This is a genomic window from Komagataeibacter melomenusus (assembly GCF_013155395.1).
GTDB lineage: Bacteria > Pseudomonadota > Alphaproteobacteria > Acetobacterales > Acetobacteraceae > Komagataeibacter > Komagataeibacter melomenusus.
Window position 1 is genome coordinate 57,672 of sequence record NZ_JABJWC010000009.1, and the last position, 46,277, is coordinate 103,948.

Consider the following 46,277-nt stretch of genomic DNA (forward strand, 5'->3'; position numbering starts at 1 on the left):
TTTTCACCAGGTTGAGCAGCACCTGCACCAACTGGTCGCGGTTGCCCCATACTGGCGGCAGCGAGGGGTCATAGACTTCCTCAAAGCGGATATCGGCGGCAAAGCCCTGCTGGGCCAGCCTGCGCACATGCTCGAGCACGCGGTGGATGTTGACCGGCCTGCGCTCGAGCGGTCGGTCGCTGAACATGTCCATCCGGTCCACGAGGTCGCGGATGCGGTTGACCTCGTCCTGGATCAGCACGGCCAGTTCGCGGTCTGATTCCCCCACCGAGGTTTCAAGCAGTTGCGCCGCGCCCCTGATGCCCGAGAGCGGGTTCTTGACCTCATGCGCCAGAATGGCGGCCATGCCCGCAACGCTGCGCGCCGCCGAGCGGAAGGTAAGCTGGCGGTCAAGCACGCGCACGGCGGAGAAATCATGGAACGTCAGCGCAACCGAGCCCGGCTCCTCCAGCACGGGAGCGCCCTGCACGGTCACGCCCTCATGGCGCAGGCGCGGGCTTTCGAGCGTGACCTCGTGCTCGACCACGGTATGATCCTGTGCGCGCACCTGCTCCATGAGCAGGAAGAGCGGGCTGTCACCAGGCAGGATGTCGGTCAGGCGCATCTGCACCAGATGCGCGCGCGACATGCCAAAAAACGGCTCGGCGGCGCTGTTGACGTAGCCAATGGCGTTATCGGCGCGCACCACCATCACCGGCAGGGCCAGCGAATCGAGTATGACCCGCCCGTTGCCCGTTACGTTATCGGGCGCGCAGGGCACATGGCCGGACGGGGCGGGCGGGGGATGGTTCATGCCGCGCGGGCTGCGGCGCGTTCCGCCTCCACGGTGGAGGGGCGTGGCCCGCGCACATGGCCTGCCGCGATCTGCCCGTCATAGAATTCATGGATCATGCCGATCACGCCATCGACCGTGTCCATCTTGTTGACAGCGGCGCGGAACCCCGCCGAACCGGGCAGCCCCGCCGAGTACCAGGACACATGCTTGCGGGCCAGCCGCAGGCCCGGATGGGCGCCAAAATGGTCGATCATCATGCCGTAATGCTTCAGCACGATGGCTTTTTCCGCCACCAGGTCCGGCTCGGGAATATCCTCGCCATGCATGAGCGCGCGCGCCACCTGGGCCAGGAACCACGGGCGGCCATAGCAGCCACGCCCGATCATGACCCCCTGCGCGCCCGAGCGCGCGAGGGCCACGCGGGCATCCTCCACGCTCAGGATATCGCCATTGACGATAACCGGCAGGTCCACCGCATCGACCACGTTGCGCACGAAATGCCAGTCCGCCGTGCCGTTATAGAACTGCTGGCGGGTGCGGCCGTGCACGGTTACCATGCGAATGCCCGATTCCTGTGCAATCCGGGCCAGCGTGGGGGCATTAAGGCTGTTATGGTCCCAGCCCATGCGCATCTTGAGCGTTACGGGCACATCGACCGCACGCACCACGCCCTCCAGCAGGCGGCCGGCATGGGCCTCGTCACGCATCAGGGCGGAACCTGCAAGCTGGCCCACCGCCACTTTCTTGACCGGGCAGCCGAAATTGATGTCGATGATGTCCGCCCCGCGATCAACCGCGATCCGTGCCGCCTGGCCCATCGCCTCGGGGTCGCACCCGGCTAGCTGCACGGAATTGGGGCCATCATCTGCCACTTCGGCCATGCGCAGCGTGGTCTCGTTCTCGCGGATCATGGCCCATGACGCGATCATCTCGGATACCACCAGCCCTGCCCCGAGGCTGCGCGCCAGCCTGCGGAACGGCAGGTCGGTCACGCCCGCCATGGGGGCGAGAATGACCGGCGCCCTGAGGATGACCCCGCCACCCAGATCAATGGGCGAGAGCAGTTGAGACGACATGAAACCCTACTTCCCCGCCGGCTTTCCAGCCGCATGCGGCAACGTGGAAACAGGCCAGCTACATTATCCATCAAGAATGCTTATGATTTAGGCAGAATACCTGCTCCCGCCGCCCCGTGCAATCAGCTTCGGGGCATGCCACGAACATTTTTGCCTGATCGAACCGGGCTGAAAAAGCCGCCTGTCACCACCCGCACATTGCCCCTGCCCGCGCACAATGCTTGACGCGCGGCCCACATGGCCGCATTGCTCCGCATCATGCGTGTTGCAGCCATTCTTCTCGCCGCGGGCCAGGGCAGCCGGTACAGCGCCCAGACCGCGACCCCCGTCGCCAAGCAGTATGTCACGCTCGGCGGCTGGCCCGTCATCCGCCACGCGGCGGATGCCCTTGCCCCTCATGTCGGCCTCATCCAGCCGGTGGGCGATCCCGCCCTGCTGGCCCGTGCGCTTGAAGGCTTTGCGCCCGAAGGCTGCGTCATCCTGCCCGTGGTGCCCGGTGGCGAGACGCGCCAGGCCAGCGTGCGCGCAGGGCTTGAGGCGCTTGACCGCCTGCCCGGGGCCGAGCGCCCCGACCTGGTGCTGATCCATGACGGCGCGCGCCCCTACGTGCCCGCCAGCGTGACCGAGGGCGTGATTGCCGCACTCGCCGGGCATGCGGGCGTGATCCCTGCCGTGCCGGTGGCCGATACCATCAAGCGCGCAAAGGATGGCATCATTACCGATACCGTGCCGCGCACCGACCTGTTCCGCGCCCAGACGCCGCAGGGCTTCCGCTTTGGCCTGCTGCGCGACCTGCACCGCGCCGCCCAGGCCGCCGATGCCACCGATGACGCCGCCCTGCTTGAAGGCGCGGGCCACCCCGTGGCCATCGTGCCGGGTGCGGAAGACAACATCAAACTGACCTACAAGGAGGATCTGGTGCGACTGGAACGCCTGATCGGCCCGACCCTGCTGCCGCGCACCGGCACGGGCTACGACGTGCATGCCTTTGCCGAGAACCGTCCGCTCATCATGTGCGGCATCACCGTGCCGCACACGCGCGGCCTGGCTGGCCACTCCGATGCGGATGTGGGCATCCATGCGCTATGCGATGCCATTTACGGCGCCCTGGCCGAAGGCGATATCGGCCGCCACTTCCCGCCCAGCCAGAATGAGTGGAAGGATGCGGACAGCGCGCGCTTTTTAGTGCATGCAGGCGAGCGCATCCGCGCGCGCGGCGGCATGCTGGTCAATGCCGATGTGACGCTGATCTGCGAGCGCCCCAAGATCGGCCCGCATTCCGAGGCGATGCGCGCCCGCCTTGCCGAACTGCTCAAGGTTGATGTCGATCGCATCTCGGTCAAGGCCACCACCTCCGAGCGCCTCGGCTTTACCGGCCGCGAGGAAGGCATCGCCTGCCTGGCCAGCGCCACGGTGCTGGTGCCCTGAGGCGGGGATGAAACAGAAATAAAAGTTCAGGCGCTGCCTTTATTCAGGAAGGCAGCGCCCAAAAACTTTTATCACTCAGCCCGGCACAACTGAAGGAAGCGGGCTGCATCTTCCACTTCCGCCGCCTGCGCGCACAGGGCTTCGAGCAGTTTCGCGTCCTTGCCCCAGAGGTCCATCTGGCTGCGCTCGTCCACGCTGGCAATCTCGGCAGCCTTTGCCGCAGGCAACGCGCCGGTTACCACCATAAGCCCCAGCACGATGCTTTTCATCGCAGGCACCATCACGCCAAGCGCCGCCAGGGCCGCGTTATCCATTGGCATGAGCAGTGCCCGCCATGCGTCATGCACGGCAGGCGACTGCACGAGCGGCATGATGCCCGTTGTCACCGCCATGTCGATGCCGTGGCGCGCGCGCAGCCACGCAAGCTGCGGGTCCCATTCCGCCTGCTGCTGCCTGCACAGGGGGGCCGGATAATCCGCGCGGTAGCACAGCAGTTCCCCATCCACGTAATGCAGCAGGGCCGCGACCTGGGCTTGCGGGTCAGGGGCCACGCGCTCGATCATGGTGCCCGCGATGCGCGTCATGGGCAGGTCATCGGGCGTGAAATGACCGCCCTTTTCCCCGCCTGCCTGCGCCCATTCATCGGCAATGGCCTGTGCCAGCGCACGCGAGGGCACGCATAGCGGCGTGCCGCCGGGCAGGCGGATGCCCCGCCCGTCGAGTTCCACGCCAAAGCCGCCACCGGCAACCGCGCTGATCGCGCTCGCGGCCCAGAACCGCCGGCGCTGGCCTGCGGTCTGGGGCGTGGGGGGGCGTACGCCGTCCTTCATCATTTCAGGATGCCCAGCCCCTTGAGCAGCCCGCCCACCTTCTTCACGTCGGGCGACGCCTTGGAATTGCCAATCAGGCCAGCCGCGCCATTCGCACCACCTTCCGCCTTGGGCGCTGCCGTGGTGGGCTCGGGGCCGGTCGCGCCTTCACGCGCGGCCTTGAGGGTGGCCGGGCACGGATCGGCCACGGCATTGCTGTTCGAGCCGCCCAGAAGCAGGCCGATGGCATAGCGCCCGTCAGAGCCTGCATCCATCTTGGGGCGCGGCGCGCTGAGCGTGCCCCCCACGCGCAGCGGCACGGAAGCCCCGGTGCCACTGATCATGAGTTGCGGCACCAGGTGCAGGTCAAGCGCCTGCGAGACCATGCCCACCGTGCCCTTGCCGGTCACGGTCAGCGCATTGGTCTGCACGCCGATGGTATCGACATTGGCCGTGCCATCGGCCATGGCCATGTGCAGGCCGAAGCAGCGCAGCGCGATCGGGCCGGAACCCAGGGCACCACGCGCGGCATCACCCAGCAGTTCACCCAGCGCGCTGCCGCTGACCGTGCCATTGACCATCGACACGCCCAGATGCCCGTTCATGCCGTTACGCAGTTCGGTGCGGGTGTTGCCCTGCGTCCTGACCGAACCCACGACCTGCAGCGCGCCCTGCACCATGTTCGAAAGCCCGGCCTTGCTCTCCAGCCAGGCGGCGGGCAGCACCAGCGTGCCGATCGTGCCTGAAACGGTGGGGGGCCTGCCCGCCGTCGCATCGACCTCGAACTGCCCCGACAGGCGGCGGCCCGTGCCTTCGGCCTGCAGGGGGTCAACCTTCAGCACGCCGCTGCGCAGGTTGATGTGGGTCAGGGCGTTGCGGTACGTATCGCCCTCGAATTCCATCTGCGCAACGCTTACGCGCAGGTCCATGTCGAGCTTGCGCAGTTCATCAAACGGCAGGGCCTCATCATTGGTTCTGGCCTGCGCGGGCGCCGCCGTGACCCCTTTCGCATCCGCGCTCGCGGGCGGGCCCATCAGGGCATCGGCATTGAGCCAGCTTGCATCGATCGCGCCACTGACCAGCGGCACCCCGCCCGCGCCGCCATGCACGGACAGGTCAAGCCCGCCCTTGAGCGCAAGCTGCGTGCTCTTGACCACCAGGTCGGAAAGCTGGAAATGCGCGCCGTTATCCTCGCTGACCAGATGGGTCGAGGCATCGAGATGATCGAGCACCGCGCCATTGGGCAGCGGCAACTGCCCGGCCGAGGCCGTGACATTGACCACCGCGCGCGAGCCACCAAGCGTGCCCGCCACCCGCAGCGAGCCCGGTTCACCCGACAGGTCGAGTGACAGCGGCAGCGCCTCGGCCAGGTGCGACATCACCGCCGCATCAAGCTGCTGGAGCGAGCCGAGGGTTCCGGTCAGCTTCAGCCCCTTGCCCTGGAACTGGCCCTGGCTGTTGATGGTGACCGCATCCTTCGGCCCCGGCGCATCGATCGACAGGCCCTGCAGGGTCAGGCCCGACAGGTACTGCCCCGCATCGACCGCGCCCGTATCGAGATGCAGGGAGTTGAGCAGCGGTGTGCTGCCTTCCTTGTCGGCCGCGCTCCCGTCAACCACGTTGGCCTTGAGTGTCAGGCGGCGCACGTCGGGCAGGCTCAGCCCCGGTACGAAGGCGTCAATCGCCTTGAGGCTGGCGATGTTGCCATCAACCGTGACGTTATAGCCCTTCATGTGGTCGGGGTCGGCCACGGTGCCGTCAAGCGCCACCTGACCCACCGGCTCGCCGCCAGCCTTGAAGGCGGCCTTGAGCGCCACCGGCCAGCCCGAGCGCGCGGTGGAGGTGAGGTTGATCGCCCCCGTATGCCCCGCCAGCGTAAAGCTGCCGGTCTCGTTATGGCCCGCAACATCGATCTCGGGCTTGCTGCCATCCACGTCGGTCAGGTTGATGTGGTCGAGCACCACCTTGCCCTTGCTGCCCGAGAGGCGGTCATCCCAGTCCACATCGGCATTGCTGATGCGGATGCTGCCGATCTGCACCTTCCAGTCCGATGCTGCCTGCTGGGTTGCGGCATCAGGCTTTGCGGTGGCCTGCGCGCCGGTGGGTGCAAGGCGCCAGTTGGCCATGCCCTGTGCGGTACGCTCGAGGTGGATGACCGGATGGTCGAGCTTCAGGCCATCAAGCTGGATCTCGTGATGCAGCAGCGCCATCAGGCCAACGCTGGCCTGCAGCCTGTCTGCCGTGACCATGTCGGTATAGGCCCCGCCCGCCATGTCCGACAGGCCCACATCCTTCACCGACAGCGACAGGGTGGGAAAGACGCTGAACTCCAGCGCGCCCATGCGCACCTGCCGGCCGGTCTGCTTTTCAAGCGCGGCGATGGCCTTGGCGCGCACGGCATCGGGGTCGAGCATGGATTTGAGCACCAGCCCCCCGCCGCCCGCTATCACCACAAGGGCGACCGCGCCCCCGATCAGGATCCGTTTTGCATTTCCGTTCTGTGCCATCTTACTTCCTGTCCTGTGGTGCCGGGCGGCGTTATTTGCGCCGGGCCGGGGCGGCGGCCGGGGCAACGAACCCGATCTGCCTGAATGTCTCGCGCATGTGGGGCGAAAGCTCCGCTTCGACCACAAGCGTGCCGCCCGCGGGGTGCGGCAGTTCCAGCCTGCGGGCATGCAGGTGCAACCTATCGGTAAAGCCGGTGACATGCGCCTTGTCACCACCGTATTTCGGGTCGCCCAGTATGGGGTTGCCCAGCGCCTCGCAATGCACGCGCAACTGGTGGGTGCGGCCTGTCAGCGGCGAGAGTGCGAGCCACGACATCTTGCGCGCCGCCGCGTCCACCACCTCGTATTCCGACAGGGCATGCACCGCATCCGGATCACCCCGCTCGGCCACCACGCTGATGGCCCCGGCCCCAGCGCCCAGCTTGGTCAGGGGCTGGTCGATGATGCCGGTGGCCGGCGAAGGCCGCCCCACCACCACGGCCCAGTAAACCTTGTGCACGTCACGCCCGCGAAAGGCGGCGGCAAGCTTTGCGGCAACGCCGGGCGTGCGGGCAACCAGCAGCAGGCCCGACGTATCGCGGTCGATGCGGTGGACAAGGCGGGGGCGCGGGTCATCGGGGCTGTCACGCAGGCCATCGAGCAGCGCGTCGATATGGTGGGTGATGCCGGGGCCACCCTGCACGGCAATGCCCGCGGGCTTGTTGAGCACGATCACATGGTCATCGCGGTAGATGACCATCTTGTTGATCTCGCGCACCTGCCGCTCATCAAGCGGCCTGACCGCAAGCGGCGGGGGGCGGCTGGCGTTGGGGATGGGCGGCACGCGCACGGCCTGCCCCGGCGCCAGACGGGTGGCGGCAGTAACGCGCCCGCCATCCACGCGCACCTGCCCCGTGCGGCACAGCTTTTGTAGCGCGCCCTGCGTCAGGTGCGGGTAATGCCTGCGGAACCAGCGGTCGAGGCGGATATCGGCTTCGTCATCGCTGACGGTAAGGGTAACGACACTCATGACCCACGGCTTTCGCGCACTCTGTTCCAACTGTCCAGCCGTCGCGCGACTTCGCGTTCATATCCCCGGTCGGTCGGCTGGTACAGTTTCGGCCTGCGCATGCCATCGGGGAAGTAGTTCTGCCCCGATATGCCGCCCTCCGTATCATGGTCGTATTCATAGCCCTTGCCGTAGCCGATATCCTTCATCAGCGCGGTGGGCGCGTTGAGGATATGCGCTGGCGGCATGAGGCTGCCGGTGGCGCGCGCGGCCCGGCGGGCCATGTTGTAGCCCTTGTACACCGCATTCGACTTGGGCGCCGTGGCCAGATGCACCACGAGTTGCGCCAGCGCCAGCTCACCCTCCGGCGAGCCGAGGCGCTCAAAGGTTTCCCACGCCGCCACGGCCAGCGGCAGGGCCTGGGGATCGGCCATGCCGACATCCTCGGCGGCGAAGCGGGTGAGCCTGCGGGCGATGTAGCGCGGGTCCTCGCCACCTTCGAGCATGCGGGCAAACCAGTAGAGTGCTGCATCGGGGTCGGAGCCGCGCAGGGATTTGTGCAGCGCCGAGATGAGGTTGTAATGCTCCTCGCGGTCCTTGTCGTACAATGCCGCGCGGCGGGCGAGCAGGCGCGACAGGGCGGCGGAATCAAGCGCCTCGCGCTGCGGCGGCAGGGCCAGAAGCTGCTCGACCATGTTGAGCAGGTAGCGCCCGTCGCCATCGGCCATGGCACGCAGGGTTGCGCGGGCCTCGGGCGTAAGCGGCAGGGGCTTGCCGGTCGTGGCCTCGGCGCGCTCGAGCAGTTGCTCCATCGCCGCATCATCAAGCCGGTGCAGCACCAGCACCTGACAGCGTGAGAGCAATGCGCTGTTGAGCGCAAAGGACGGATTCTCGGTCGTGGCGCCGACCAGCACCACCGTGCCATCTTCGACCACCGGCAGGAAGCCATCCTGCTGGGCGCGGTTGAAGCGGTGGATTTCATCAACGAACAAAAGCGTGCCGCCACCCGAAGCCGCCGTGCGCCGGGCCTCCTCAAACGCGCGCTTGAGGTCGGCCACACCCGAGAACACGGCCGAAAGCTGCACGAAGCGCAGCCCGGCAGCGGCAGCGAGCAGGCGGGCGATGGTGGTCTTGCCCACGCCCGGCCCGCCCCACAAAATCAGGCTGGCAAGCGAGCCGCGTGCGAGCATCTGCCGCAGGCTGCCATCGGGGCCGAGCAGGTGGTCCTGGCCCACCACCTCATCGAGCGTGATGGGGCGCAGGCGGTCGGCCAGGGGCTGGTTGCGGGCAGGCTGGGCGCAAGGAGCCTGCGGAAACGCGACAGGGCCACGCGCGGAGGGCGGGGCCGCGTTGCCAAACAGGTCCGCCGGGCCATCATCCATGCTGTCTCGCCTGCCTGCCATATGCTCCTGCCTGTACGTGGTGCAACCGTGCCCCATTATGGGCTGTATCTGCATAGATTGGGAAGCATCATGGCCAATACCAGTGCCGGTTGTATGATACTGGCGGATATTATCTTGAAAAACGGGGGTTTCTGAAGCTTTTTGAAAAAAGCTTCACCAAAAACTTCCTTCTGGTTTTGAAATTTTATGGTTTGAGTAATGGGCAACATGCATGGTGCACCATATCCGCAGAATAAAAGTTTTTGGGTGCCGCCTTTTTTCAAAAAGGCGGTGTAATCTGGACCAGTCTTCAGAACTGGAAGTAGATGAACGCCTCCGGCGGCCTGCCGCCGACCAGAAACACCAGCAGCACGAAAGCGATCCCGGCTGCCACCGCAAGCCAGGGCGCGGGCCGCACGCGCTCCAGCACCACCTGCTGCGAGGCGGGGCCAATCACCGCAATAACCAGCGCAAGGCCCAGCACCACGGGGTGCGCCACCGCCACGCTGCTCCCGCCATGCGCACCTGCCATCCCCGCCAGCATGCGCCCTGCCGTGGGCAGGTCGGCGGCGCGGAACACCACCCATGTCAGCAGCACGAAGCCCATGGTCAGCGCGTAGCCCATGCCCCGTGGCAGGACGCGCCCGGTGCGGTCCCATGCATGCGCTGTGGCGAGCGCTGCGCCATGCAGCAGGCCCCAGAGCAAGAAATTCCACCCCGCGCCATGCCACAGCCCGGCCAGCCCCATGGTGGCCATCACGTTCACTGCCTGCCGCGCGGGCGCGCAGCGGTTGCCGCCCAGCGGGATATAGACGTAATCACGCAAGAAGCGTGACAGCGTCATGTGCCACCGCCGCCAGAAGTCACGCACCGATACGGCGCGGTAGGGCGCATTGAAATTGAACGGCAGGCGGATGCCCATCATCAGCGCCATGCCGATCGCCATGTCCGAATAGCCGGAGAAATCGAAATAGATCTGGAGCATGAAGCTGACTGCCGCCAGCCACGCCGCCCCCAGCGCCGGGGCATGGCCCATGTGGGCGGCCTCGAACACCGGCGTGCACACGCTGCCCAGCGTATCGGCCAGCCCCACCTTCTTGCCCAGCCCCACCAGCAGCAGCAGGAAGCCGCGGCCAAGGTTCTCCCACAGGGCCGGGCCGCGCGGGCTGGCATCGAATTGCGGGATCAGTTCGTTATGCCGCACGATGGGGCCGGCCACGAGTTGCGGGAAGAAGGTCACGAACTCCACAAAATCCGCCAGCCGGTACACCCGCGCCTGTCCGCGCCCGAGGTCAACAAGGTAGGAGATTTTCTGGAACACGAAAAACGACAGCCCCAGCGGCAGGATGATCGGCCACGGCACGGGCGCCCGCCCCATGGCCGCCAGCACGCCGCCTGCCACCCAGCCCGCGTATTTGAAGCCGAACAGCACCGCAAGGTTGCCCGCAATACCCAGCCACAGCCAGCCCCGCCACCGCGTGCGCCCCCACAGCACGGCAACACCCTGGCTGAAGCCGGTCATGCCCAGCAGGAAGGGCACGAACCGCCAGTCCCACAACCCGTAAAAGATCAGCGATGCGGCAATGAGCACGGCCTGGCGGGCGGCCCTGCTGGCGGCGACGGCATAATACAGCCCCAGCACCACCGGCAGGAAAAGGAGCAGGAAGGGCTGGCCCGCAAACAGCATTCAGCCGCGACGTGCAGCCACGGCCTGCCCGGCCGCATGCCCGCTGGCCCATGCCCACTGGAAGTTGTAGCCCCCCAGCCAGCCGGTCACGTCCACCGCCTCGCCCACCATGAACAGCCCCGGCACGTCACGCGCCTCCATATCACGCGAGGAGAGGCAGGCCGTATCCACGCCGCCGCGCGTGACCTCGGCCTTCACGTAGCCTTCCGTGCCATGCGGGTTGAGCCGCCAGGCCCCAAGCATGCCAGCCGTATCGGCCAGCACCGAATCGGGCAGGCCCGCAAGCTGGCCCTCAGGCAGGCAGGACTGCGCGAAAAGCTGCGCCAGGCGCTGCGGCAGCAGCATGGACAGCATGGCAACCCCGCCCGCGCGCGGGCGGTCGCGCTTGATCTCGAGCAGGCGGGCCGCCGCATTGATGCCGGGCAGCAGGTCGATCTCGAGCGCCTCGCCCGGCTGCCAGTACGATGACGCCTGCAAGATGGCAGGCCCCGACAACCCGCGATGGGTGAACACCATGCCATCGCGGAAGGTGACATGCCGCGCCTGCCGCCCCGCGCCCTCATGGCAGGTAATGCCCACCGTAACCGACAGCCCGGCCAGCGGCTCCATCCACTCCCGGTCGCGCGCGCCAAAGGTCAGCGGCACGAGCGCGGGCGCCGGGGCCACCACGCGCAGCCCGAAACGGCGCGCGAGATCATGCGCCAGCCCCGTGGCGCCCAGCTTGGGAATCGACAGCCCGCCGGTGGCCACGATCAGGCTCGGGGCATGGAACACGCCGTGGTCGGTCTCGACGCGGTACTGCCCCGCCCCGTCCCGCGCCACGTCGATGATGCGGTGCGACAGGCGCATGTCCACCTGGCCTGCCGCACATTCGCGCATGAGCATGTCCACGATGTCGCGCGCCGAACGGTCACAGAAGAGCTGCCCCGCCGCCTTCTCGTGCCACGGAATGCGGTGGCGCTGGACAAGGGCCAGGAAATCGGCGGGCGTGTACCGCGCCAGCGCCGATTTGGCAAAATGCGGATTGGCGGACAGGAACTGCCCCGCCCCCGCATCCATGTTGGTGAAGTTGCACCGCCCCCCGCCCGAGATGAGGATCTTGCGCCCCGCGTGCTGCGCATGGTCAAGCACCACCACGCGTGCGCCACCCTGCCCTGCCGTGGCAGCCGCCATGAGGCCCGCGGCCCCCGCGCCCAGCACGATGGCATCATGGCCCGCGCCCTGCATTGTCATGCGCTAGAAATCCAGGTCCGCGTAATGGGCGGGCGGCGTAAAGCCCGAGATCCGGTCCTGCAGCACGGAGCGGAAGCACGGCCTGCTCTTGACGCGGGCGTACCAGTCCTTGGCGGCAGGCGCGCGCGACCAGTCCACGTCATCAAGGAAGTCGAGGCACGACAGATGGGCCGCCGCCGCGAAATCGGCCAGCGAGAGCTGGTTGCCCGCCAGCCATCGCCGCGTTTCCGCCAGCCAGTCGATATAGGCGAGATGGGTGCGGATATTGGCATACCCCGCCCGCAGTGCCGCCCCATCGGGGTTGCCGGTGCCGGAGATGCGCTTGTACACCTTCTCGGTCAGAAGGTTGCGCGAGACCTCGCGGCCGAATTTCTCGTCAAACCACACCACCAGCCTGCGCACCTCCACCCGCTCGGCCAGCGTGCGGCCCAGCAGCGGGGTGTCGGGATAGGCTTCCTCAAGGTATTCGCAGATCACCCACGAATCCGGAATGCACAGCCCGGTATCTTCCTGCAGCATGGGCACGGTGCCGGCGGGGTTGCGGTCGAGGTAGTCGGGGCGCTGTTCCCACACACGCTCGATCTTGAGTTCAAACGGCAGCCGTTTTTCACCCATCACGAGGCGAACCTTGCGGGCATAGGGCGAAAGGGGAAGGTGGTACAGGATGCGCATGTTCCCGCTTTATTGCATTGCCACGCCCTTCGCCAAGCCCCGAGTACGCCCCATGCCACACATCCCTGCAAAACCGGTACTGCATATCCATGAAAAGACAGGATTCCCTCGACAGTCAGGCTACGGCGCGGTAGCTGAAAACAGACAGGCCCATTGACCCAGAGCAGGACAGGAACACGTTGCCAGACGAACTGCGTCCCACACCCAAGATCCGCGCCCGTGGCCGGTCCTTCCTGGCCCTGGTCCTTTCCCCCGAACCCCTGCTGGCCGACTGGCTGGCTGGCCTTGATGCGCAGATCGCGCGATCGAGCGCCTTCTTCGCGGGCAAGCCGGTCATCCTCGACCTCTCCCTGCTCGAAGCCGGGACCGAAGGGCTGGCCGAACTGTACCCCGCGCTGCGCGCGCGCGGCATCCGCATCATCGGCATCGAAGGCGGCGACACGAACTGGCCCGCCTGCGCAGGGTGGGACTGGCCCGCGGGCTTCCAGGGCGGGCGCGCCTCGGGGGCGGTGGAGATCCCTGAGGATACCGCGCCTGCCCCCCCCGAGCCCCCGCGTGGCGGCTCGCTGATCATCGAGCAGCCGATCCGCTCGGGCCAGGTGATCATGAACCCTGATGGCGACATCATCATCCTCGGCTCGGTCGGCTCGGGGGCGGAGGTGACGGCAGGGGGATCGATCCATGTCTATGGCCCGCTGCGCGGCCGCGCCATAGCAGGCATGAACGGCCAGCCCGATGCCCGCATCTTTGCCCATTCCATGCAGGCCGAACTGCTCGCGATCGACGGTTATTACATCACCGCCGAGGAAATCGACCCGCGTTATGTTGAAAAACCGGCGCAGATCATTCTCAATAATGACACACTTGTGGTCCAGCCGCTTGTGCCGCCCACCCTCAGGGGCCGCAAACCCTGAACACGCGCCTCGCCCCCGTTGCGCATCACGCGTGCCCATCCATATTACAACCGTATCCATCAGGTCATGAACAAGAAAACACCCCCCCAAAAGCGCACAAGGAACTACCCCCATGGCAAAAGTGCTGGTTGTCACATCCGGCAAGGGCGGCGTCGGCAAGACCACGTCCACCGCGGCACTCGGCGCGGCGCTGGCACAGACAGGCCAGAATGTGGTGGTGGTCGATTTCGATGTCGGGCTGCGTAACCTCGACCTGGTCATGGGGGCCGAGCGGCGCGTGGTGTTCGACCTGATCAACGTCATCCAGGGTGATGCCAAGCTCTCGCAGGCGCTGATCCGCGACAAGCGGATCGAGACGCTGTCCATCCTCCCCGCCTCGCAGACACGCGACAAGGACGCGCTGACCGCAGAGGGCGTGGCCAGCGTGATGGCGCAGCTGCGCGAAAAGTTCGACTGGGTGATATGCGACAGCCCCGCAGGCATCGAGCGCGGCGCGCAGCTGGCCATGTACCATGCCGACCACGCCATCGTGGTGACCAACCCCGAGGTCTCGTCGGTGCGTGACAGCGACCGCATCATCGGCATGCTCGACAGCACCACCGAGAAGGCCAAGGGCGGCGGCAAGATCGAGAAGCACCTGCTGCTCACCCGCTATGACCCCGCCCGCGCCGCCCGGGGCGAGATGCTGCGCATCGAGGACGTGCTCGAGATCCTGTCCATCCCGCTGCTTGGCATCATCCCCGAAAGCGAGGAAGTGCTGCGCGCCTCCAACCTCGGCGCGCCGGTGACCCTGAGCAGCCCCGACAGCCCCCCCGCCCGCGCCTATGCCGAAGCCGCGCGCCGGCTGGAAGGCGAGAAGCTGGAAGTGACCGTGCCGGTTGAACGCAAGGGCCTGCTGGCACGCCTGTTCAAGGGGAAAAGCTGATGAGCCTGTTCGGTTCCTTCTTTGGCCGCAGTTCCAAGACCTCGGCCCCGGTGGCGCGTGACCGCCTGCAGATCCTGCTGGCGCATGAGCGCACCGGCAATGGCAATGAATCCGACCTGCTGAACAAGCTGCAGGCCGAAATTCTTGAAGTCATCAAGCGGCATATCGCCGTTGATCAGGACAAGGTTCAGGTCAAGCTGGACCGGGGCAATTCCGTCTCGATGCTCGAGATCGACATCGAGGTGCCGCAGATGCGCCACTCGGGCCAGCCATAAGGCTGGCCCCTGGCCACCGCGCCGGTTACGACAGGCGGGGCTCGATCCAGCGCCGCGCATGCTCGAAATCGCGCGTGACCGCCGCCTGCGCCGCGGTCACGTCGCGCTGGCGCAGGGCGGTGATCAGGTCTTCATGCGGGTGGGTGCGGCCTTCGTGCTCGGCCTGGATCATCGGGCGCGACAAAGCATAGATCGGCCCGATCCGCATCCACAGGTTGCGCAGGATGTTGGCCGTAAGCGGCAGTTCGGCCAGGGCTGCGACCGTGGTATGAAAATCGGCGTTGAAAGCCGCCATGCCCCCGTCATCACGCGCGCGTGAGGCATCCATGAACTGGTGCTGCAAGATGACCAGCGCCTCGATGCCGTGGGTGGAGGCACGCTGGGCGGCGGCGGCGGCAAGGCGCATTTCAAGATCCATCCGCAGGTCATGGATCTCGGCAAAGCTGCGCTGGGTCATGGCGGGCACGATGGCGGTGTTGCGATCATTGAGTTCCAGCGCATGCTCGGACACAAGCCGCAGCAGCGCCTCGCGCACGGGCGTGGGGCTCAGCCCGAGTTCAGCGGCAAGCGGACGCAGGACCAGCCGTTCGCCAGAGCGATACCGGCTACGGATCAACCCACGACGCACATGATCATAGGCTTCCTCGCTCAAGGCGCGGCGGGGAAGCTTTTCGGGCTGGCCTGCGGTGAATGCTACCATGCGCTTGAGTCATCCTTAATGCAAATAGGTCTTATTAATTCAGATCAATAATGATCTGAACGTGAATGGCAACGCCTGTACATGCGAAAAACCTGCCTGAGCCCCCATTTTCTCGGGTTTATGGGCGTTTTGTCATGAAAGGCGGCCCATTTGGGGGGAACCACGCGCTCTTTCGGCCCGTTACTGCGGCAATCACCTATCAACACGCATGCGGCCCGCCGCGTGCCAACGACTACAGGGAAACCCGTCATGGCCGACAGTGCTGGCAATACCTTCCTCACCGATGTGAAGACCCTGCGTGAACGCGCGAAGAAAGCAATCGAGAAAGGCGCGCTCACCCCTGCCTATCAGGGCAATGTGCAGACGGCCATCGACCTGTTGCAGACCGTGGTGGCGACCGAGCTTGTGTGCGTGCTGCGCTATACGATGCATTCCATCTCCGTCGAGGGCTTGACCAGCGAGAGCGTGGCCGCCGAGTTCGCCACCCACGCCAAGGAAGAACGCGCCCATATGATGTGGGCTGCCGCGCGCATCGACCAGCTTGGCGGCGTGCCCGACCTCTCGCCCGAGGGGTTGGCCACCCGCTCCGCCAGCGAATACGGCAGTGGCGGCAACCTCGTTGAGATGGTGCGCCAGAACCTGGTGGCCGAGAGGCTGGTGATCGAACATTACCGTGAACTGATCCGCTATTTTGCCGATCACGACCCCACAACGCGCATCATGCTCGAAAAGATCCTGGCGGAAGAGGAAGAACACGCAACCGACATGCACGACCTGCTCGTGGCCCATGAGGGGCGTCCGTTCCTGCAATCCTGACCACACGCCTGCCATTGCCATACGCCGCGCGCATCCACCCTGCCCCCTGCAACGGGGCACGGGTGGCCTTGCCGCGCGCCCTTGCCTGTTAACAAAAGGAGAATACCGGACCATGATCCATATCTCGGCCCGACCAAGAACCTACGACCTGTTCATCAACGGGAACTGGCGCAAGCCCGGCAGTTCCGGGCACGACACCATCCACAACCCCGCCACGGGCGATGTGCTGGCCAAAGTGGCCGTTGCCACCGAAGCGGATGTGCAGCATGCGCTCGAGGCCGCGCAGGCGGCTTTTCCCGCATGGAGCCGGCGCGTTGCGACCGGGCGGGCCGACACCCTCTACCGCCTGATTGAACTGATACGGCGCGACAGCGAAAAACTGGCCCGCATCATCACCTCGGAGAACGGCAAGCCGCTGAAGGAAGCCCGCATCGAGGTGGGGTTTGCCATCGAACTGATCCGCTTCGCCGCCGAGAACGTGCGCCGGCTTGAAGGCAACATCATTCCCGGCAGCCGGCCCGGCGAGAAAATCCTGATCGAGAAGATCCCGCACGGCGTGGTGGCGGGCATCTCGGCATGGAATTTTCCGCTGGCACTCACCGCGCGCAAGCTTGGCCCGGCATTGGCCGCAGGCAACACGTTCGTCATCAAGCCGCATGAACTCACCCCGCTTTCCACCTTCGCGCTGGCTGAACTCTCGGTTGAGGCGGGCTTCCCCAAGGGCGTGTTCAATGTCGTGACCGGGGGCGGCGCCACGGTAGGCAATGCGCTGGTGACCAACCCCATCACCAAGCTCATCACCATGACCGGCAGCACGCCCGCGGGCCGCAAGATCATGGCCGCCGCCTCCGAAGGGCTGAAGGAAGTGCGCCTTGAACTCGGCGGCAAGGCCCCGTTCATCGTGATGGAGGATGCCGATATTGAAAAGGCGGTAGACGCCGCCGTGGCCGCGCGCTTCATGAATTGCGGGCAGGTCTGCACGGCCAATGAGCGCACCTATGTGCACACCGCCGTGTATGACGAATTCCTCACCCGCCTGCGCACGAAGGTAGCCGCGCTGAAAACCGGCGACCCGCTTGATGAAGCCACCGACATGGGCCCCAAGATCAGCGCCGCCGAACTCGAGAAGGTCGATGCCATCGTGCAGAAAGCCATCGGGCAGGGGGCGAAGGTCGAACTCGGCGGCAGGCGCCTGACCGGGGGCGCGTATGATGCGGGCCACTTCTACGCCCCTACCCTGCTGACCGGGGTCACGGCGGAGATGGACATTGCGCAGGACGAAGTCTTCGGCCCCGTGCTGTCGCTGATCCGGGTGAAAGACTTTGATGATGCCATCGCCCAGGCCAACAACTCGCGCTATGGCCTGTCGGCCTACATGTTCACGCAGAACCTCAGCAACATCATGCGCATGACCAACGAACTGAACTTTGGCGAGATCTACGTCAACCGCGAAGGTGGCGAGGCCGCGCAGGGCTTCCATCACGGTTATGGCGATAGCGGCATCGGTGGCGAGGACGGCCAGTACGGGCTTGAAGCCTATGTCGATACCAAGACCATCTACCTCAACGCATAAGCCGCACAGGCAGGTCCCGCGCGCCAGGGCGGCCCGGAACACTCCGGGCCGCCTTTCTCATGCGCCCTGACCGAACCATAATGACCGGTCAAGACAACCCATCCTTAAATCTGGCGCATCCACACCGTATCGATCGCATGGCTGGGGCTTTTGTGCATGACCACGCGGGCGCGCTCGCGCGTGGGCAGGATGTTCTGCTGCAGGTTGGGCAGGTTGATGCGCCGCCAGATGTCGCGCGCAAGCTGCTCGGCCTCACGTTCGGGCAGGTCGGCGTAATGGTGAAAATAGGAGCCGGGCTTGCGGAAGGCGGTTTTCTGCAACAGCAGGAAGCGTTTGACGTACCAGTCCTCGATCACCTTGGTATCGGCATCGAGATAGATCGAGAAATCAAAGAAGTCGGATGCCATGAACGGCTGCTCGGACACGGTCTGGAGCACGTTCAGCCCCTCGAAGATCAGGATATCGGGCTGGTCGATCACCTGATGGCGGCCGGGCACGATATCATAGGCTTCATGCGAATAGACCGGCACCTTGAGGTTGCGCCCGCCCGCCTTGAGCGCCGAAAGGAAGCCGATCATCTGCCGCAGGTCATAACTCTCGGGGAAGCCCTTGCGGTGCATGAGGTTGCGCTTTTCCAGCGCGCGCGTGGGCAGCAGGAAGCCATCGGTCGTGACCAGCGCCACGTTCGGGTGGTCGGGCCAGCGCGACAGCACGGCCTGCAGCAGGCGGGCAAACGTGCTCTTGCCCACCCCCACGCTGCCCGCGATGCCGATCACGAACGGCATGGTCACGCCCGGCCTGCCCATGAACGCGCTCTTGACCATGCTGTTGAGGCTGCGGGTGGCCATGACATGCAGGTTGAGCAGGCGCGACAGGGGCAGGTAGATCTCGGTTATGTCTTCCAGCGAGACCGGCTCGTTATGCCCGCGCAGGGTGGCGATATCCGCCTCGCCCAGCGATTGCGGCACATTGGCGCGAAGGGCCGCCCATTCGGGGCGGGGAAAGATCAGGTAAGGCTGCACCGGGCCGGGAGCCGGATGCGTGGAGATGACGGGACGCGCGTCCAGCATGCAGTCCTCCATGCCCTTGTCCTTTCTGCTGTGGCAGCCCGCCCATGGGTGCAGGCCATCTGCCGCGTATCACCATCGCCTGCGCCAATCCAGAGATGGGCCGCCCAATTTAGCGTGTACGCCCGCCACAACCCGCCGCATTCCGCCCATCCTGACACAGACGTGACAATTGTGACACACTGACCGCCCCGGCAGGAATGGTATGGAACACACGCAGCTTCCTGCCCCCTGTTGCGGCTCCATGCCGGATCGCGCCATGACTACGGACACCAAGATGAACGACACGACCATCCACCCGTTCTCCGCCGGGCCGCACCCGGGCACGCCTGCGGACTGGAGCGATGAACGCGCGCGCACCGCCCTGCGCCGCATCCTTGATGCCGCCATCCACAGTGCCATGCCCGACCGGGTGCTGGCCCGCTACCTGCCCGGCAGGCCGAAGGGCCGGTGCGTGGTGGTGGGCGCGGGCAAGGCGGCGGCCTCGATGGCGGCAGCGCTTGAGCGCGCCTGGCCGGATGTGGAGATGAACGGCTGCGTGGTCACGCGTGACGGGCATGCCACCCCCACGCAGCGCATCCGCGTGCTGGAGGCCGCCCACCCCGTGCCCGATGCCCGCAGCGTGGCGGCAGGCCGCGCCATGATGGCGGCAGTGTCCGGGCTGGGGCCTGATGATCTGATCATCGCCCTGATTTCCGGTGGCGGGTCGGCGCTGCTGGAACTGCCCAGACCCGGCGTGACGCTCGATGACCTGCGCGGCATCAACCGCGCCCTGCTGCATAGCGGGGCCAGCATACGCGACATGAACGTGGTGCGCCGCCACCTCTCGGCCATCAAGGGCGGCGGGCTGGCCATGGCGGCCCGGCCCGCCCCGGTCGTGACGCTGGCCATAAGCGACGTGCCGGGTGATGACCTGCTGACCATTGCCAGCGGCCCCACGGTGGAAGACCCCACCACCCCCGCCGATGCCCGCGCCATCCTTGCCCATTACGGCATTGCCCTGCCCGAGGCCGCCCGGATGGTGCTGGAACAGGATGCGGCCCCCACGGTACTGTCGCCCGCCAACCGGGCCACGCTGATCGCAACACCGCTGATGGCGCTCGAAGCCGCGAGCTGCACGGCCCGCGCCTGCGGCCTCACCCCGCTGATTTTGGGCGATGCGCTGGAGGGCGAAAGCCGCGAGGCTGGCACGCTCATGGCCGGAATCGCCCTGTCGGCCCGCCTGCACGACCTGCCCGTGGCGGGGCCTGCCGTGCTGCTTTCAGGCGGCGAGACGACGGTCAGCATCAACCCCGCAGGCCCTGCGCCGGGGCGGGGCGGGCGTAATACCGAGTTCCTGCTTTCCATGGCCTGCACCCTGCAGGGGGCGGCCGGCATCTGGGCCATTGCGGCAGATAGCGATGGCATTGATGGCACCGAGGATGCGGCAGGCGCCATCATCACCCCCGATACGCTGGCCCGCGCCAGGGCCGCGGGCTGCGACCCGCGCGCCACCCTGCGCGCGCATGACAGCTACACGCTGTTCAGGCAGACGGGCGACCTGGTCATGACCGGCCCGACCCTGACCAACGTAAACGACATCCGCGCGGTGCTTGTGCTGTAAGCGCGCTGCCCCTACTTGCCCTGCCTGCCGTAGCTGACCTGCGTGTCGGGCACGACGAAATGCTTGCCATCATCACTGTCAGAGGGGCTGTCATCACCCGCCTGGTTGGGGTCGTAGCCTGAGGAAATCATCTGCATCGCCGCCGCATCAGGGGGGGGATGATAGTCTTCGGTGCCCGCTTCATCACCGGGGCTGGGTGGCCTGGGCAGGTGGCGCGAGAGCGGGCGCAGGGCGTCGCCTGCATGCGTGCCGTGGCGCCCCTCCCACGCGCTGCGCCCGAGCGGGCGGGGGGCTTCATCCACATCGGCCGGATCATTATTGTCGTCATGCCCGCCGCTACAGGCGGCAAGGCAGGCCAGCAATCCGATCATTGCAAGACGTGGTCTCATTCCGGCTGCCCCTGCCCCCCGTTTTTCAGGCCCTGACCCCGGCATGGTACGGGCCATGCCAGAGCGCAGGGACGATAGCCTGTTACAATGGAACAGGCCAAGGGCAATCAGTCCGCCCCTTCCTCATCGGGGCCAACAAGCATGGCTTCGGCCACCACGCCGGCCTGCTCGCGCACGCGGCGCTCGATATCGGCAGCCATTTCGGGGTGGTCGCGCAGGAACTGCTTGGCGTTCTCGCGCCCCTGCCCGATGCGCTGGCTGTCGCATGAGAACCAGGCCCCGGATTTTTCAACAATACCCGCCTTGACGCCAAGGTCGATCAGTTCACCCACCTTGCTGATGCCTTCGCCATACATGATGTCGAACTCGACCTGGCGGAAAGGCGGCGCCATCTTGTTCTTGACCACCTTGACGCGGGTCTGGTTGCCGGTGACCTCGTCCTTGTCCTTGATCGAGCCGATGCGGCGGATGTCCATGCGCACGGAGGCGTAGAACTTCAGCGCGTTGCCGCCCGTCGTCGTCTCGGGGCTGCCGAACATCACGCCAATCTTGAGCCGGATCTGGTTGAGGAAGATCAGCATGGTGTTCGAGCGCGAGACCGAGCCGGTCAGCTTGCGCAAGGCCTGGCTCATGAGGCGGGCATGCAGGCCGACATGGCTGTCGCCCATGTCGCCCTCAAGCTCGGCGCGCGGCACGAGGGCCGCCACGCTATCGACCACCAGCACGTCAATCGCGCCCGAGCGCACCAGCGTGTCGGCAATCTCGAGCGCCTGCTCGCCTGCATCGGGCTGGCTGATCAGCAGGTTGTCCACGTCCACGCCCAGCTTGCGGGCATAGCCGGGGTCAAGCGCGTGCTCGGCATCGATGAAGGCGCAGGTGCCCCCCTTGCGCTGGGCCTCGGCAATGGCATGCAGCGCCATGGTGGTCTTGCCCGAGCTTTCGGGGCCATAAATCTCGACAATGCGGCCACGCGGCAGGCCGCCAATGCCCAGCGCGATATCGAGGCCGAGCGAGCCGGTCGAGATCACGTCCACCTGCTCGGACGGGCGCTCGCCCATGCGCATGATCGAACCCTTGCCGAACGCGCGCTCGATCTGGCTCAATGCCCCTTCCAGGGCCTTGCTTTTATCTATACCCGGAGCCTGTGCCATTGCCTGCCTACCTGCTTCTTGTGGAATGAAACCTTATAACGGGCACCCTGCCCGACCGCGCCAGCCCGCAACAGGGGCGCGACCTGTCCTGCAATATGGAACAAAACAGGATCATTTACAATGGCCCTGTTCCTTTTCCGCCCGAGCTTGAAGGCCGCCGGTCGATGACCGCGCTCTAGCGCGGCCCCATGGCCAGCCCCGCGCCGCGCGGATCGGTCACGGCGGTGCAGGTCGCGCCATCACCGGGCAGCCCGCGCGGGCAGGATATGGCGTTGACACGGCCCTGCGCGGTTACAGGATGGGCATCGGGCGTCTGGCCCGCAAGGAGCTGCCGCATGGCGATGCCGGTTGCCGCTGCCGCGTCGTTCTGCCCCGACCCCGCCACCACCGCGCGGAAGGCACGGCCCTGGCTGGCAATGGCGGCAGCATAAAGCGGCTGCGGCAGGCGCGCGGGCGAGGCGCCAAGCACGATGCCGGTATTGCCCGCCATGCGCCCGGTGCCGAACAGGTTGTCCATGCTCAGGCTGCACGCCACCGCCATGCCGCCGTGGTCAACCACGGCAAACGAGGTGGAAGCCGGCAGCGACGGCAGCCCGCCACCGCCAGCCCCGCCTGCATTGACAAAAGCCTGCGCGCGGGCGGTCAGGTCATCGCCCGTGCCGCTGGCGTGGCTGCCATTCTGCGCCCGCCAGCCCGCAACGCTGGCCTGCGCACGTGTTGCCGCGTCAGATGAGGACGCGGCGCGGAACGCCACGGCAGCACCCAGCCCGCCATCGGCAGGCGGCGGCAGGAAGCTGACCTGCGTCTCGCCACTGCTGAGCGAGAGCGGCAGCCGCTCGGACGGGATGGCCCCGCGCATGTCGGCCATGGCCAGGCCGCCACCGGCCTTCTGGCTGCCCGCAACAAAAGACTGGCCCAGCGCGCCGTTATACAGATCGCCCACGCCCATGCTGCGGATCTGGTCCAGCGCGCCGGAAAGATGGGTCTGCACCAGCGCATCGCCTTCGGCCAGCGCCTTGCCATCCGAGCGGGCGAAGACCGCGCGCACGCCCGCATCAGCCAGCAAAGGCACCTGGACTGCGGCCAGATCGGTGGCAAGCTGGCGGCTGACATTGATGCCATTGGCCGCCAGCGCGATCGCGCCCGGCACCATCTCGGAAAACGCGGCCGAGCCATATTGCAGGTGCATGAGGTAAAGCCCGCGCGCCAGCATGGGCACCGCTGCCGGGCGGTCGGCATGCGGCATGCCCACCCCGTCAACTGTTCCCGCCACGGGCAGGAACATGAAGGCGCGGCCCCCGTTCTGGTCACCCGGGCGGTAGGCCAGGCAGGCGCCCCCCGCGCCAAGCGAGGCCCGCGAAGGCAGGGTCACGGCCAGAGCCAGCCCCATGGCCGTGGCCGCATCCGCCGCATTGCCGCCGCGTTGGAGGATGTCGCGCCCGACCAGCGTGGCCTGCGGCTCATCGGAGGAGACGGTGCCGATCAACTGCCCCGGCGAGGGGCCGAACATGCTCGAGACGATCTTGACGGGCGAATAGTTCTTGAACGCGCAGCCCGTAACTGAAATGGCAAGAACAGCCGAAAGCGCCGTACGCATGTACCGACGGGCGACAGGGGTGATCGACGAATGCTCAGGCACGCAACGCTTCTCCAATGGGCAGGTCGGCTTCATTCCGTTCAACGGCGCGTAACGACCGCGCGATCGTAGCAGACCCTTCACGACTTAGCGGCCTTCCGGGCCATCGGCAACAGGCATGGCGCCCGCACGGCCCCATGGCCCATTTCTTTCCGCTGCCCGATCCTTTACACACCACCCTATCGCGACATGACAACGGAGCAAACCCGTGACCTTTCTTTCGCCACGCCGCAACCGGCCACGCCTGCTGCCCACCCTGCTCGCCACGGGGGCGATGATGGCTGCCACGGCGGGTGCGGGCCGGGCTGCGGAGGCACAGGCCAGTTTCACCCCCGCCCAGCGGCAGGAAATTGTCGAGATCATGCGCAACGCGCTGAAAACCGACCCCACCATCCTGTCCGATGCCATTGCCGCCCTGCGCACCAGCGCCAGTGCCGCCCAGCAGAACGCGGCCCGCTCCGCGCTGGAAAGCCACCGTGGCGACCTGACCACGCCCACCGCAAGCGATGGCGTGCTGGGCAATGCCAAAGGGCAGACCACCGTTGTCGAATTCTATGATCCCCGCTGCCCCTACTGCCGCAAGGTGCTGCCCGACCTCGACCGCCTGACGCGCGAGAACAAGGACCTGCGCATTATTGAAAAGGTCATTCCCGTGCTCGGCCAGCCCAGCCTGATCGCCTCGCAGGCGCTGGTCGCAGCCTTCGTGCAGGGCGGGCAGGAAGGTTATTTCCGCATGCAGGGCGTGGTGATGAACGATTCCGTGCAGCCCACGGTCGAGCGCATGCGCACGCTGGCCACCCAGGCAGGACTGAACGCCACCCAGCTTGTCAGTGACATGAATGGCGCGAAGGTCACATCCATCCTGCAGGCCAACATGGAACTCGCGCGCGCGATCGGGCTCGATGGCACGCCCACCTTCGTGTTCAACGCCCGCCAGATCATTCCCGGCGCCGTCAGCTACGATGACCTGAAGAAGGCCATCGCGCAGAATCATTAAGGAAACAAAGGTTTCCGGGCGCCGCCTTTTTTCAAAAAGACAGCGCCCTCCCGAAGCTTTTTGAAAAAAGCTTCACCAAAAACTGCTATTCTTTACAGGGCGCAGTTTCAGGCCATGGCCACGGCGGAGGCCTCGGCCAGGTCATTGACCCGCAGCAGCTTGCCCAGAGCGGCCACCATCTCGTCCATCATCGCATCGGTATGGCGCGGCCCCGGCGTCAGGCGCAGCCGTTCCGTGCCACGCGGCACGGTGGGGTAGTTGATGGGGGTGGTGTACATGCCGTAGTCATTGAGCAGCCGGTCGCTCAGTTCGCGGCAGCGCCGCGCATCGCCCACGGGGATGGGCACGATGTGGCTCGGCGTCATGTTGAACGGAATGCCCGCCGCCCGGAGCTTGGCGCGGAAGGTGTCGACACGCTCGAAAATGCGCTCGCGCCGCCAGTTATCCTTGCGCACCTGCTTCACGCTGGCCAGCGCCGCCGCCACGACCGCAGGCGGCAGCGCGGTGGTGAAGATGAAGCCCGAGGCCGTCAGCCGCAGATATTCCACGATATTGCTCGAGGCGGTGATGTAGCCGCCATGCACGCCAAAGCCCTTGGCCAGCGTGCCCTCGATGATGTCCACCTGGTCGGCCACGCCATCGCGCTGCGACACGCCGCCACCCTGCGCGCCGTACAGGCCCACGGCATGCACTTCATCAAGGTAGGTCATGGCGCCGTATTTGCGGGCCAGGGCGCAGGTGCCCGCGATGTCGGCAATATCGCCATCCATCGAATACACGCTCTCGAACGCGATCAGCTTGGACGCATCCTTGGGGGCCGCGGCCAGCCTGGCTTCAAGATCGGCCAGGTCGTTATGCTCGAAAATGACCGTGCTCGACCCGCGCGCGCCCTTGATGCCCGCAATCATGGAGGCATGGTTCAGCCGGTCGGAAAAGCAGATCCAGCCGGGCATGCTTGTAAGGATGGTCTGGAGCGAGGCCTGGTTCGACACGTAGCCCGAGCCGAACAGCAGCCCCGCTTCCTTGCCATGCAGGTCGGCCAGTTCCGCCTCCAGCGCGGTATGCACCGGGCTCGTGCCCGCGATGTTGCGCGTGCCGCCCGCGCCTGCCCCGTGCTCATGGATGGCGCGGATCGCGGCCTCGGTTACAACCGGCTCGACCCCCATGCCAAGGTAATCATTGGAGGACCAGACCACGACCTCCCGGTCTTCTGGGCAGGCGGGCGTGGACGGCGTGGCCTCGGTCTCGGGCTGTTCGTAGAGCGGGTAGCGATCGGCCAGCCGTGCCAGGGGCGTAAACTGCCGGTATCGCCCCTGGGCGCGAATGTCCTCGAGCGCCGTCTGGCAGAACCGGAAAAACGGATGCCCATCCACATGATTACTGGACACTGCTGGTTTTCTCCATGGCATACCCCGATCGTGTTTACGGGGCCTTCATTCATTACGCCCACCGTGCGGGGTGGCCCGAGCCGGGGGGTGAAACCACCCCTCATCGGCGCCAGGGCTGGCGGTTAACCACCGGCGACAGCGCCTTTATGGCATGACGGGGGCGGAAATTGCAAAACCGCATTGAACTACTCGACGTAAATGCAGACCTGCGTTGCGCTGCCGGGGGGGACACCGCGGGCATCCATCTCGGTCTGGGCGGTGCCTGCGCCCGCATCGATCACCGCCTGCAGCACCGGCTGGCCGTACGTATCCACCGCCGCCTTCATGTCCGGCACGCCGCTGGCGGCCCCGGCCGGCACGTTGACCACGATGGTGAACAGCGCGTTGGGCTTGCGCGAGAGCGCATCGGCCACGGCGGCCCTGACCGCGGGCTGCCACTGCGCAGGCGGCGTGCCCGCCACGATGGTGACAAGCGGCGGCGCCGCGATGGTCGGCACCGCGGGCACCGGAGCGGCGGGCAGGCTGGGCGGATCGCCCGCGTGGCGGTTGAAGGTTTTCTGGCTGAGCAGCCGGCATCCGCCCATGGCTGGCAGGCACAGGGCCGCCACCACAAGGGCACGGCGGGCGAAGCGGGGGGACGGACGGGGCATGACCCGCTACAGATACAGTATCCACCCCGCCGGGCATAGGGGCGCGTGCAGCAATGTTGCCGCGGGGCACCGGGCGCAGTAACAGTACTCCACCGGCTCCGACCGATCATTCCTGCTCCATGGACGACGCCGCATGCCCGAAGACCAAGCCAGCGTGATCTCCCCGCCCCCGTCTCCCGCCGCCCCTTCCATGCCCGAGCGGCTGGCGACGGCGATCCGCCATGCCATCGGCGTGCATGAAACCGACCGGCGGCATGCCCCGCATGCCCGGGTCATGGCCGGGTTTTGCGCGGTGCTGTGGAGTCGCTTCCTGCGCTTCGACCCGGCCAGCCCCGACTGGCCGGACCGTGACCGCCTGGTCATCTCCTCGCCGCGCTACCGGGTGCTGCCGCGCATCATGGCCGAACTGTCGGGCCAGGTCGTACGCCCCGACACGCCTGCCGCGACCGACCGGCAGGCCTGCGGCCCCAACGGGCAGGGGCTGGGGGCGGCGATCGGCATGGCGCTGGCCGAGCAGAAGCTGGCCGCCCGCTTTGGCCGCTCGGTGGTCAACCACCGCGTGTGGGCGCTGGGGTGCTGGAGCGAGCTTTCCACCGGCGTTGCGCTGGAAAGTGCGGCCCTGGCGGGCCAACTCGGCCTTGACCGCGTCACCCTGGTGGTGGGCCTGTGGAACAGCGAGCGCGATGAGGTGGACACCATCCTGCCGCGCTACAGCGCATCGGGCTGGTCGGTGCGCAAGGTCGATGCAGGCAATACCGAACAGATCGCCACGGCCATCGCCTCCGCCCAGCGCACGCACAAGCCGTGCCTGATCGCGTGCATCGCCGCGCCCGAGACCGACCCGCCGCAGCCCTTTGTCGATGATCCGGGCCTGTGGGCGGGCGCGGCGCGGCGGGGGGCGAGCGCGCGGCGCTCGTGGCTGCGCCGCCTGTTCAAGGACCGGCAGAAAGCCGAGTTCGAGCGCATGGCGCGCAACCAGCGCCCCGCCTTCTGGCAGCCTGACTGGCAGCGTTCATGGCGCGAGCACGGCGCGCTGCTGGCCCGCGCCTCGGCTGCCTTCTCGGCGCGGCGCGGGCTCGAAACCCTGCATGAACTGCTGCCCGAACTGACCTGCCTGCGCTCGCGCCAGGGCATGATGCCCGATTTTTCCGCCCTGCGGCGCAGCAGCGGCGAGCCCGACCTTTCATGCGGCACGCAGGTGCATGGCATGGCCGCCCTGCTCAACGGCATTGCGCTGCATGACGGGCTGCTGGCCTTTGGCGCCACCACCATCATCGCGGTGGACCGCATGCGCCCCGCCCTGCGCTACGCCGCCATGACCGGCCAGCAGGTGATCTACCTGCTCAGCGATGACGAGCTGCCACGCGGCGAGAACGCGGGCGGCTGGCAGCCCGTCGAGCAGTTGGCCAGCCTGCGCGCCATGCCCAACATGGCGCTGTTCCGCCCCGCCGACCACCGCGAGACCATGGAATGCATGGAACTGGCCCTGCGGCGCACGACCGGGCCAAGCCTGCTGGTGCTGGAAGCCGCTCCTTCGACCGCCGCCGCCGTGCCCGAGCGCGAACAGCATGGCCTGACCAACCTGTGCGCGCGCGGCGGCTATGTGCTGGCCGAAGCCGAAGGCCCACGGCAGGTCACGCTGGTGGCCACGGGGCACGAGGCCATCGTGGCGCTGGCGGCGCGCGCGCTGCTGCACGCGGCAGGCATCGGGGCGGCGGTTGTATCACTTCCGTGCTGGGAACTGTTCGCCGCCCAAAAAATGACGTATCGTGCTGCCGTGCTGGGAACAGCGCCCCGGATCGGAATCGAGGCCGCATCGGGTTTTGGATGGGATCGCTGGCTTGGGCCGGGCGGGCTGTTCGTGGGCATTGACGGGTTCGGGGCCTCCCCCACGCCTGACCGGCCCGACGGCCCGGCCGACATCACGCCGGAGCGGATCTGCCGCGACGCCATGCGGCTGCTCCGCCCCCATGCCGGAACCACGATGGAAACCGCGGGAGGAAACGGCGCGCCTCCACCATCCGGGCTGGCATCGCTCGATGCCAGTGTGTGAACATGTCTGACCCTTACGGAGATAATAAGAACATGGCTGTTAAAGTCGCAATAAACGGTTTTGGTCGCATCGGTCGCCTCGTGCTGCGCGGCATCATTGAAAGCGGGCGCACCGACGTGGTGCCCGTCGCCATCAATGACCTGGGCAGCGTGGCCGACAACGCACACCTGCTGTCCTATGACAGCGTGCACGGGCGCTTCCCCGCCGAGGTGAAGGTGGAGGGCAACCAGATCATCATCACGGCCAATGGCCGCACCTACGCCCCCATCACCGTCTCGGCCGAGGCCGACCCCACGAAGGTGCCCTTCAAGGGCGTGGACGTGGCCCTTGAATGCACCGGCCGCTTTACCGACAAGGAAAAGGCCGCCCAGCTGATTACCGCAGGTGCGCGCAAGGTGATCGTGTCCGCCCCGGCATCGGGCGTGGACGCCACCATCGTCTATGGCGTGAACCAGGACGTGCTGACGCCGGACATGACCGTCATCTCCAATGCCTCATGCACCACCAACTGCCTTGCCCCGGTGGCCAAGGTGCTTGATGACACGTTCGGCATCGAATGTGGCTACATGGTCACCATCCACTCCTATACCGGCGACCAGCGCACGGTGGACACGCTGCACAAGGATCTGCGCCGCGCGCGTGGCGCCGCCCTGAACATGATCCCGACCTCCACCGGGGCCGCGCGCGCCGTGGGGCTGGTGCTGCCGCACCTCAAGGGCAAGCTCGATGGCACCGCCATCCGCGTGCCGACCCCCAACGTGTCACTCGTCTCGCTTGATTTCGTGCCCAAGAAGGCCCCGGCCTCGGTGGAGGAAGTCAACGAGGCCATGCGCAAGGCCGCCGAGTCGGGCCCGCTCAAGGGCATTCTCGCCTACAGCACGGCGCCGCTGGTCAGCACCGATTTCAACCACTCGCCCGCCTCCTCCAGCTTCGATGCCACCCAGACGGCGGTGATCGATGGCGGCAGGCTGGTGCGCATCTGCAGCTGGTACGACAATGAGTGGGGCTTCTCCAACCGCATGGCCGACACCGCCGCCGTGTTCGGGGCCCTGTAATGGGAGCGGCAAGCTTCAAGACGCTCGATGACCTTGATGCCACGGGCAAGAAGGTCCTCCTGCGCGCTGATCTGAACGTGCCGGTGCGCAACGCCCAGATCACCGATGCAACCCGCATCCTGCGCCTGCTGCCCACCATCCAGGAACTGGCCCAGAAGGGGGCGAAGGTGATTGTGGTCAGTCACTTCGACCGCCCCAAGGGCAAGCCGGTGCCTGAAATGTCGCTCGGCCCCATTGCCGACGCGCTTGGCGATGCGCTCGGCCGCCCGGTCACCTTTGTCGATGACTGCACCGGCCCCAAGGTGCAGCAGGCCGTGGACGCCATGCAGGATGGCGACGTGGTGGTACTCGAAAACACCCGCTTCTACCCCGGCGAGGAGCAGAACGACCCGGCCCTGGCCAAGGAATTCGCGGCACTGGCGGATTATTACGTCAATGATGCGTTCTCCGCCGCCCACCGCGCCCATGCCTCGACCGAGGGCGTGGCCCGCCTGCTGCCCTCCTTTGCAGGCCGCCTGATGGAGACGGAACTCAACGCGCTCAACATCGCGCTTGAGAACCCTGCCCGCCCGGTGGGTGCGATCGTGGGCGGGGCCAAGATCTCGACCAAGCTCGACCTGATCGGCAACCTGCTTGAAAAGGTGGACATGCTGATCATTGGCGGCGCCATGGCCAACACCTTCCTCGCCGCACAGGGCGTGGATGTGGGCCGCTCGCTGCAGGAGGCCGAGATGCACGACACCGCGCGTGCCATCATGGCCAAGGCGAAGGAAAAGAACTGCGCCATCATCCTGCCGGTTGATGTCGTGACGGCAACCGACTTCAGGGCGGACGTGCCCACGCGCACGGTGCCGGTCGGCGCCATCCCGGCGGATGCCATGGCGCTCGACGTGGGACCGGAGACGGTCAGGCTGATCAACGAGAAGCTTGCCACGCTCAAAACGCTGGTCTGGAACGGCCCGCTGGGCGCGTTCGAGATCACGCCCTTCGATACGGCCACCAATGAAGTGGCGCGCGAGGTCGCGCGCCTGACCGATGCGGGCGCACTCAAGAGCATTGCAGGCGGTGGCGATACGGTCTCCGCCCTGCGCCATGCAGGCGTGGAGAAGCATATCTCCTACATCTCGAGTGCTGGCGGCGCCTTCCTTGAATGGCTGGAGGGCAAGACCCTGCCCGGCATCATGGCGCTTGAAAGCGTGTTTGAACGGGCCATGCCCATCTGACCGGCCACGCCGTTACGTGCAGGAAGGGACCATCGCCAGATGGTCCCTTTTTTCATGCGCGCCCTGCCTTTTTCAAACGGCCGTTCAGTGCCGCGACAGGCCCAGCCTCAGCCCGAAGCCGATAAAGATGCTGCCGGTCAGCCGATCCATCAGGCGTGCCGTCGCCCCCTGGCGCAGCAGGCGTGCAAGGGAATGCCCCATGCAGGCCACCACCACCAGCCAGAGCAGGCTCACCCCCGCCTGCACGCCCGAGAGCACGAACAGATAGGGCCCGACCCGCACATGCGCCGGCACGAATTGCGGCAGGAAGGAAATATAGAAGACGCCAATCTTGGGATTGAGCAGATTCTGGCACAGCCCACGCAGGAAATGGCCCCGTGGCGGCCCGCGCCGGACGGTCTCAGCGGCCAGCATGTCACTACGGGGCCACAGCAACATTCTCACGCCAGCCCATAACAGATAGGCCGCGCCACAGACACGGATCATATCAAACGCCAGACGCGAGGCCGCAAGCAGCGCCCCCAGCCCGGTTGCTGCGGCCACACCCCACGCCAGGCAGCCACAGGCGATGCCCAGGGCGGTTTCCACCCCCTTTGCCCGCCCATCCCGCGAGGCGGTGCGCAGCACGAGCGCCGTATCCAGACCGGGGGTTAACGCCAGAATGAGGGCCGCAAGCGCAAAGGAAAGAAAGGATTGCGAAACCGTCACGCTGGTCTTCCTCACGCCATCGGGGCTGGAATTCCGGCTACCGCCTAGCGGTTGTCGGGGTTGGTATCCACGCGCACGGCCTTGCCGGTGCGGTCGTAATACAGCACGGCGGTGCCGCGCTTCTCGGCATAGCCATCAGGCTCGCCGGTGGGGGTCCAGAACAACAGGCGCTTCAGGTCAGGCTGTTCCTTGATCCGGTCCCCCTTGGGGATGAAGCGGTACTGGCTGTAATCCATGTGCAGGGTAGGCAGCGGCGGCTTTTTGGAAAGCTGGTGCATGGTGGCATGGCGCTGCGAGGCCTCGCCGGGGTCTTCATTGCCTGCATCGGCATGGCCGCCCTCCGCCATGGCCACACCTGGCGCGACAGCAGCGCCCAGCCACGCCGCAAGGACCAAGTGCCGTAACCTGATAGACATGAGCGCAGGCCTTTCCGTTCTTCCCGATTGCGGGGCCACCATCCCCTTTTTCCCGGCCAGACGCAATATCCGCCGTGGCACGCCTGCCTTACTGGAAAGGCAGGTAGCGGAAATCGAAGAAGATCTCGCTCAGGCTGGTCGTGGGCGCGCCCCCCATGCCGCCCCATGTATGCACCCGCGAATAGGCCAGCTGCGTGCCGGCCTGCACCGTGCCGTACTGGCCGTGGATGAAGCGGTACCATGCCCCGATGGTGAACTCCTCCACCGAGCGGATGTTGGCGGTGCAGCCGCCGAGTGCCGCGGAGTTGAGATCCGAGCCTTCGGTCATGCAGCCCGTATTATCGGCATTGGGATTGCCGTAACCATAGCTGCCGCCATCTTCATCAAAATAACTGCGGCCCGAGCGCTGCATGCCAAAATAGCCATACACGTCGATCACCTTGTTGGGGTGCGCGATCACGCCTGCCGTGGTCTGCGCGCTTGAAAGCAGGGCGGGCGCGCCATTGGCGCGCAGCGTGGCATCAGGCAGCAGCACCGAGCCGTAGCGGCCAATGCCCTTGCCCGCCAGCCCTGCCAGCCGCACTTCCAGCCGGTGCGGAATGACCGGCAGGATCATTGAGCCCCCTACCCCCCAGGCAATGGCGGTATGGTTCTCGCCCACGCCATTGATGACCGAACGGTCATGCGGGAAGTGGACCACGCCCTCGACCTCGTAATGGCCCCATGCGGGGTCCCATGCCAGCTTGCCGATGATGTCGGGCGCGATCTCGTTGGAATAGTTGGTGGTCGCACTGCTCAGCCCCACGCCGTTCGAGCCGAGCTTGGCGTAGCCGCCATTGGCCAGGCTGTATTCCCCGTTGTCGCCCGCGGCGGAGAAGCCGGTGGTGTCATAGATGGTGGCGGGGTTCTCGATCGACAGGCCGGTCCACAGGCGGTGCTTGAGGAAGTCCTTGACGATGCGCACCTGCCACTGCCGCGACCAGGTCTGGCCCGCGAGGATGGAGGATTCGATCGTTTCGGGCAGGCTTTCCTGGCGGGGCACGATGCCCACGCGGTCGGGCGTGAGCATGGTCCAGGCCTGGCCGATGAGGAAATGCGTGTTCGCACGCGAATCATCCAGCGTCAGGTAAGCCTGCCGCAGCCGGGGCACGTAGGAATTGCTCTCGTACGGGTTGGTGGTCTCGGCGCTTGCGCCAAAATCGGTTTCCACAAAGCCCGCCACGGTCAGGTGCGGGTTGAGCTGCCCGCGCGCCATGAGCGAAAAGCGCGAATACCGCGCATCGCCATTGAAGTTGGTGGTGTGGAAGTTCGAGCTGTCGCGGAAGGGGATGGCGTTCCAGTAGTTGAAGATGCCCGATGACACCTGCCGGTTCTCGACCAGCGCCGCCGCATCGAAAAACCCGCCAAGGATGATGGCCACCGGGCCAAGATGGAATACCTTGCTGCCCAGCGCACCCGCCGACTGCGCGCCCACCGTCTCACGGTTATGGGGGCCGACATTATTGTTGGCCATGTGCGAGATCAGGTCTTCCTCGCGGTGCGCCACCACGGATTCAACCGTGGGCTGGTCGCCAAGCTCGGAGGTGGGATCGGAATAGCCGCCAATATGGGGGCGGCCCACGCGCTCGCCGCCCGCCACCGCCGCCCGCTGCGGTGCATGGCCTTCCACCGGCACCCAGCCGCCGCGCACATGCCCGCCCGAGCCGGTGACCTCAAGCGGGTGGCCCGCGCCACCGCTGCCCGCAGCCGACGTGCCGCCAAGGCGGGCGCGGTGCTGGGCTATCTGCTGGTGCATGGCGGCAAGCTCATTTTGCAGGGCCTGCTGCTGCTCCTGCAGGTGGGCCATCTGGCGCTCCATGACATCCAGCGATTCGGGGTCCTCATCGCCCCATGCGGCAGCCACGGGCACCAGAACGGAACACAGCATGAGCAGGCTGGCCAGACGGGCAGCGGGCTTGCCGGAGAGGAACGGAATCTGCATGTATCGCCAGGAGGCCCCAGAACAGGTTTAAGACAGGATGTGACAAAACATGTCTGGCAGGCCGGGTAAATGATAATTTGTTTTAATAAGCCATGATCCGCCGCGCCGTGCTGTTTGTGCCACGCGCATCATGGCGGAATATGGCCGCCCCGGCAGCCAATGTTACAAAATGTCAGGGCGGCGGGCGGTGAGCGCCGTGACCGCGTCCTTCCAGAACATATCCTCCGGCGCGGGGGTCACGCTGCCGGTATCCACCGGGCCAAACCCCGCGCGTTGCAACAGCACGCCAAGCATGCGCCCCCGGTCATCGGGTTCGAGCGCCTGCCACAGCGCCGTGGCCTTCTGCGGTATGAAGCGCGCACCATAGGTAATGATGACCAGCCCGCCGGGTTGCAGCACGCGGGCGACTTCACGCAGCACCTGTACCGGCTGGCGCAGGTAGGGCACCACATCGCACAAAAGGGCGGCATCCATGCTTTCATCGGCAAGCGGCAGGTCCGGGGTTTCGTTGATGTCCTCCACCACGCGGTCGGTCAGGCGGGTGTTGGCATCAAGCGCCTGCGCGTTCACGCCAATGCCGATCACGCTGTCAAATTCCATGTCGGGCGGCAGGTGGCTGTCGGGGCCTGCCATCAGGTCGAGAATGTTGCCATCCTCGGGCAGGAGCGTGCGATACAGCGCAGTGATGGCTGTCTGCGCGCCCTGGTCAAACTGGGGGCCGGTGGGCCTGCGCGAATAGAACAGCGTATCGGACTCAGAAGAGGCGACGGTGAAGGAATGCGGGTGGAACCCGTGCAGGTCGTTCATGAATGTGCCAGACAGTGCAGGTGTAACAATGCGATACGGGGTGGGCGTATCACGCCCCGTGCCGTGGAGAACAGGAGAAAAGCCGAATGGCCCGTATGATCCATTCCATGATCCGCGTGCTTGATGAAGCCGCGAGCCTTGCCTTCTATGAAACCGCCTTCGGCCTGACCGTGGCCGACCGGCTTGTTTTTGATACCTTCAGCCTTATCTACCTGTCGAATGATGAACAGACATTCGAACTGGAACTGACCGTAAACCACGGCCGCACCAAGCCCTATGACCTTGGCGACGGCTATGGGCACCTTGCCGTATCGGTCGCCGACGTCGATGCCGAGCATGCCCGGCTGACGCAGGCCGGCCTTGCCCCGCTGGCGGTAAAGGACATGGCGTGTGGCGAGCGGTTCGTGGGAAGGTTCTTCTTCATCACCGACCCCGATGGCTACAGGATCGAGGTGCTCCAGCGCGGAAAGCCGGGGCGTTTTATCTGATCGGGCTTGCAAGCGGGCGCGGGCGGTGCCATCCCGCTCGCATAAAGGGGTGGCGAACCGCTATACAGGACGGATGATGACCGGTTTTTTGAAAATGCACGGGCTGGGCAATGATTTTGTGGTGGTCGATGAGCGCACGCAGCGCCATGACCTCACGCCTGCCCGCATTGCCGCCCTGTCCGACCGGCACACTGGCATTGGCTGCGACCAGTTCGTGATCCTGCGCCCGGCCTGTGCCGCAGGTGCTGATGTGTTCGTGCGCTTTTTCAACGCCGACGGCTCGGAATCCGGTGCCTGTGGCAATGCCTCGCGCTGTGTTGCCGACCTTGTGGCGCGTGAAAGCGGCCATACGCAGGTCGGGCTCCAGACGCGCGCGGGCGTGCTGCCTGCCACGATCATCCGCCCCGGCGTAGTCACGGTCGATATGGGCGTGCCGGCGCAGGGCTGGGAAGATGTGCCGTTGGCCGAAGCCATGGACACGCTGCACCTGCCCATTGCGGGCAATCCTGCGGCAGTCTCGATGGGCAACCCGCATGCGACCTTCTTCCTGCCCGCCCCCGATGCGCTGGACCCGTGCATGGCGGGGCCGGAACTCGAGCACCACCCGCTCTTTCCCCAGCGCGCCAATATCGGCTTTGCCCATGTCACCGCACCGGCCGCCATGCGCCTGCGCGTGTGGGAGCGTGGCAGCGGGCTGACGCGGGCCTGTGGCTCGGGTGCATGTGCCGCCGTGGTCAACGCCATCCGCCGCGGGCTGGTGGAACGCAGTTGCACGGTGGCGATGGATGGCGGCGAACTGAACATTACGTGGCGCGAGGCGGACGGCCACGTGCTCATGACCGGTCCCGCCGTGACCAGCTTTACGGGCCAGTTCAACCCTGAAGATTATCCACGATGACCAAGCCCGAAATCCTCACCTTCGGCTGTCGCCTCAACACCTATGAAAGCGAGGTGATGCGCAGCCACGCCGCCGGGCTGGACAATGTGGTGATCGTGAACACCTGCGCCGTCACGGGCGAAGCCGAGCGCCAGGCGCGGCAGGCCGTACGCCGTGCCCACCGTGAGCGGCCCGATGCGCGCATCGTGGTAACCGGTTGCGCCGCCCAGATCGACCCCGCGCGCTGGGCCGCCCTGCCCGGCGTGACCCGCGTGCTGGGCAACCGCGAGAAGCTGGAAGCCGCAAGCTGGAGCGAGATGGCGCTGGGCGAAGGCCATGCCGTGTCCGACATCATGGCCGCGCGTGAGACCGCACCGCATCTGGTGACCGAATTTGCCGGGCGCACCCGCGCGTTTGTCGAGGTGCAGCAGGGCTGCGACCATCGCTGCACCTTCTGCATCATTCCCTTTGGCCGCGGCCCGTCGCGCTCGGTGCCGGTCGGCGCGGTGGTGGAGCAGGTGCGCGCCCTTGTGCAGTCCGGCTACCGCGAGGTGGTACTGACGGGCGTGGATATTACCTCATGGGGGCATGACCTGCCGGGCAAGCCGCTTTTGGGCCAGTTGTGCCGCAGGCTGCTGGCGCTGGTGCCCGAACTCGAGCGGCTGCGCCTGTCCTCGGTTGATCCGGTGGAGATTGACGAGGATATCTGGAAGCTGCTCGAATCCGAGCCGCGCTTCATGCCCTACCTGCACCTGTCTTTGCAGGCGGGCAGCGACATCATCCTCAAGCGCATGAAGCGCCGCCACCTTACGGCCGATGCCGCCGCCGTCGTGGCGCGGGCGCGGGCGCTCAGACCCGATATCGGCATCGGGGCGGACATCATCGCAGGCTTCCCGACCGAGGATGAGGCGCTGTTTGAACAGACACTCGAATTCGTGCACGCACACGCCCTGCCCTACCTGCATGTGTTTCCCTATAGTGAGCGGCCCGGCACGCCAGCGGCCCGCATGCCCGCCATTGCGGTGCCCGCGCGCAAGGAGCGCGCGGCCCGCCTGCGCGCAGCAGGGGCACAGGCGGCACGCGACTTTCATGAACGCCTGCGCGGGCGCACCCTGCGCGTGCTGATGGAAACGGACATGGCGGGACACTCCGAGGAATTCGCGCCGGTCAGGCTGGCTGATGGCGCGGTATCCGCAGCGGGGCGGATCGAGACGGTGCGCCCGGTGGCGGTTGACGATAACGGACTGGTGGCGGAAATTCTCTGATATGGCTCTTGGCTTCTTTTCACGTCTCAAGGCGGGGCTTTCGCGCTCCACGCAGAAACTCAGCGGCGGGCTGAGCGCCGTCTTTACCCGGCGCAAGCTTGATGACCAGGCGCTCGAAGACCTGGAAGACCTGCTGATCTCCGCCGATCTTGGCCCCAGCGTTGCGGGCAAGGTGATCGAGTCCTTCCGCCGCTCCAAATTCGGCAAGGAAGTAACGGACGAGGAAGTGCGCCAGGCTCTGGCCGAGGAAATTGCCACAATCCTGCAACCCGTCGCCATTCCCTTCGAGCCTGACCCCAGGCACAAGCCGCATGTGGTGCTGGTGGTGGGCGTGAACGGCACCGGCAAGACCACCACCATCGGCAAGATGGCCCGCTATTATGGCGAGCAGGGCAAGAAGGTGATGATGGTGGCGGGCGATACCTTCCGCGCTGCCGCAGTCGAGCAGCTTCAGGTCTGGGGCGAGCGCACCGGCGTGCCGGTGATTGCGGGCAAGCCCAATGCCGATGCGGCGGGGCTGGCGTTCGAGGCGCTCAAGCGCGCCACGGCGGAGGGTGCCGACCTGCTTTTAGTCGATACCGCGGGCCGCCTGCACAACAAGAGCGCGCTGATGGAGGAATTGGCCAAGATCATCCGCGTCATGCGCAAGTTTGATGAAACCGCGCCCCATTCCGTGCTGCTGGTGCTTGATGCCACCACCGGGCAGAACGCGCTGGAGCAGGTGCGGGTGTTCAAGGAACTGGTCAACGTGACCGGGCTTGTGGTGACCAAACTCGATGGCTCGGCGCGCGGCGGCATTGTGGTGGCCCTGGCCGATGCGTTCGGCCTGCCGGTGCACCTGGTGGGCGTGGGCGAACAGGCGGAGGATCTGCGCCCCTTCTCCGCCGAGGCCTTTGCAAAAGGGCTGGTGGGGGATTCCATCAAGGTGGTTGAACGTGACGATGCGACCGCCACCGCAGCGGGCGAGACGCCCGAAGCCGAGTAATCTTGCGGGGGTGACAGAAAAAGGGTTTTGGGTGCCGCCATTTTGCAAGATGGCGGCGTTCCTTGAAGCTTTTTGAAAAAAGCTTCACCAAAACTTCTTTACGCTTCAGGCATGTCCAGAATGCTTCCTTCCTTTTTCCTGTGCAAGAATACAGATGTATTTCCAGGCGGGCACCTTATTTTCATAAAATACTTCTGCCATTTTATGCCCTGCTTTGCAGCACAGGCTTAGACTGATTATGACTTCAGGCGCGTTTGATGGATGTAAATTTACCAGAAATATAGTTTCATGAACTTTTTTTAATATTTTTATTTTAAATAGCAGATATTTTACATCAATTCACACTGACTTTATTAAATATGTGCAAAATATTACAAATTAATTAGATTTTATAATTTGAAGTCAATTGTGAAAATAATGCAATTATCGGGAAATTCTGGAACGGATGCCTCGTGAAGCAAATACTGACATCGATTGCTTTGATTTTCATGGCCATGATCTGCATCGATGACGCATTTGCCCAGAGTGAAACCTCCAAGTCCCTGCCCGTCGAACTTGAACCCTACGCCGCCCATGCCTTTCCGCTTGAAGGGTGGGGCAACGCCGTGGTTGACCCGCAGGTGCCTTCCCTGCATGGCGCGCCGCACATGCTTGGCCAGTGGTTTGGCGCGCGCAAATGGCTGAACAGGCATGGCCTGTACCTCAACTTCGCCATCAATGAGGAATTCATGGGCAATGTGCGCGGCGGGCGCACGCGCTCGGACGTGCTGGCAGGCCAGGTGGCCGGCGAACTCGATATTGACTGGCAGCGGCTTGCGCATGTGAGCGGGTTATGGACCCACATGCTTGTCATCAACGGCCATGGGCGCAATTTCGGCTACAACCTGGGTGATTCCGTCACCAACCCCGAGCAGATCTATGGCGGGCGCGGCAATGTGGTGGCGCATCTGGTGGCGATGTATGCCGAGAAGACGTTCCTGAACAAACGGATCGTTGTTTCCGGCGGTGATATTCCGACCGGCAGCTTCTTTGCCTATGATTACGTGGCCTGTTCTTTCATGAACGTGTCGGTGTGCAGCAATTTCGCGCCGGGCAAATACGTGCCGGGCGGGCGTGACTGGCCTTCGGGCAATCTGGGCGGGGTGCTGCGCGTCTTTCCGGCCAAGAAGGTCTATCTCATGGGGGGCATCTTCATGGTGTCACCCCATTCCTATAACGGCGGCATTTCGGGCTGGGCGCTGGCCCAGAGCGGGATGAGCAAGGTCACATCGCAGGTTGAGCTGGGCTGGATGCCGTGGTTTGGCAAGAATTCGCTGCGCGGCAACTACAAGCTTGGCGCATGGTATGACAATTCGCGCTATCCCAACCTCTATTCCGATATTCATGGCAACTCCTTCCAGCTGACGGGCCAGCCACGCCGGTATGAGGCGGGCATGAGCACGGCATGGTTCATGTTCGACCAGATGCTGGTGCGCAACGGCCCCGGTGTGGCGGAGGGGCTGGTGGCGGTGGGCGGTGCCGGCTATTCGCAGGGCAACCTCGTGGCCATGCGCGACCATGAATGGATCGGCCTTGTCGAATCAGGCTCGCCCTGGCACCGCAGGCAGGACCAGATCGGGGCCATGTTCCAGCACATGGACATGAGCAGCACGCTGTCGCTGCAGCAGGAATCCTCACGCGCGCTGGGCCTGCCCTACCTGAGCAACCAGTGGGGCCCGGTATGGGGCGTGCAGCATTGGGAAAATGTGTACGAAGCGTTTTACAGCACGCACGTGTTGCGCAATTCCACCACGATGCAGTTCGACTTCCAGTACCTGCAGCACCCCGGTGCCACGACCACCTTCCATGATGCTGCGGTGCTGGGCATTCAGTTGACGGCCAACCTGTAGCGGCACGGGCGCACGACGCACCCGCGCCCCTGCTGCCGGGCAATCCCTATTCGGCTTCCGCCTCGGGCGCGGGGGGAACCGGCGCGGCAAAAGATACCGGGCGCTGCGCGGCATCATTGACGTGCAGCGTGAAGATATCGGGGCGCGCGTAATGTCCCGCTACGTCGAGATCGTATTTCCCCCGGATGACATCATCAAGATCGATATCGGCGGTAATGATGGCTTCCCGGTCATAAACCGGGCCTGCAATGATCTCGCCCAGCGGATTGACGATAACACTGCCGCCACGGATGAGCACGGTCTCGGGATTGTTGCCCTGATGGCAGTCATAGGCTTCCGGTGCATCGGCGCGGGTCATGTACTGGCAGGCGCTGAGCACGAACGTCCGTCCCTCATAGGCGATGTGCCGCATCGAGGCCTGCCAGATGTCGCGTTCATCCACCGTTGGCGCGCACCACAGGTTGATCCCGCGTGCATACATGCTCTGGCGCAGGTCGGGCATGTAATTTTCCCAGCAGATGGCGGCACCGATACGGCCAATCCCTGTCTCGAACACCGGAATGGTGGACCCATCGCCCTGCCCCCATACCAGCCGCTCGGTACCTGTGGGCATGAGCTTGCGGTGCCGGCCCAGCAGCGCGCCATCAGGCCCGAAGAAAAGCGCCGTGCAGTAAAGCGTGGCGCCATCGCGTTCAATGACGCCGACCACGATATGTGCCTTCATCTTCTCCGCGAAGGAACCGATCCGCATCGTTTCCGGTCCTGGTACATTGATTGCCGATTTCCAGTAGCGCAGGTAATCGTCACGCCCTTCGGGAAAGCGGCTTCCCAGCACGGCGCCAAATGTCAGCCCCTTGGGATAGCCGCCAATATAGGCTTCGGGGAAAACGGCAAGTTCGACACCCTGTGCCGCGGCGGCATCGCAATGCGCCTCCATACGGTCAAGGGTCCGGGGGGTGTCGAACAGGCTGGTTCCCGCCTGTACGACGGCTATGCGACGCTGATTCATGTCCTGGTCTTTCGCGGTTACGCCGAATTGTTTCGATAGCGAAAGTGGACTGTCCGCTCCTTTGTGGCAAATCGATTGTTTTGATGACCCGTCTCATTCCGTCCTGTCAGCCCCGACCATGCGGGTAGAACACCACCTTGATGCAGTCATCCTTCTTGTCGCGGAATTTCTCATACAGGGCAGGCCCCTCCTCAAGATCAGCAGAGCGGTGGCTGATGACGAAGGAGGGGTCGATCTCGCCGTTCCGGATGCGTTCAAGCAGCGGCTGGAGGTATTTCTGGGCGTTGGTCTGCCCCGTGCGCAGGGTCAGGCCCTTGTTCATCAGCAGCCCGATCATGACCGGCCCCAGCGCACCCGCGTACACGCCGGGCATCGACACGATGCCGCCGGGCCTGCAGCCCAGAATGGCCTGGTTGAGCGCGAAAGGCCGCTCGAGCGTGGTGGCTGACAGCAGGGCCGAGCCGACCTTCTGCATCATGGTATCCGCGCCATGGGCTTCCATGCCCACGGCCTCGATCACGGCATCCGGCCCCAGCCCATGGGTCATTTCAACAAGGGTGTGCTGGATGTTTTCCGTGCCGAAATCAATCGTCTCGGTCCCCGCCGCCCGCGCCATGGCCAGCCGCTCGGGCACCTGATCGATGGCGATGACCCGTTTGGCCCCAAGCAGGAAGCATGAGCGGATTGCCATCTGCCCCACCGGGCCGCAGCCCCATATGGCAATGGTCTTTTCAGCCTCGGGCGTAATGTCGCAGTATTCGGCGGCCTGATAGCCGGTGGGAAAGATATCGGACAGGAAAAGCACCTGATCATCACTCAGCCCTTCGGGCACGATGATCGGCCCGACATCCGCATGTGGCACCCGCAGATATTCCGCCTGCCCACCGGGAAAACCACCCGTCATGTGCGAATAGCCAAACAGCCCCGCCAGCGGGTAGCCGAAGGTCTCGGCCTGCTGGCGGCCATTGGGGTTGGTGCGCTCGCAGCAACTCCAGTTGCCCCATCTGCATTGCCGGCACGCCCCGCAGGAGATGGTAAAGGGCACCACCACCCGGTCGCCCACCGTAAGGCGGGTGTTGTCACGCCCCACCTCCACCACCTCGCCCATGGTTTCATGGCCAAGGATGTCGCCACACTGCATGGTTGGCATCATGCCATCCATCAGATGCAGGTCGGAGCCACAGATGGCGCAGGCGGTGACCCTGATGATCGCGTCATGCCCATCCATAATGACGGGATCAGCCACGCTTTCGCAGGTGATCCTGCCTTTTTTCTGCCAGGTCAGTGCTTTCATGGGAAAACGTCCTGCTTGAGGGGGATGTCAGGCAGACGCATGGGGGGCGGTATGGTTTTCTGGCCTGCGTTGGAAAAATGCCATGAAAGACAGAAGTTCTTGGGTGCTGCCTTTTTCCAAAAAGGCAGCGTTCTTTGAAGCTTTTTGAAAAAAGCTTCACCAAAAACTTCCTTATGTTTTCTGAGGAGCGCGTGGCCCGGAAGGCGGAAACATTCATGGCCTGATTTACGTTGAATTGATGGCGCCCAGCACAGCTTGCCGTTTTACAACCACATGATAGCGTGCGGCTGGACCTGAAATTTCCGGAAAAGCAGGATAATGGAGAACAGGCAGGCGCTTTCGGTAAAAGAAAAGATGGCCTATGGCTGCGGTGATGCTGCCTCCAACATGATGTGGGGCATGACGTCATCCTACCTGATGTATTATTATACGGACATATATGGGCTGCCGCTGGTTGCCGTATCATGGATATTGCTGGTGGCCCGTGTTGTGGATGCCTTCTGCGATCCGGCCATCGGCTATGTTGTTGACCGTATCGGCGGGCTGATCATACCGCGCCTGATCCGCCTGCTTGCCATTCCTTTCGGCCTGACAGGCTTCCTGTGCTTTCTGGCCCTGCCACTTTCGCCCACGGGGAAAGTGGCGTGGGCTGGCGCGACCTATATCGTGTTTGGCGCCATCTATTCCTGCATTAACACGCCCTATGGTGCGCTGGCGGTCCTGATGAGCCGCTCCGCCACAGGGAGGGTTGGCCTCAATGCCTTCCGCATGATGGGGTGCCAGGCCGGATCACTGCTTGTGGCACTGCTGACCATTCCCGCCATCACATGGCTCGGTGGGGGCGAGAGTGCGGCGCAACACCGGTATGGCATGGCGGTTTATGTGCTGGCGCTGTCCGTTCTGGGCAGCTTGTTATGGCTGTGCGTGGCGCGTGGCTGCACCGTGCGGCATGCACCGGCACCCGTCCGCCAGAACCCTATGGTCACGCTGCGCCATCTTTGCGCAAACCGGCACTGGGTGCTGAGCAACCTGCTCGCGTTTTTCTATTTTGTGGGGCAGGCCGCCCTGTTCGGCTTTATTCTGTATTACGCCCGCGTCATTCTGGGTGGTACGGAGCAGCTGGGCGCCAATATCATTACCTTCATTACTGTCCTGCTGTTTGCGGGCGTGCCCGCGTGCCTTCCGCTTGCAAGACGTATGGGGGCTGCGCACAGCGGGATCATATGCCTGATCGCGCAGGGAGCCGCCTATCTGATGATGGCTGTGGCGGGTGCGTCCATGACGGGTTTTTTCCTGTCCATAGCACTTCTGGCACTGGCGCAGGGCGTGATGTCTCCCCTGTATTACACCTTGCTGGCGGAAGCCGTGGATGATGGTGATCCGCGCACCTCGACCGGGGCGGCTGGCCTGGCATATTCGATCAACACATGGGTCACGAAACTGGCAATGGGACTGACCGGGTTTGTTCTGGCGCAGTGCCTGTCACAGGGCCATTACATCGAAGGTGGGGCAGCGCAGCCACCGGAACTGTGCGCATGGATTACGGCAGGATTTGTGTGGCTGCCACTAGGGGCGGTCTGCATGCAGGCGCTGTGCCTTCTGGCATGGCGCAGCAGGGCATGACCATCATGTAGGCCCTGTAACTGAAGGAGGCCTGATCAGGTACTCGCACAAACAGACAGGTGGCACGCATCTGGGCAGCATACCCGTTTGCGCCCTCTTGCCGCAGTGGCTATGGTCTCTATATGGACTGCCATTCCGAAGCCTTTCTGCCAGCAGACATTATGGAACGCGGCACGCTTAGCGGAAATGAACGGGTCTGGCCTCTTTCCGATATCCCCTTCATCATCAAGGCGGCGCGGCGCGCGGGCGTGGCAAATATTGGCGGACAATTACAGTTCCGCTTCCCCGATGCAATCTGTGAACTCTATTACATCGAAACAAATCCCTTCAGGTTCATGCCCTCCGGTTTGTCGTGGCAGGATCAGGTTGAGCATTCAGCCCCTATTTCACCTGAGCAATTTCAATCCCTTCCAGAAGACTTCGACTTCCTTGCCGAAGGTCAGGCCGGCTTCGGTCCCCAACTCGATGCGGAAAGGGAAGCCGGGCGTGATTCACGCGATGCGATGTGCTTCGAAGCTTTTTGAAAAAAGCTTCACCAAAAACTTTTATTCCTGGGCGCCGGTTTCACGTGGAGCGTAAAGCCGTTCCAGCATGGGCGGTTCAAGCATGTCGGCGGCTGGCCCGTCGGCCATGATCCGCCCCTGTCGCAGCGCAATGGCGCGGTCAAACACGCGGGCGGCGGCAAGCGGGTCGTGCGTGGTGGCCACAATGGCATGGCCCTGCGTGGCAAGTGTGCGCAGCAGGGCGTAAAGCCGCTGCTTCTGCCCGTAATCCAGCCCGGTTTCCGGCTCATCGAGAATGAGCGTGCGCGCGCCCTGCGCCAGCGCACGGGCCAGCAGGGCCGCCTGCCGCTCCCCGCCCGAAAGTTCGGTATAGGGCCGCTCTGCCAGATGGGTGATGCCCAGCGCATGCAGGGCGTGCGTCACCTCCTCGCGGTCATGACGGTGCAGGCCCGGCGCAAAGGGTGTTTCCGCCAGGCGGCCCATGCCCACGATGTCACGCACGCTGTAGGGAAACAGCGGCACATGCCCCTGCGGCACATAGGCAATACGCCGCGCCACCTCGCGCCGCGACCACGCCTGCATGGGCCTGCCCTCCAGCAGCACCTGCCCTGAGCCCGGTCGCGTCAACCCCAGCAGCAGGCGCAACAGCGTGGTCTTGCCCGCGCCATTATGGCCGAGCAGCGCGGTCATCTCCCCTGCCCTGATGCCAAATGACAGGTCATGCAGCACAACGCGCCCGGCATGGCTGAAACTGACATGATCCATGCGCAGCACGGCATTCATGCCCGCCACCCCCGCCGCAGCAGCGGCAGCACGGCCACGAACAGCGCAACACCGAGCAGGTCGGCAATCAGGCCCACGGGAATTTCCTCAACTGAAAGCGTGCGCGCCAGATCATCGCATACCAGCAGGAACATGCCGCCAAGGCACGCACTTGTGGGCAATACGCGCATGTTGCACGGCCCCACCAGCAGCCTTGCCACATGCGGCACCACCAGCCCCACCCAGCCAATCATGCCCGCGACCGAGACCGTAAGCGCTGCCAGCACCGTGGCCGCCCCGATCACGCCATAGCGCAGCGCCACGACCGGAATGCCCAGCGTGCGGGCCTCCTCATCGCCCATGGCCAGGCCATCGAGCATGCGCCCGCACGCGCTGAGCAGCACGATGCCCACCACCACCGGCCCTGCCATCACACCCAGCGCATGCGGCGTAACCTGTGTCAGGCTGCCCAGCAGCCAGAACACGATGTCTGGCAACTGGTTCTGCGGGTCGGCGATGTATTTGAGCAGCGACAGCAGCGCCGTGAACAGCGCCGAACTGATCAGCCCACCAAAAACCAGCATCAGCATGGATGCGGCATCAAACAGATGCGCCACCCCCACGCCACAGGCCACCGCCAGCAGGCCGCCCATGAATGACAGCCCGCCTACACCCGCAGGCCCCAGCCCCCACACAAT

General features: G+C 65.1%; 42 protein-coding genes (1 of these 42 only partly in view). 18 read left to right on the plus strand and 24 right to left on the minus strand.

The window, feature by feature from the left end:
* Positions 1–793 carry the 5' portion of a two-component system sensor histidine kinase NtrB gene (locus HNW77_RS05660; protein ID WP_172155975.1) on the minus strand. 353 nt of this gene lie to the left of the window's left edge, so only the first 793 of its 1,146 coding nucleotides appear in the window; it begins with the start codon at positions 791–793; its stop codon lies beyond the left edge, outside the window.
* Positions 790–1,851, minus strand: coding sequence for a tRNA dihydrouridine synthase DusB (gene dusB / locus HNW77_RS05665; protein WP_172155977.1), 1,062 nt, complete (start codon positions 1,849–1,851; stop codon positions 790–792). The genes HNW77_RS05660 and dusB overlap by 4 nt, the downstream gene beginning before the upstream one ends.
* A gap of 258 nt (positions 1,852–2,109) precedes the next feature.
* On the opposite strand from dusB, the gene ispF reads away from it, so the two are divergent.
* Positions 2,110–3,279 (plus strand): 2-C-methyl-D-erythritol 2,4-cyclodiphosphate synthase, encoded by a 1,170-nt coding sequence (gene ispF, locus HNW77_RS05670; protein WP_338033776.1) that lies wholly within the window; start codon positions 2,110–2,112, stop codon positions 3,277–3,279.
* A gap of 71 nt (positions 3,280–3,350) precedes the next feature.
* Here ispF and HNW77_RS05675 read toward each other — a convergent pair whose 3' ends face one another.
* From HNW77_RS05675 to fzlA, 7 genes are all read right to left on the minus strand, one after another.
* Positions 3,351–4,112, minus strand: coding sequence for an ATP12 family chaperone protein (locus HNW77_RS05675; RefSeq protein WP_172155981.1), 762 nt, complete (start codon positions 4,110–4,112; stop codon positions 3,351–3,353).
* Entirely contained in the window at positions 4,109–6,595 is a 2,487-nt protein-coding gene (locus HNW77_RS05680; RefSeq protein ID WP_172155983.1) for an AsmA family protein, read from the minus strand. The genes HNW77_RS05675 and HNW77_RS05680 overlap by 4 nt, the downstream gene beginning before the upstream one ends.
* Positions 6,596–6,626: 31 nt before the next feature.
* On the minus strand, positions 6,627–7,604 hold the full coding sequence (locus HNW77_RS05685) for an RluA family pseudouridine synthase (RefSeq protein ID WP_172155985.1): 978 nt from the start codon (positions 7,602–7,604) through the stop codon (positions 6,627–6,629).
* Entirely contained in the window at positions 7,601–8,986 is a 1,386-nt protein-coding gene (locus HNW77_RS05690) for a replication-associated recombination protein A (RefSeq protein WP_172155987.1), read from the minus strand. Before HNW77_RS05690 ends, HNW77_RS05685 begins: the two co-directional genes overlap by 4 nt.
* A gap of 289 nt (positions 8,987–9,275) precedes the next feature.
* On the minus strand, positions 9,276–10,652 hold the full coding sequence (locus tag HNW77_RS05695) for an MBOAT family O-acyltransferase (protein ID WP_172155989.1): 1,377 nt from the start codon (positions 10,650–10,652) through the stop codon (positions 9,276–9,278).
* Positions 10,653–11,885, minus strand: coding sequence for a BaiN/RdsA family NAD(P)/FAD-dependent oxidoreductase (locus HNW77_RS05700; protein WP_172155991.1), 1,233 nt, complete (start codon positions 11,883–11,885; stop codon positions 10,653–10,655). It lies immediately after the preceding gene.
* A 3-nt stretch (positions 11,886–11,888) separates the two neighbouring features.
* Positions 11,889–12,557, minus strand: a complete 669-nt coding sequence (gene fzlA, locus HNW77_RS05705) for an FtsZ-binding protein FzlA (RefSeq protein ID WP_172155993.1) — start codon at positions 12,555–12,557, stop codon at positions 11,889–11,891.
* A gap of 179 nt (positions 12,558–12,736) precedes the next feature.
* Here fzlA and minC point away from each other — a divergent pair, with 179 nt between their 5' ends.
* The 3 genes from minC to minE all read left to right on the plus strand — a co-directional run bounded on the left by minC (position 12,737) and on the right by minE (position 14,671).
* Positions 12,737–13,471, plus strand: a complete 735-nt coding sequence (gene minC / locus HNW77_RS05710; RefSeq protein ID WP_172155995.1) for a septum site-determining protein MinC — start codon at positions 12,737–12,739, stop codon at positions 13,469–13,471.
* A 112-nt stretch (positions 13,472–13,583) separates the two neighbouring features.
* Complete coding sequence (gene minD / locus HNW77_RS05715; protein WP_172155997.1) at positions 13,584–14,396, plus strand: septum site-determining protein MinD; 813 nt, start codon at positions 13,584–13,586, stop codon at positions 14,394–14,396.
* Positions 14,396–14,671, plus strand: coding sequence for a cell division topological specificity factor MinE (minE, locus tag HNW77_RS05720; protein ID WP_172155999.1), 276 nt, complete (start codon positions 14,396–14,398; stop codon positions 14,669–14,671). The genes minD and minE overlap by 1 nt, the downstream gene beginning before the upstream one ends.
* Before the next feature lie 25 nt (positions 14,672–14,696).
* Here the strand turns inward: minE and HNW77_RS05725 are convergent, their stop codons facing one another.
* Positions 14,697–15,371, minus strand: a complete 675-nt coding sequence (locus tag HNW77_RS05725; protein ID WP_078526452.1) for a GntR family transcriptional regulator — start codon at positions 15,369–15,371, stop codon at positions 14,697–14,699.
* 249 nt (positions 15,372–15,620) lie between these two features.
* Between HNW77_RS05725 and HNW77_RS05730 the strand changes: the two genes are divergently transcribed.
* Together HNW77_RS05730 and aldA are read left to right on the plus strand one after the other, a co-directional pair.
* Complete coding sequence (locus tag HNW77_RS05730) at positions 15,621–16,187, plus strand: ferritin-like domain-containing protein (protein ID WP_172156001.1); 567 nt, start codon at positions 15,621–15,623, stop codon at positions 16,185–16,187.
* A gap of 112 nt (positions 16,188–16,299) precedes the next feature.
* Entirely contained in the window at positions 16,300–17,760 is a 1,461-nt protein-coding gene (aldA, locus tag HNW77_RS05735) for an aldehyde dehydrogenase (RefSeq protein ID WP_172156003.1), read from the plus strand.
* Between the two features lie 104 nt (positions 17,761–17,864).
* On the opposite strand, the gene coaA is transcribed toward aldA, so the two are convergent.
* Positions 17,865–18,842, minus strand: coding sequence for a type I pantothenate kinase (gene coaA / locus HNW77_RS05740; RefSeq protein WP_172156005.1), 978 nt, complete (start codon positions 18,840–18,842; stop codon positions 17,865–17,867).
* A gap of 262 nt (positions 18,843–19,104) precedes the next feature.
* Between coaA and HNW77_RS05745 the strand changes: the two genes are divergently transcribed.
* The gene (locus tag HNW77_RS05745) at positions 19,105–20,430 is read left to right on the plus strand and encodes a glycerate kinase type-2 family protein (protein ID WP_172156040.1); all 1,326 of its coding nucleotides are present in this window, start codon (positions 19,105–19,107) and stop codon (positions 20,428–20,430) included.
* A gap of 11 nt (positions 20,431–20,441) precedes the next feature.
* Here HNW77_RS05745 and HNW77_RS05750 read toward each other — a convergent pair whose 3' ends face one another.
* The 3 genes from HNW77_RS05750 to HNW77_RS05760 all read right to left on the minus strand — a co-directional run bounded on the left by HNW77_RS05750 (position 20,442) and on the right by HNW77_RS05760 (position 23,567).
* Positions 20,442–20,801 carry a hypothetical protein gene (locus HNW77_RS05750; protein WP_172156042.1) on the minus strand — a complete coding sequence of 120 codons (360 nt, stop codon included), beginning with the start codon at positions 20,799–20,801 and terminating at the stop codon, positions 20,442–20,444.
* 125 nt (positions 20,802–20,926) lie between these two features.
* On the minus strand, positions 20,927–21,970 hold the full coding sequence (gene recA / locus HNW77_RS05755; protein ID WP_078526443.1) for a recombinase RecA: 1,044 nt from the start codon (positions 21,968–21,970) through the stop codon (positions 20,927–20,929).
* A 175-nt stretch (positions 21,971–22,145) separates the two neighbouring features.
* A complete protein-coding gene (locus tag HNW77_RS05760; RefSeq protein WP_172156044.1) occupies positions 22,146–23,567 on the minus strand; it encodes a gamma-glutamyltransferase in 1,422 nt (473 codons plus the stop codon).
* A gap of 247 nt (positions 23,568–23,814) precedes the next feature.
* Here HNW77_RS05760 and HNW77_RS05765 point away from each other — a divergent pair, with 247 nt between their 5' ends.
* Positions 23,815–24,603, plus strand: coding sequence for a DsbA family protein (locus tag HNW77_RS05765; RefSeq protein ID WP_172156007.1), 789 nt, complete (start codon positions 23,815–23,817; stop codon positions 24,601–24,603).
* 107 nt (positions 24,604–24,710) lie between these two features.
* Here HNW77_RS05765 and hemA read toward each other — a convergent pair whose 3' ends face one another.
* Both hemA and HNW77_RS05775 read right to left on the minus strand, forming a co-directional pair.
* The gene (gene hemA / locus HNW77_RS05770; RefSeq protein WP_172156009.1) at positions 24,711–26,012 is read right to left on the minus strand and encodes a 5-aminolevulinate synthase; all 1,302 of its coding nucleotides are present in this window, start codon (positions 26,010–26,012) and stop codon (positions 24,711–24,713) included.
* 164 nt (positions 26,013–26,176) lie between these two features.
* A complete protein-coding gene (locus tag HNW77_RS05775; RefSeq protein WP_172156011.1) occupies positions 26,177–26,641 on the minus strand; it encodes a hypothetical protein in 465 nt (154 codons plus the stop codon).
* Positions 26,642–26,774: 133 nt separating this feature from the next.
* On the opposite strand from HNW77_RS05775, the gene HNW77_RS05780 reads away from it, so the two are divergent.
* From HNW77_RS05780 to HNW77_RS05790, 3 genes are read left to right on the plus strand one after another with little or no spacing between them, the layout of a single operon-like run.
* The gene (locus tag HNW77_RS05780) at positions 26,775–28,694 is read left to right on the plus strand and encodes a transketolase-like TK C-terminal-containing protein (protein WP_172156013.1); all 1,920 of its coding nucleotides are present in this window, start codon (positions 26,775–26,777) and stop codon (positions 28,692–28,694) included.
* Between the two features lie 32 nt (positions 28,695–28,726).
* Positions 28,727–29,749: a type I glyceraldehyde-3-phosphate dehydrogenase gene (gene gap / locus HNW77_RS05785; protein WP_172156015.1), complete on the plus strand. Its 1,023-nt coding sequence runs from the start codon at positions 28,727–28,729 to the stop codon at positions 29,747–29,749.
* Positions 29,749–30,972, plus strand: a complete 1,224-nt coding sequence (locus HNW77_RS05790; RefSeq protein ID WP_172156016.1) for a phosphoglycerate kinase — start codon at positions 29,749–29,751, stop codon at positions 30,970–30,972. Before gap ends, HNW77_RS05790 begins: the two co-directional genes overlap by 1 nt.
* Before the next feature lie 84 nt (positions 30,973–31,056).
* Here HNW77_RS05790 and HNW77_RS05795 read toward each other — a convergent pair whose 3' ends face one another.
* The 4 genes from HNW77_RS05795 to HNW77_RS05810 all read right to left on the minus strand — a co-directional run bounded on the left by HNW77_RS05795 (position 31,057) and on the right by HNW77_RS05810 (position 34,884).
* Positions 31,057–31,680, minus strand: a complete 624-nt coding sequence (locus HNW77_RS05795; RefSeq protein WP_172156017.1) for a LysE family transporter — start codon at positions 31,678–31,680, stop codon at positions 31,057–31,059.
* A gap of 44 nt (positions 31,681–31,724) precedes the next feature.
* Positions 31,725–32,027 (minus strand): hypothetical protein, encoded by a 303-nt coding sequence (locus HNW77_RS05800; RefSeq protein WP_172156046.1) that lies wholly within the window; start codon positions 32,025–32,027, stop codon positions 31,725–31,727.
* Between the two features lie 157 nt (positions 32,028–32,184).
* Positions 32,185–34,077, minus strand: coding sequence for a hypothetical protein (locus HNW77_RS05805; protein WP_172156018.1), 1,893 nt, complete (start codon positions 34,075–34,077; stop codon positions 32,185–32,187).
* Between the two features lie 162 nt (positions 34,078–34,239).
* Entirely contained in the window at positions 34,240–34,884 is a 645-nt protein-coding gene (locus HNW77_RS05810) for a class I SAM-dependent methyltransferase (RefSeq protein ID WP_172156019.1), read from the minus strand.
* Between the two features lie 86 nt (positions 34,885–34,970).
* On the opposite strand from HNW77_RS05810, the gene HNW77_RS05815 reads away from it, so the two are divergent.
* From HNW77_RS05815 to HNW77_RS05835, 5 genes are all read left to right on the plus strand, one after another.
* Positions 34,971–35,372, plus strand: coding sequence for a VOC family protein (locus HNW77_RS05815; RefSeq protein ID WP_172156020.1), 402 nt, complete (start codon positions 34,971–34,973; stop codon positions 35,370–35,372).
* A 73-nt stretch (positions 35,373–35,445) separates the two neighbouring features.
* Positions 35,446–36,270, plus strand: a complete 825-nt coding sequence (dapF, locus tag HNW77_RS05820) for a diaminopimelate epimerase (RefSeq protein ID WP_172156021.1) — start codon at positions 35,446–35,448, stop codon at positions 36,268–36,270.
* Complete coding sequence (mtaB, locus tag HNW77_RS05825; protein ID WP_172156022.1) at positions 36,267–37,514, plus strand: tRNA (N(6)-L-threonylcarbamoyladenosine(37)-C(2))-methylthiotransferase MtaB; 1,248 nt, start codon at positions 36,267–36,269, stop codon at positions 37,512–37,514. Before dapF ends, mtaB begins: the two co-directional genes overlap by 4 nt.
* 1 nt (position 37,515) lies before the next feature.
* A complete protein-coding gene (gene ftsY / locus HNW77_RS05830) occupies positions 37,516–38,499 on the plus strand; it encodes a signal recognition particle-docking protein FtsY (RefSeq protein WP_172156023.1) in 984 nt (327 codons plus the stop codon).
* Between the two features lie 488 nt (positions 38,500–38,987).
* Positions 38,988–40,388 carry a carbohydrate porin gene (locus HNW77_RS05835; RefSeq protein ID WP_172156048.1) on the plus strand — a complete coding sequence of 467 codons (1,401 nt, stop codon included), beginning with the start codon at positions 38,988–38,990 and terminating at the stop codon, positions 40,386–40,388.
* Positions 40,389–40,434: 46 nt separating this feature from the next.
* Here the strand turns inward: HNW77_RS05835 and HNW77_RS05840 are convergent, their stop codons facing one another.
* Entirely contained in the window at positions 40,435–41,397 is a 963-nt protein-coding gene (locus HNW77_RS05840) for a carbon-nitrogen hydrolase family protein (protein ID WP_172156024.1), read from the minus strand.
* Between the two features lie 106 nt (positions 41,398–41,503).
* Entirely contained in the window at positions 41,504–42,691 is a 1,188-nt protein-coding gene (locus HNW77_RS05845) for a zinc-dependent alcohol dehydrogenase (RefSeq protein ID WP_172156025.1), read from the minus strand.
* A gap of 318 nt (positions 42,692–43,009) precedes the next feature.
* On the opposite strand from HNW77_RS05845, the gene HNW77_RS05850 reads away from it, so the two are divergent.
* Positions 43,010–44,314, plus strand: coding sequence for an MFS transporter (locus HNW77_RS05850; protein ID WP_172156027.1), 1,305 nt, complete (start codon positions 43,010–43,012; stop codon positions 44,312–44,314).
* Between the two features lie 122 nt (positions 44,315–44,436).
* Positions 44,437–44,838 carry a hypothetical protein gene (locus HNW77_RS05855; RefSeq protein ID WP_172156029.1) on the plus strand — a complete coding sequence of 134 codons (402 nt, stop codon included), beginning with the start codon at positions 44,437–44,439 and terminating at the stop codon, positions 44,836–44,838.
* A 21-nt stretch (positions 44,839–44,859) separates the two neighbouring features.
* On the opposite strand, the gene HNW77_RS05860 is transcribed toward HNW77_RS05855, so the two are convergent.
* Both HNW77_RS05860 and HNW77_RS05865 read right to left on the minus strand, forming a co-directional pair.
* Complete coding sequence (locus tag HNW77_RS05860) at positions 44,860–45,600, minus strand: ABC transporter ATP-binding protein (protein WP_172156031.1); 741 nt, start codon at positions 45,598–45,600, stop codon at positions 44,860–44,862.
* Positions 45,597–46,277, minus strand: a 681-nt coding sequence (locus HNW77_RS05865; protein WP_172156033.1) for a FecCD family ABC transporter permease, incomplete at its 5' end; no start/stop codon positions are given. The genes HNW77_RS05865 and HNW77_RS05860, both read right to left, overlap by 4 nt.

Bases quoted from the DNA above. Each gene is read 5' to 3' on its own strand.
- dusB (WP_172155977.1), bottom strand. From the start codon at position 1,851: ATGTCGTCTCAACTGCTCTCGCCCATTGATCTGGGTGGCGGGGTCATC.
- ispF (WP_338033776.1), top strand. From the start codon at position 2,110: ATGCGTGTTGCAGCCATTCTTCTCGCCGCGGGCCAGGGCAGCCGGTAC.
- HNW77_RS05675 (WP_172155981.1), bottom strand. From the start codon at position 4,112: ATGATGAAGGACGGCGTACGCCCCCCCACGCCCCAGACCGCAGGCCAG.
- HNW77_RS05680 (WP_172155983.1), bottom strand. From the start codon at position 6,595: ATGGCACAGAACGGAAATGCAAAACGGATCCTGATCGGGGGCGCGGTC.
- HNW77_RS05685 (WP_172155985.1), bottom strand. From the start codon at position 7,604: ATGAGTGTCGTTACCCTTACCGTCAGCGATGACGAAGCCGATATCCGC.
- HNW77_RS05690 (WP_172155987.1), bottom strand. From the start codon at position 8,986: ATGGCAGGCAGGCGAGACAGCATGGATGATGGCCCGGCGGACCTGTTT.
- HNW77_RS05695 (WP_172155989.1), bottom strand. From the start codon at position 10,652: ATGCTGTTTGCGGGCCAGCCCTTCCTGCTCCTTTTCCTGCCGGTGGTG.
- HNW77_RS05700 (WP_172155991.1), bottom strand. From the start codon at position 11,885: ATGACAATGCAGGGCGCGGGCCATGATGCCATCGTGCTGGGCGCGGGG.
- fzlA (WP_172155993.1), bottom strand. From the start codon at position 12,557: ATGCGCATCCTGTACCACCTTCCCCTTTCGCCCTATGCCCGCAAGGTT.
- minD (WP_172155997.1), top strand. From the start codon at position 13,584: ATGGCAAAAGTGCTGGTTGTCACATCCGGCAAGGGCGGCGTCGGCAAG.
- minE (WP_172155999.1), top strand. From the start codon at position 14,396: ATGAGCCTGTTCGGTTCCTTCTTTGGCCGCAGTTCCAAGACCTCGGCC.
- HNW77_RS05725 (WP_078526452.1), bottom strand. From the start codon at position 15,371: ATGGTAGCATTCACCGCAGGCCAGCCCGAAAAGCTTCCCCGCCGCGCC.
- HNW77_RS05730 (WP_172156001.1), top strand. From the start codon at position 15,621: ATGGCCGACAGTGCTGGCAATACCTTCCTCACCGATGTGAAGACCCTG.
- aldA (WP_172156003.1), top strand. From the start codon at position 16,300: ATGATCCATATCTCGGCCCGACCAAGAACCTACGACCTGTTCATCAAC.
- coaA (WP_172156005.1), bottom strand. From the start codon at position 18,842: ATGGAGGACTGCATGCTGGACGCGCGTCCCGTCATCTCCACGCATCCG.
- HNW77_RS05745 (WP_172156040.1), top strand. From the start codon at position 19,105: ATGAACGACACGACCATCCACCCGTTCTCCGCCGGGCCGCACCCGGGC.
- HNW77_RS05750 (WP_172156042.1), bottom strand. From the start codon at position 20,801: ATGATCGGATTGCTGGCCTGCCTTGCCGCCTGTAGCGGCGGGCATGAC.
- recA (WP_078526443.1), bottom strand. From the start codon at position 21,970: ATGGCACAGGCTCCGGGTATAGATAAAAGCAAGGCCCTGGAAGGGGCA.
- HNW77_RS05760 (WP_172156044.1), bottom strand. From the start codon at position 23,567: ATGCGTACGGCGCTTTCGGCTGTTCTTGCCATTTCAGTTACGGGCTGC.
- hemA (WP_172156009.1), bottom strand. From the start codon at position 26,012: ATGCCATGGAGAAAACCAGCAGTGTCCAGTAATCATGTGGATGGGCAT.
- HNW77_RS05775 (WP_172156011.1), bottom strand. From the start codon at position 26,641: ATGCCCCGTCCGTCCCCCCGCTTCGCCCGCCGTGCCCTTGTGGTGGCG.
- HNW77_RS05780 (WP_172156013.1), top strand. From the start codon at position 26,775: ATGCCCGAAGACCAAGCCAGCGTGATCTCCCCGCCCCCGTCTCCCGCC.
- gap (WP_172156015.1), top strand. From the start codon at position 28,727: ATGGCTGTTAAAGTCGCAATAAACGGTTTTGGTCGCATCGGTCGCCTC.
- HNW77_RS05790 (WP_172156016.1), top strand. From the start codon at position 29,749: ATGGGAGCGGCAAGCTTCAAGACGCTCGATGACCTTGATGCCACGGGC.
- HNW77_RS05800 (WP_172156046.1), bottom strand. From the start codon at position 32,027: ATGGCGGAGGGCGGCCATGCCGATGCAGGCAATGAAGACCCCGGCGAG.
- HNW77_RS05805 (WP_172156018.1), bottom strand. From the start codon at position 34,077: ATGCAGATTCCGTTCCTCTCCGGCAAGCCCGCTGCCCGTCTGGCCAGC.
- HNW77_RS05810 (WP_172156019.1), bottom strand. From the start codon at position 34,884: ATGAACGACCTGCACGGGTTCCACCCGCATTCCTTCACCGTCGCCTCT.
- HNW77_RS05815 (WP_172156020.1), top strand. From the start codon at position 34,971: ATGGCCCGTATGATCCATTCCATGATCCGCGTGCTTGATGAAGCCGCG.
- dapF (WP_172156021.1), top strand. From the start codon at position 35,446: ATGATGACCGGTTTTTTGAAAATGCACGGGCTGGGCAATGATTTTGTG.
- mtaB (WP_172156022.1), top strand. From the start codon at position 36,267: ATGACCAAGCCCGAAATCCTCACCTTCGGCTGTCGCCTCAACACCTAT.
- ftsY (WP_172156023.1), top strand. From the start codon at position 37,516: ATGGCTCTTGGCTTCTTTTCACGTCTCAAGGCGGGGCTTTCGCGCTCC.
- HNW77_RS05835 (WP_172156048.1), top strand. From the start codon at position 38,988: ATGGCCATGATCTGCATCGATGACGCATTTGCCCAGAGTGAAACCTCC.
- HNW77_RS05840 (WP_172156024.1), bottom strand. From the start codon at position 41,397: ATGAATCAGCGTCGCATAGCCGTCGTACAGGCGGGAACCAGCCTGTTC.
- HNW77_RS05845 (WP_172156025.1), bottom strand. From the start codon at position 42,691: ATGAAAGCACTGACCTGGCAGAAAAAAGGCAGGATCACCTGCGAAAGC.
- HNW77_RS05850 (WP_172156027.1), top strand. From the start codon at position 43,010: ATGGAGAACAGGCAGGCGCTTTCGGTAAAAGAAAAGATGGCCTATGGC.
- HNW77_RS05855 (WP_172156029.1), top strand. From the start codon at position 44,437: ATGGACTGCCATTCCGAAGCCTTTCTGCCAGCAGACATTATGGAACGC.
- HNW77_RS05860 (WP_172156031.1), bottom strand. From the start codon at position 45,600: ATGAATGCCGTGCTGCGCATGGATCATGTCAGTTTCAGCCATGCCGGG.